Below are 53,864 nucleotides of genomic sequence, written 5' to 3'. Positions count from 1 at the left end.
CACCGAGCCGCGCACGTGGGGACGGCGACCTAGCCAGCGGCTACGCCCCGCTTTGCCGAGGCTGAGGTTGCTGTGGTCAACATTTCCCACTTGGCCGATGGTGGCGTAGCACTCGCCTCGGATCATGCGGACTTCGCCGGAGGGCAGCTTGAGGGAGACATACTTGCCCTCTTTGGCTACTACTTGGGCGCCGGCCCCGGCGGCGCGAACAATTTGCCCACCGCGGCCGGGATACAGCTCCACGTTGTGAACCACCGTCCCCAGCGGGATCCGCTCCAGGGGCATGGCGTTGCCAAGCTCAAAGGGGGCATCGGGCCCCGCCATAATGGTGGCTCCCACCTCGAGGTTGCGGGGAGCGAGGATGTATCGCTTCTCGCCATCTTCGTATTCCACCAAGCAGATGCGGGCGCTGCGGTTGGGATCGTACTCGATGGTCTTGACGGTGGCCGGGATCCCGCGCTTGTCGCGGCGGAAGTCGATGATGCGGTAGAGCCGCTTGTGGCCGCCGCCTCGGTGGCGGCAGGTGATGACGCCGCGGTTGTTGCGCCCTTTTTTGCGGTGGATGAATTGCAGCAGCGACTTCTCCGGTCTGGGCCGCTTGCCGTTTTCGTCCCGCGACAGCTCCTCGAAGTTGGAGACCGTCATGTGGCGGGTGCTGGGGGTATAGGGTCGGAAGGTACGAATGCCCATGGCTCGAGGGGGGGTGAAGGACGGGTGGCAATAAAACTCGAAGCGGGAAGAGGGGTTTGGTTAGGTGTCGGGGAAGAGGGTGATGGAGTCGCCTTCGGCCAAGGTCACGATGGCTCGCTTGGGACGGCTGCGATAGCCGACAGAACGGCCTACCCGCCGCTGCTTGCGGGGCAGTTTAAGGGTGTTGACGGCGGTGACCCGCACCCCAAACATCTCCTCGACGGCAGCTCGGATGAGCGGCTTGGTGGCAGTGGGCATCACTTCAAAGACGTATTTGCGCTGTTCCATCAGGGCAGTTGCCTTTTCGGTGATGACGGGACGCAACAGGACATCGGCCAGGATCCGCTTGCTCTCAGTCATTGTCTTCCTCCTCTGCTGCGGCTGTTTCGGCCTCCTCGCCAGCTGGCGGCTGGGCAAGGGGCTCTGCTTCTTGGGCTAGTTCCGCTTGTCCCTGAACTTCTCGCTCTTGTGCTTGGGCCAGCTCTTCTTCCTGGGTTTCCTGAACTTGTGGGTTTGCTAGAGCTACTTGATTAGCCTGATCAGCCTGCGCCGGGGGAGCCTCTGGCTGGGCTTGAGCTTCTGCTTGCTCTTCCTGCTCCTGGCTTTGACCTTCTGCTTGTTCGACTGGCCGAGCTTCTCGCTCTGCCGCCTGAGCCTGATCTTCAAGGCGATCGGCTTGGGTTGGAGCTGCTGCTGCCGCGCCGGATCCCCAGCGGGCCTTGAGCTTCTCCAGGGCAGAGGTGGTAATCAGCACCCAATCGACGTTGAGCAGATCAAAGACATTGAGCTGATCCAGGCCGATCAGCTTGACGCGGGCGATGTTGCGTACGGCTCGCTCGACGGCTTCCGAGCGCTCGGCGACGATAAGCAGTGCCGACTGATCCTCCATCACCCCCCAGCGCAGCAGAGCTTGGGCCACGGCGCGAGTCTTGGGCGGGTTGAGCTGATCCTGGAAATCTTCCACCACGATCAGGTCTTCCACCCGGCTTTGCAGGGCAGTGCGCAGAGCCAGTTGCCGCTCTTTGCGGTTCATGGCCAGGTTGTACTCCCGCTTGCGGGGGCCGAAGATCACTCCACCCTTGCGCCAAAGGGGGGAGCGAATGGAGCCGGCGCGGGCCCGGCCGGTGCCTTTTTGCCTCCAGGGCTTGCGGCCGCCACCGCGCACCTCAGCCCGGGTCTTGGTGTGGGCGTTGCCTTGGCGGGCGTTGGTCATCTGCCGGCGAAGAGCTAGATAGAGGATGTGGGAGGCCGTTTCGGGACGGGCAACTTTGAGGCTTAGCTCCGCGCTGCCCACCGTTTCCCCTTGCCAATTTTTCACCACACAACTTGCCATGGTTTCCTCGTCTTTGCAGATGCTGGTCAGCCTTTGCCAGGGATCCCTTTCCTAGCGTTTGTTGCCCACCTGCTTGGCAGGGGTAATCTCCAGCAGCCCCCCTTCCACGCCGGGCACAGAGCCCTTGATGATCAGCAAGTTCCGCTCCGGATCCACCTGCACCAACTGCAGTTTGCGAATGGTGACGCGGCAGCCTCCCATCCGGCCCGCCATGCGTAGCCCCGGAAACACGCGGCCAGGGGTTGTGCCGGCGCCAACAGAACCCGGTCGGCGGTGGTTCTTGGAGCCGTGAGACATGGGGCCGCGACCAAAGTGGTGCCGCTTCTGGTAGCCGGCAAACCCCCGCCCGATGGAAGTGCCGGCTACATCCAGCAACTGGCCCGGAGAGAAGATCTCGACGGTGATCTTTTGCCCCAACTGGTAAGCTTCTGGCTGGTCGACCCGGAACTCGCGCAGGTGGCGCAGCAGCTCCGTCACCCCCGCTTTGCTCAGGTGGCCCCGCTGGGCTCGCGTGAGGTGCTTTTCGGCGGTGGGCCAGTAGCCCAACTGCACGGCGTTGTAGCCGTCTGTGGCTTGGGTCTTGATCTGGGTTACCGTGCAAGGCCCCGCCTGCACGACCGTAACCGGAATGGCCAACCCTTCCGGAGAGAAGATCTGGGTCATGCCGACTTTTCTTCCAAGGATGCCAAGCGCCACGAGAACCTCCTCTCGAGCCTCTGCGACTCGCTTCTGTCAGCTTGCAACTGGCTCAATGAGCCGGATCCAGGCAGCAACGGCGCGGCAGCAGGAAGCTCAGGACTAGCTGAGGCTGCCCGCTCAGGCGAAAAAGCAACGAAAAGGAATCTTTGGATCCCCGCAGGCCAAACAGCGCCAGCAGCGCTGCTCCCTTTGCTTAATTCACCCTCAAATCACACGCCAAACTGCTTTCAAAGACTGCTCAGACTTACCTGCAAAGAGGCAGTATCTGGTTTAGCAGTACGCTAGGTTGCCGAGAGCCGTCGTCAGAGCGGGCGGACTTAATTGGCAACAGTAGTACATCATAATGAGGTGAAGACCTGTTTGTCCAGATTTTGCCGAGAAAATGGCTCGGTCGGGGGGCAGCGACTGTGAAAGCCGCTCTGGTGGGCGAAAAGAGCTATCGACGGCAAGAGCCACCTCCTTTTAGGAGTGTGATGGGGTGGGCGGGCAGCGGGCTGACCCAGGCTTGTGTAGATCGCTACCTGGATTTGTTGCGGGCGGGATCCGATCCGGGCCGGATCTTGTTTTTGGTGCGCAGCCAGCGGCAGGCAGAGGGGGTGTTGCGGCGCTTACAGCAGCTCAGCTCGAGCTGGGTGGGCCCGTGGCGGATCGAGACGTTTTTGCAGCGGGTGGGGCGCTCTCTGGCCGATCACTGGCCGCAGGTGTGCGAGCGGGTTCCCCAGTTGCCGCGCTCGTTTGAGCCAATTCCCTTGGCCAAGGATCTGGCCCAATTTCTCTGTGGGCGAGCCTGTGCTTTGTGTCCGCGGCATGGGGAGGTCTTTGCCGATCTTGGGCTGGAGGAGTTCCAGATTTGGGATCAGATCAGCAGCGCTGCCTATATTGCGGGGGCTTCGGGTTTGGCGGCGGAAGCGGTGGGATCCCGGCTGGCGGCGGCCTGGCCGGCGGAGGGGGATCCGGGGCGGGCAGAGGCCTTGCAGGCGATGGGCTGTTGTGTGGAGCGGCTGTGGGAGGTGGGGTTGCGGCTGGGATCCCTGGACTTCGGCCTGCAAATCCGGCTGTTTGGCGAGCACATCCTGCCGCTGGCGGAGTTTTGGCAGGAGTGGGATCACCTGATCGTGGATCAGGCGGAGGACAGTTGCGGGGTGGCGCTGGAGTTTTACCGGCAAGGGCAAGCCCATCTGCAAAGCCAGTTTTTCAGCTATACCATCGGCGGCGGGGTCTCTTTGACGGGGATCCCAGAGGCCGTGGCTCGCTTTCTGAGGGAAAACACCCAGGTTCAGCTTCTGGAGGGGAGCTACCGCGGCTCAGCCGGCATGATCCGCCTGGGACTGCAGATTGCGCGGGTGCTGGATCCGCGGTTTGACCATCCCCTGACGGAGCCTCTGGCAGAGAGGCTGCCAAGGGTGCAGGTGCTGGAGGGCGAGACCCAATTCGCGGCGGTGGAGGCGATGGTTGCCCAGATCCGGCAGCTTTTGCGGGCCGGGATCCCGGCCTCTCGCATCGCCGTCCTGCTGCCTCGCATGGATGCGGGGGTGAGCTTGAGCTTGCAGGAGCAGTTGCCGGAGGTCTTGCCGATCGCCCCTTTCCCGGCGTTGATCCGCTACCCACTGGTGCGGGCTTTGCTGACGGCGGCGGAAGTGGCCCATCCCGAGTGGGGAGCTTTTCCCACCTTGCCGGCCTGGCGACTGCTCCTGGGCAGGGTGTTGGATCTGGATCCCATCCGGGCGGCTTTGCTGGCCGAAGATACCCTTGACCCGGTAGGGCGTTCCCTGCGGCCCAAGACCGCCGTGCGACAGCCGGAGCGGGTGGGGTTTGCCAACCTGGAGCGCTACCAGAAGCTGCTGGATTGGCTGCGCAGCTACCGCGGCGGGCCCTCCCTGGCCGCTTTCTTCCAGCGGTTTTTCGCCGAGCACCTAGCCCAGGGGATGGATTTGCCCCAAGACCAAGAGCTGCTGCAAGCGCTGATCGACGCGGCACAACGGTTTCGCCGGGCCTTTCCTGCGGAAGAGGATCGTGCCTTTTTGGCCATGATCCGCTCGGGACAAACCCCCAGCAACAGCCGCTTCGAGCCCGACTATTCCCGCTACCTCGTGGTGGCGACGCCGGTGGCCTATATCAACCGAGGTTTGCAGGCGGATTATCAGTTCTGGTTCGACATCACGAATCCGCTTTGGTCCCGTTCTCTTTGGCGTGTGCTTTACAACAGCCGTGTGCTGACGCCGGAGTGGGATGGGGAGGTTTTCAATGCAGCCCAAGACCTACAGGCACGTCACCAAATCCTGGCTCGCACGCTGCTCAACCTCTGTTGCCGAACTCGGAAGGGGCTGTGGCTGGTGCGCTCCACTTTTAACTACCGCGGCGAAGAGAACACCGGCATGTTGGATTACCTCATTTTAAAGGCCGCGAAGGCCATGGCCACAGCCTGAGAGGAGCAACCTTACACCCATCCCAAGCGGCAACCAGACCCAGGTTCCAGAGCATAGCGAAGCTGTCTGTTGTGTCGATCCCCAACTGGGGAGTGCTCAAGATTGTCGCCAATTTGGAATGCCCCTATCGTGGGCATATCGTGAGAGAAAGCTAGGTTCTCCTACACTGGGGAGATGGCTAAGGGCTTTGGAAAACCGGCGAAAAAACAGCCGCTCCTCTCGGCCCGACAGGCGGCAGGCCGCTTCCGGCGGGGGGAATGGGCTGGCTGCCGGCAGCTCTGTGAGCAGATCCTCGCCGCTGCCGACCGGTCTGATCTGGAAGAGGCCATTGCCTTGACGCAAGCCCATGCTCTTTTGGGGCGCATCGAGGAGGGATCCGGTCGCTACCCTGCCGCCATGCTGCACTACCAACAGGCCATCGTGGCCTGTCCCCCTGCTGCTCCCGCCAGCTTGGCCGCTGAGGTTCATGCGCTGCTGGGGGGAGTACTGCGGCAGATGGGCGAGAAAAAGCAGGCGCAACGGCTCTTCGAGCAAGCCCTGGCCCGGGATCCAGCGCTGCTGATGGCGCGGGTGGGGCTGGCCGACCTGCTGCAGATGCGAGGAGAATACGAGGCGGCTCTGGCCCATTATTTGCAGGCCTGGCAGGGATCCCAGCAAGAGGCAGACATTCCTTAGCAGATCGGCATGGGCTTTTGGAAGCAGGGACAAGTGGAGGTGGCCAGCTCTTGGTTTCGGCGGGCGCTCGCCCTGCAGCCCGAACACAGCGATGCCCGCTACATGCTGGCCATTGTGGGGGAGCTGCCCCTGCCCGACAGGACTCCTCCGGAGTGGGTGCGACGTCTATTTGACGAATATGCGCCCCGCTTTGAGCAGCATTTGCTGGAAAAACTGAACTACCAGGGGCCACAGGCTGTGCGGCAAGGGATCCTGGCTGCCGCAGGGGGAGCGTCTCCTTGGTTTGAGCGGGCGCTGGATCTGGGCTGTGGCACCGGCCTGGCGGGATCCCAGGTGCGCTCCTGCGTTGGATAGTTGCGGGGTGTGGATCTCTCCGCCCGCATGGTGGAGATTGCCCGGCAAAAGGGCATCTACGACCACCTGATTCAGGGGGACTTGCTGGAGCTGCTGCAGCAGACCTCAGAGCGCTACGACTTGCTCCTGGCGGCAGATGTGTTTATCTATCTGGGGGATCTGGCCCAGGTCTTGCCGGCCTGTGGGCGGGTGCTCAATCCCGGCGGGCTTTTGGCCTTCACCGTCGAGCAGGGATCCGCCCCCGGCTACGAGCTGGGATCCACCACGGGGCGCTCTGCCCACTCCGCCGCCTACGTGCTGCAGCAGGCAGAACGGGCAGGGCTGGATCCCGTCTATCACCAGAACTTTACCCTGCGGCGAGAGGGAGAAACCGACGTGCCCGGAGCCGTGTGGTGTTTACGTCGGCAGCCGTGATCGAAAGCGGCTGGCCCGAAATGGCTGTAGGCCCTCTATCCGCGCCCGGAAAGAATCGAGTAGAGTGGGGGCGCCCGCCTGGATTTGGATTGGGTTTTTATGAATCCGGACACCCCGCCTGCTGCGCCCTCGTCCCGCCGCTTCCCCGTTCGTCCTGTGGCAACGCTGGCCCTCGCCGCCGGCCTCCTGGCGGGGCCTACGCCCTTCTGCAGCGGCTACGGCTGCAGATGCACCGGGATCTGATCCTCTATCGGTACGCCGCTTTCTCCGGCTATGGAGATGTGACAGCGTTCGATCCCGGCCCAAGCGACCGCTGGTTTCCGCTCACCTACCCCGTATTGGCTCGCTGGGGAGGATCCGCCGACCCAAGCCGCCGCAGCTACGCCTTTGACACGCCGCTGCCCGACTACGTGGATCCCGGCGACCCTGGAGATCGCTACTTTCTGGAAGCCAAAGCCTTGCGGGACGGCTATGCCCGCCAGGCAATCTACGCCGGCAATGAGCTGCTGGCCCGCTTCCCGCAGAGCCGCTATGCCGGGGATGTGCTCATGAGTCTGGACGGCCTGACGGGAGAGGCTGCCTTCCTAGGGCGGCTGCTGGCGCAATTTCCCGACAGCGATCGCGCTCTGGAGGCAGCGCTGGGGCTGGGGCCTGTTGACCACTGAGTCTTCACCGTACTGCAGCTTCATGGCCTCTTCACAGAGCCTGCATGGAAGGCCAACAGCGGCATCCTCTGACGGGAGCTGTCTTGCGGGATCCGGGGATAAGGCTTTATCTCCCTTTTATCTCGCCGGATCTGGGTTAGCCTTGGGTTGAGTGTCCTTGGGCCCTGATGGATCCCGCGACCTTTTTGGAGCGCTACGGGTTTGAGCTAGAGGGGCAAGCCAGTCAGGCCTGGGTGGAGCGCTGGAGCAAACAGTTCCCAGCCTCTTGGATCCCGGCGGCCCTGCTGGAAGCCCTCTACCAGGGTCGCTACAAGGCCACCTCTGTGGAACAGATCCTCCGCCTCTGGCAGCGCCGTGGCGCTCCTCACCTCACCTTTCCCCCCGAAATCAGCCAATCCCTGTGGCGGGAACAACAGGAGCTGATCCGGTCTTTAGTCTCGACTGCCACCAGCTCTTTTGCCCGCCCTCCCTCACCGCTCCCAGCCCCGCTCAGGAGAGGATCCCTCTTCTCCGGAGAATCGGCCATTTCTCTCGACTTGTTGTTGGATGAGCTGCAGGATCTCCCGCCCAAGCTGCGCCACCTGCTCGTTCATGTTCATCCTGCCCCGCCGACCTCCTCGGCGGCTCGCGCTGGTGGGACGGAGCTTTTGGTAACTTTGGAGCTGCAGCTTGCCGACCCTGTGGATCCTGACCAGCCATCCCAAGGGCAGCCTGGGTGAGTTTGCGATTTTGCCTCAGGGATCCTTGCCATCACAAACTCCGGCCTGCTCCCACCCCAGCAGAGCTTGGCGGGATGGGGGATAGGAGTGTCAGGTCTAGTCAAGACTGGCGTTGAAGGTCAAGCTCCCGCCATAGCCTATCAGGGCTGAGCGGGAGTTCTCGACGCCAGGCTCCACGGCGGCAGTGAACTGGCTGTGCACAGCCTATCCTGCCGGAGCTATCCCACTTGTCGAGCAACTGCACCAGGGCAGGCATTGAGCCCAGCCTGTCCCCCTTGATCCCCCTAGCCTAGGATGGCGGTCGCCCCGGCGAAAGCTTCCTCCCGCAGCAGGGCAGCCTTATCCGTGCGCTCCCAGGGCAGATCCAGATGGGTTTGCCCGAAGTGCCCGTAGACCGCCACGTTTTGATAGAAGCGCCCTCCCCTTTGGCGGGGCAACTCTCGCAGTTGGAACTGCGCCAGAATGGCCGCCGGCCTCAGGTCGAAGTGGCGCTGCACCAGCCGCAGCAGAGCTTCATCGGGGATGCGGCCGGTGCCAAAAGTTTCCACCAAAAGGTTGATGGGACGAGCCACCCCAATGGCGTAGCTGACCTGCACCTCGCATTTTTGCGCCAGGCCGGCGGCCACGATGTTCTTGGCCACATAGCGGGCGGCATAGGCGGCGCTGCGATCCACCTTGGTGGGATCCTTGCCGGAGAAGGCCCCGCCCCCGTGGCGGGAATAGCCGCCGTAGGTATCGACGATGATCTTGCGTCCGGTCAGGCCGGCATCCCCCTGGGGTCCGCCGATGACGAACTTGCCGGTGGGATTGGTGAGGAAGCGGGTGTTGCCATCGGGTTTGATGGGCAGCTCGGCAAACACCGGCTGCACCACCGCCTCCCAGAGATCGGCGCGGATCCGCTCCTGCACCGCTGCCTCTTCTGTAATGGCACCGATGGTCGGCGTGTGCTGGGTAGAGATCAGCAGGGTGTGAATGCCCACCGGCCGCCCCTCCTCATAGGCCACAGTCACCTGCGTTTTGCCATCCGGACGCAGGTAGGGCAGGGTGCCGTTTTTGCGAACCGCGGCCAACTGGCGGCTGAGGCGGTGGGCCAAGCTGATGGGCAGTGGCATCAACTCGGGGGTTTCGTCGCAGGCGAAGCCAAACATCAAGCCCTGATCCCCGGCCCCGATCAAGTCGAATTCATCTTCCTGAGATGTGCGACTTTCCAGAGCCAAGTTCACCCCCTGGGCGATGTCGGGGGATTGTTCATCGAAAGCCACCAACACCGCGCAGCTTTCTGCAGAGAAGCCGTTCTTGGCGTCGGTATAGCCAATTTCGGCCACCTTGTCCCGCACCAGTCGGGTGAAGTTGACATGCGCCTGCGAGGTGATCTCCCCGGTCAGGATCACCATGCCTGTATTCACCACCACCTCTGCCGCCACTCGACTTAAGGGATCCGCCGTCAAGAGGGCATCCACGATGGCGTCAGAGATCTGGTCGCAAATTTTGTCGGGGTGCCCTTCTGTCACCGACTCTGAGGAAAACAAAAACGACTTGGACAACGAACCTCTCCTTAAGACGAAACAGATACAACCAAGAACTGCCCAGAAAGCAGAGCCTGCTGCTGCCGTTCATCATCCGCCGGCCTGAGCAGGGATCCCTTCCACCTCAGCCGAGCAGAAGAACAGACCTAGGCCGTGGCCGACGCAGGAGCAAGAGCGCCGTATCGCACCGAGGACTTTGCCGCCGAAGCAATAGAGCCTCGCTCCGCTGCTGCAACCAGAGCTATTGGGAAGCGCTAAAGGGCGAAGTCGTCAGAAAAGTCCCCCTGGCAAGAGGACTGTCCTCTAGAGAAAGCTTTATTCCTTTATCTTTCGGTTACTGACTAACCGCAGGAGTTGGCACCGTAGCGGAGGCTTCCGCCGGTTGCCGCAGCTTCGTTGGGCCTGATCCCTCAGTCTGCTCTGGATAAAGAACGGAACTTGTCCTTATCGTACCCCTAACCTCGACGCATTTGTCAAAAAAATGGTTGCTGAGTGAGCCTCAGTCCAACAGCTTCTGCCACCAGTCGGTGGACTGGGCGGCCCTGAGAAAAAAGACGCTGGCCAAGCCCAAGGGAAAGAGGACGCCGAGAAAACCGACCGTCCCCAGCGCCCAAGCTAGGCGATGCAGGTGTCTTTTGCTGGCAGCGCCCGCGGCTGTTTCTGCCAAGACGGCCAACATCGATCCCAAAGCCGCCAACAGGGATCCACCCAGCCCAGCCAGATAGGCGGGCCCCAGCCACGGCTGCAACTGGGCAGCAGAGGCAATTTCCAGGCGTGGCAAGACTTGAAAACACCCTATCGCCAGCACGGCCCAGATGAAAGAGTACATCAGCAGGCTATCTCGAAAAGCGGCAGCCGGCTCTTTCATGATCCCAGCCCAATTGGGGATGAGTATGCAGCAAAACCCAACTTCTGGCTTGACAGGGATCCTAACCCATCTGCCCCAACTCTCCTGAAACCTGAAAACCTGAAAGCCAGATTAGGATGAAGAGCAGTCTGCTGAGCGAAAACTTCGGCCTGCCAGACCCCTCCTGCGGCTTCCCAACCCTCCATAGCCATGCCCCCCTCTCCCCTGCCGGAAACGCCCGGATCCCTGCCCACCTCGGCCCCCGAGCCGGAAGCCGAACAAAACCGGCGACACCGCCAAAGGATGCAACGCCGCCAGCAGATCCAGCGGCAGCGCCTGGCGAGCATGCGCGACGACAAGGGCTTGGTGATCATCTATACGGGGCAGGGCAAGGGCAAGAGCACAGCGGCCTTCGGCACCCTCTTCCGTGCCCTCGGCCAAGGGTTATCGGTGGGGGTGGTGCAATTTATCAAGGGGGCCTGGGATCCGGGCGAAGCCAAATTGTTGCGCAAGTTGGCCGCCCATCCCGAGCTGGAGCTGGGGAAAATTGCCTTTTACGCCATGGGGGAGGGCTTTACCTGGGAAACTCAGGATCGGGAGCGGGATATCGCCCACGCGCAGGCGGCCTGGGAAAAGGGGCGGGAGCTGTTCAGCAGCGGCGAGTACCACCTGGTGCTCCTCGATGAGATCAATGTTGCCCTCAAGCTGGGGTATCTCTCCCTGGAGCAGGTGTTGGCCGGCCTGGCCGAGAAACCGGAGCGAGTGCACGTGATCCTAACTGGGCGGGGCGCGCCGGCAGGCCTGATCGAGCGGGCCGACTTGGTTACCGAGATGACCTTGATCAAGCATCCCTTTCGCGACCAAGGGATCAAAGCGCAAATCGGCATCGAGTTCTAGTCCTTGGGTGGGGCAAGATGGCCATTCTGCTGGCGGCAGCCACAAGCGGCAGCGGCAAGACCACCGTCACGTTGGCTCTGTTGGCCGCCCTGCGGCGGCGGGGCCTGCGCATCCAGCCCTTCAAGGTGGGGCCTGACTACATCGATCCCCTGTTCCACACGGCGGTGAGCGGGATCCCCTGTCGTAACTTGGATCCCTTTTTAACCGATGAGAACTTTGTGCAGCGCTGCTTTCGCCACCACTGCCAGGGCAAAGATGGGGCAATTGTAGAGGGGGTGATGGGCCTCTTCGATGGGCGGGCGCCCGCATCCCCGCCAGATCCCACGAGCAGAACGGAGCCCTTTTTTGCCAGCAGCGCCCATGTGGCCCGCCTGCTGGGGATCCCCGTGGTGCTGGTCATCGACGGCAGCGGCATGGGAATGACAGTGGCCGCTTTGCTCTACGGCCTGAGCCGCTTCGATCCCGGCCTGGCCATCGCCGGCGTCATTTTCAACCAGGTGGCCTCGGAGCGGCACGGCCAGATTTTACAGCAAGCGGCGGCAGCGGTAGGGATCCCGGTTTTGGGCCAATTGCCCCGCCGTGAGGATCTGCGCCTGCCCAGCCGCCACCTGGGGCTGGTGCCCGTCTCAGAGCTGGATCACTTCCCCCACTGGCAGGAGGCCTGGGCCGACCTGGCCGAGCAGCACCTGAATTGGGACAAGCTGCTGCCGCTGATTCGAACGCTTCCCCCGGCAGCAGGAGAGCTATGGCCAGGGATCCCCTCTCTCGCGGAAAGGACTCCGTCCCGCCACCGTGAACGGGTTCGGGTAGGGGTGGCCCAAGACGCCGCCTTTAACTTCTACTACGCCGACAACTTGGACTTGCTGCGGGCCTGTGGCGCCGAGCTGCTGGCGTACTCTCCCCTGCAGGTGGGGCTGTGGCCGCCGGATCCCTGCGACGGCCTGCTCTTGGGGGGCGGGTTCCCAGAACTGTTTGCCGCCACCCTCTCTGAGAAAATAGCCCGACAGCCACCGCCGCCCGCCCACCCACCCCTGTATGCCGAATGCGGCGGACTGATGGTGCTGGGACGATCTCTCACCGATTTGCAGGGAAAGACCTACCCCATGGCCGGGCTGCTGCCCATCACGGTGGACATGGGCAGCCGGCTGTGTCTGGGCTACCGCGAGGCCACTGTTTTGCGCCCCACCCTGCTGGTCGAGGCCGGGGATCGCCTACGCGGGCACGAATTTCACCGCTCCCGCAGCACCCCCACCTCCCCCAGCCCAATCTACAGCTGGGGATCCCCGCCCCACCGGGAAGGCTGGGCCGGCCAGCGCCTGCACGCCTCCTATCTGCACCTTCACTGGGGATCCCGTCCCGATCTGGCAGTGCGGCTACTCCAGAATTTCTTAAGAATTGCTCAAGGCGCTCCTGATCCCGCTTAAAATAAAGCAGCGATGCAGCCCCAGTCTCCCGTTGCTGCGTCCGCCTTAGCCGCTTTCCGGCAATTGTCTAAAAAAGCTGCCGCCCTGCTCTGGAAGCAGATTCAAAGCAGATCAGTGAAAAGATCGCCATTCAGGGTTCAAAATCCGCTCCGATAGCAGGCTTCAGCGATCCCCAACTGCTTTGAGACTCTTTGAGCAATCAGTCTCCCTTCTTCCCAATCCCCAGGCCACAGCATCGAGTGTTTCCCTCTAGTTATCCGTGATATTCCTCAGCCTTTTCCCACCACAATTCCTCGGGAACCTACCCTACCTCCATCCGTCTGTAAGACCTAGCCCACTTGACCTCGCAAACGGGTCAACCCTTTCTAGACGTGCCACAATCGTCCTGGCCAAAGGGTGGGCAAAATCTTCACCGATAAAGCACTTCGGGATCAAGGCCCAAGCCCCGCCAAAGGAAAACTGACCGGTTCTCGGCAGGGATCGGATCCCAGCGGGCAAGAGTTTTGAATTAGGGTAAACTTTAATGTCTGTTCTGAGAGGAGTGTTAAATACAACATCCTCCTGCCTTAGACTTTGCCTAGCATGCTATTTGGCCTTCAGTAGTCTTGCTTAGTCTCTGGAGAGATGCTAAACGGATCCCTTTCTTGAGGATTTGTCGATCGTTATGCTAGATATGACTCTAAGTGACTAGGCATAAATTACTAGAACGCGCCCCGATGGGCCAACTCGCTATGGGAGGAGTGTGATGTTCGCACGGTTGGCGGAACAATACCGCAGCTACGTTCAAGACCTGGTGATGAGTTTGCAGGCTCTGGCCATTGTTTTGGAGAAGCGGGGCTACCCGGCTTCTTGCTACACCTGCGGCACCTCATTTGAGAGCGCCTCCTTCATGGTCAGCTTACGGGAGGGGCACTTGATTCGCTTTTTGGTTTCCGAATGCTCCATCAGTTGGACGGAGATGCGGGATGACCGGGAGCTAATGAAGTTAGAAGGGGCAGAAGCCATTCGCCAACTCCAGGATCTGGCAGAGCTGATCAAAGACGATCTGGTTGCTGCTGCCGCGCCGGCAGAAGCTCTAGCTGCCAGCAGTTGATTCCCATGCAGTTGGATGAGAAGCCTAGCCTACGGCCCTTTGGGCCTAGCCGAAGCTAAGCTAGACTCAAGGCGCCTCCCGAGCACTTTCCCCCTCCAACACTTGTCACCGGCCTTCATACCCCCAAGGGGATTCGAACCCCTGTCGCATCCGTGAAAGGGATGTGTCCTAGGCCTCTAGACGATGGGGGCATCCCAGAAATGACGCGATTCTGATTGTAAAGAGAGAGGTGTAATTTTGTCAACTTAAACTTATGTCCTCTCTTAGTCGGCGTCTCCCGAGTCCCGTTCTGCCAAGTTCAGGATCAAAATCCCCAGCAGAGCCAGGCCCAGCAAGCCGGCAATCACGAGGGGTTCATCCGGGATCACATCCATGCTAGGCCTCAAGCTGTCAACTTTACAGGCTGCTGGCTCCGAGCAACGCAGCACAGCCTCAGGGCGGCAAACCGTCCTAGGCGGAGCAGCCGTCCAGTGGCTTACACTACACTAAAAAGTAACAACCCATCGCTTGGACTGGCATGATTCCCACCGTTATTGAGCAATCTGCACGCGGCGAGCGCGCCTTTGATATCTACTCGCGTCTATTGCGGGATCGGATCATCTTCTTGGGCACCCAGGTGGACGACGACATTGCCAACCTGATCGTGGCCCAGATGCTCTACCTGGAATCTGAAGACCCCGAGAAAGATATTTACCTCTACATCAACTCTCCCGGCGGCTCCGTCTATGCCGGTATGGCCATCTACGACACCATGCAGCACATTCAGCCGGATGTCTCCACCATCTGCATTGGCTTGGCCGCCAGCATGGGAGCCTTTTTGCTGGCAGGAGGTGCCAAAGGCAAACGCATTGCCCTTCCCCACGCCCGCATCATGATTCACCAACCCCTCGGTGGAGCCCAGGGGCCAGCCACCGATATCGAGATTCAGGCTAAAGAGATCCTCTTTATCAAAAACAGTCTCAACAGCCTGCTGGCCTACCACACTGGCCAGCCCCTGGAGCGCATCGAGCGCGATACCGACCGCGACAACTTTATGACTCCAGAGCAGGCCAAAGAATACGGCCTCATCGACCAGGTGATCACCAGGAGACCCCAACCATCCTTGGCCGCCGTTTCTTAGCCCCTCTGGCCGCTGCAGACAAACCCACCCAGCTCCCTTCTCAAGGGAGCTTTTGCCTTTTCCAGGGATCCCACCCAGGGATATTAAGAAAGCCAAAGAAATCTATATTTTCGGCGCCAACCAAGGGGGCTTACTTTAATCAAACTAATCGAACTCATAAAGAAAGTAACGATCAGCCTGTCTTTGCGGATGATAGCTTAGGATTAAACCAATGTAGGCTTGTGTTTGTCAAAGTTCTAGCCTAGACAGTGTATAGAAATCTCGCCACTGGATTTCCAAAATCCAGGCGGTTGAGGCTAGCGATTGGCAGCGCTTGAAAAGGAGGGTTTAGGACTTTACATCCGCTTGGATGAAGACTGTCTCGAAGCCCAAGTAGGGCCTCACAGTTGTGAGGCGAGTTCATTCACGAAAACTCGGTGGTCTGTGGTTTTGGCCCTGAGTTTTGCCTCTTGATTGCATCCGTGAATGGCATTTTCTGGTTTTGTGATTCGTTTAGAGGGAGATCAACGTGGCCTACTCAGCAACCCAAACCAAAAAGGGCTATCAAGCCGGCGTAAAGGATTACCGACTCACGTATTACACGCCCGATTACACGCCCAAGGATACCGACGTCTTGGCCTGTTTCCGGGTTACTCCTCAGCCGGGCGTTCCCCCCGAAGAGGCCGGGGCGGCTGTGGCGGCTGAATCTTCGACCGGCACCTGGACAACCGTGTGGACGGATCTGCTCACCGACTTGGATCGGTACAAGGGCCGCTGCTACGACATCGAGCCGGTCCCGGGCGAAGAGAATCAATACTTCTGCTTCGTCGCCTACCCGCTGGATCTGTTCGAGGAAGGCTCGGTCACCAACATGCTCACCTCGATTGTAGGCAACGTCTTCGGCTTCAAAGCCTTGAAAGCGTTGCGGCTGGAGGATGTGCGGATCCCGGTGGCCTACCTGAAGACCTTCCAGGGCCCTCCCCACGGCATTCAGGTGGAGCGGGACAAGTTGAACAAGTACGGCCGTCCGCTGCTGGGCTGCACCATCAAGCCCAAGCTGGGCCTTTCCGCCAAAAACTACGGACGGGCCGTGTACGAGGCGCTGCGGGGCGGGTTGGACTTCACCAAAGACGACGAAAACATCAACTCCCAGCCCTTCCAGCGCTGGCGGGATCGCTACCTCTTTGTGATGGAGGCTGTCCACAAGGCGCAGGCAGAGACTGGCGAGATCAAGGGGCACTACCTGAACGTGACGGCGCCCACCTGTGAGGAGATGTTCAAGCGGGCGGAGTTTGCCAAGGAGATCGGTGCCCCCATCATCATGCACGATTACCTGACTGCCGGATTTACCGCCAACACCAGCTTGGCCAAGTGGTGCCGCGACAACGGCATCCTGCTGCACATTCACCGCGCCATGCATGCCGTGATTGACCGCCAGAAAAACCACGGCATCCACTTCCGGGTGCTGGCCAAGTGCTTGCGCATGTCCGGCGGCGACCACCTGCATGCCGGTACGGTGGTGGGCAAGTTGGAGGGCGACCGCGCCATCACCATGGGCTTTGTGGATCTCATGCGGGAAAACTACGTGGAGGCCGACCGCTCCCGCGGCATTTTCTTCACCCAAGATTGGGCCTCCATGCCTGGGGTGATGCCGGTGGCCTCCGGTGGCATTCACGTCTGGCACATGCCGGCGCTGGTGGAGATCTTCGGCGACGACGCGGTGCTGCAGTTTGGTGGCGGAACCCTGGGACACCCCTGGGGGAACGCGCCAGGCGCCACTGCCAACCGGGTGGCCCTAGAAGCCTGTATCCAGGCCCGCAATGAGGGTCGGGATCTGGCCCGTGAGGGCAACGAGATCATCCGCGAAGCGGCCAAGTGGTCGCCGGAACTGGCGGCTGCCTGCGAGCTGTGGAAGGAGATCAAGTTCGAGTTCAAGCCCGTCGATACGCTCTAGAGATCTGCCGGGGGCAAGGGATCCCCAGAGTTCTCTTGCCCCGCTGCTTCGGCTTACCCCTGGACTGGCCATGGATCTGAAACAGATCGCCAAAGATACGGCCAAAACCTTGATCAGCTACCTGACCTATCAGGCAATGCGCACGGTGCTGGCCCAACTGAGCGAGACGGATCCTCCCAGGGCCCTGTGGCTGCAGCAGTTCTCGGCTCGGCAAAACCTTCAGGAGGGGGAAACCTACCTGCGGGCTTTGCTGGCAGAGCGTCCTGACCTGGCCTATCGCATCATGACCGTTCGCGAGCACATTGCGGCGGAGGTGGTGGACTACTTGCCGGAGATGGCCAAGACCGGCATCCAGCAAGCCAACATGGAACACCGCCGTAGCCACCTGGAACGGCTTACCTCAGCAGCGGGATCCCCGCTGGCCACGCACCCGGAAGCGGGATCCCCTCTTCAGAACCCTACACCTGAAACGGAGTAACTTCAGTCATGCAAACCTTGCCGAAAGAGCGCCGCTACGAAACTTTTTCCTACTTGCCTCCGATGACGGATCTGCAGATCCTCAAGCAGGTGCAGTACATCTTGGATCAAGGCTACATTCCTGCCATCGAATTCAACGAGTCTTCGCAGCCCACCGACCACTACTGGACGCTGTGGAAATTGCCCCTGTTCAGCGCCACTTCTCCCCAGGAGGTGCTGACCGAGGTACAGGCCTGCCGCAGCGCCTACCCCAATTGCTTCATCCGTGTGGTGGGTTTCGACAACATTAAGCAGTGCCAGGTGCTCAGCTTCTTGGTTTACAAGCCCAGCGGCCTGCGCTAGGAGAGGTCCAGAGCAATCGGTCTAGTTCCCAGCCAATCGGCGCAGAGGGAGAGCTTCTCCCTCTTTATTTATTTCTTGCTTTGCATAGCCATTCCCAATGGCAACGGCGCCATTCTCAATCTCAAAAATACAGTCATTTCAAACAGCAACGAAACGGTTCTTTGCCTCGTTATTGCTACGCAACGCTCTAACTCCCCTCTCCCAGAGGGAGAAGGGCTGGGGGTGAGGGCAGCGGCGCGGAGCGCTTGGGCATCTTTTTAGGATCCGATCCCCAAAAGCGCCCCCAGACCCACTGCTAAAAGAGCTGCTAGGGTCGTTTGAATGCCGTTCACCACTTCATTGCTCATCCAAGCCAAGCGAGGCTGCAACACCACCCCCATCCAGCTTTCTGCCAAAGTGGCCAGGATCCCGGCCAGCCAGCAGATTCCCAACCATAGGAGATTCCCTCCCACCCATTCTCCGCCAATGCCCCAGGCCAAGGCGGCCATCCCTCCTGCTGCCGCCACCCCCGCCAGGGATCCCTCCAGGCTGACGGCTCCCTCAGTGCCTGCTGGCACCGGCTGCAAGGTGGTGATCAAAAAGGTCTGACGTCCGTAGGCTTTTCCCACCTCGCTGCTGACGGTATCGGCCAACTTGGCGGCGAAGCTGGCGCTATACCCCAACCACCAGAGGGGATGGGCAAAAAGCGCATATCCCACCGCACAGGCAGCTCCCGTCAGGGCAGATCCCCAGACATTTTCCGGCCCTCGCGCCCCCTCTCGCTTTTCGGCGATCCCCTGGGCCTGCTTGCGGCGGATCCCCAGCTTGGTTACGGCGGTGCCGACTAAAAAATAGGCGGCTACGACCAGGTAACCCCGCCCTCCCAGGCCCCCCCACACCAACAGGCCCAGCAGGCCCGCATGGAGAACCCCAGCTCGCGTCAGCGCCTTCTGGGGGCTCAGCAGGGCCAGCGCCACCAAGGCCAGATTGAGCCAGAGCGCCACCCCCCACTGACTCAGCAGCCACGCCTGACCCATGAGTGCCCTCCACCACCGGCAAGGGCGGCTAGGAACTGGCCACAACAACGGAGAGGGAGGGATTCGAACCCTCGACGGAGCTTTTGGGCCCCGTAACTTCTTAGCAGGAAGCCGCTTTCGACCACTCAGCCACCTCTCCAGAGCGGCAGAGACCTCAGCAAGCTGGGATCCAGCCGCCGGTTCACCTATTGTAGAAGATGGGATCCCACCCGGCAACTGTTCTCGAGCGGGATCCCTGCTGCAGCTCAGTTCACCACCTGCACATAGATATAGATATCGAAGCTGCCGCTGTTGTCGCCGTAGCTGCCCTTGGCGTCATTGACGTTGAAGGCGATATCCAAGTTGGGATCCAGATCCACCTCTTGCGGCTGCTCCGGCGAGGATTCCCAGACCTGCCGGGCCACCAACCGGGCGTTGGGCTGGAACAGCACCAGGCCGTAGCGGCAAAGACCGGGGTAGCGCCACTCCGAAGGCGTGGGGATCCCTTTGCCGAGAGGAGAGCGGATGCTGGTGGAGAAAGAAAAGCCATAGCGCCAAGCCACATTTTTCACAAAAAAGCGAATGCGGCTGGCCCGCAGCGGCTGCCCCTGCCAGTGCAGGATGTTGCCCGGTTCTTGGTTGACCCGCAGGCCGTAAAAGGCGATCCAGCCCTGCAAGTTCTCCTCTTGGGGTTGGGTGCCCTCGATCGCTGCGGCTTGGCTCCAGTCTAAGTCGCTGCCATCGCAGGTAATCTCTGGCGGGACTTGCGTCAAATCCATTTGTGGCAGCCCTGACGTAGCGGGTGTAGCCGATTGGGTAAACATCTATCTCTCCTTTTCTTCAAAATGACTCCAGAAGTGAGAAGCTGTAAAGAGCTTACAGGGATCCCAAAAATGAGCCGGGGAAAGGTTTTAAAGACAAACCTATTCCTCTCCCTGCTGCTGGATGGAGAATCTCAGATGAACTGTGACATCGGGGCTGAGAACCTCAGGCTCTTCCTCGATCGGGCAAGAGATTAAGGTCTCAAGCTCTTTGTAATAGGTCAACTTTACTTGATGGATGGCGGCTATTCCCAGAGAAATAGACCTTTGCAATACTTTTTTAGGGAACCATAGGAATCTGTTAATTCCCCAAGACTTGATTGCCAACCAAGGCCGAAACCCAGATCCTTACTCAGCGCAGATCTTCTGGGACCTCGTATTCCAAAACACATTAATTTGTGCAATGCCCCTGTTAAGCACTCTTGCGCTCGTTTGGTCTCTGCAGCAGCTTTCCGCAACCCGGAGCGCTTTGACAACCGTTTTTGATAAGATCACCATTGCAAGTCTCGCGGGGTGCCCGGCGCCCACGGCATGCACGACACTTCTGCCGCCACCGATCTGGAGATCATCTCTTTGTCAAGCCCTCGGCAGGCCATGTCCTTGGCGGGCATTCAGGAGGCCAACCTGAAGTGGATCAGTCGCTCCAGTGGTGCCTCTGTAACGCTGCGCGGACAAGACCTGTACCTGAAAGGCACCCCTCAGCAGCGGCAGCAGGTGCGGCAGTGGCTAGAATTGCTGAAGCCGCTTTGGCAAACTGGACACCCTGTCACGGTGATTGATGCGGAGCAAGCTTTTCGCGCCCTCTCCGGCCAGGAGGCTACGGCCTATCAGCAAGCGCAAGCAGGTGTGTTGGCCCGCACCCGTAAGGGAGAGTTGATCCGGCCCAAGACACCCCGCCAACAGGAGTACGTGCAAGCCATTCGCACCCACGATCTCTGCTTCGGCATCGGGCCGGCAGGCACCGGGAAAACCTATCTGGCTGCCGTTGTGGCCATCACAGCCCTGCAAAACCGCGAGTACGAGCGTTTGATCCTGACGCGACCAGCGGTAGAGGCAGGGGAGAAGCTGGGCTTCTTGCCAGGGGATCTGGTGGAAAAGGTAGATCCCTATCTGCGGCCTCTCTACGATGCCCTGTTCGAGTTTATCGACCCGGCCAAGCTGCCCCAGCTGATGGCCCAGGGAGTCATCGAGGTGGTGCCGCTGGCCTACATGCGGGGGCGTACCCTCAGCAACGCTTTCATCATCTTGGACGAGGCCCAAAACACCACCCCGGAGCAGATGAAGATGGCCCTCACGCGGCTGGGCTTCCGCTCCCGCATGGTGGTTACCGGGGATCTCACCCAAACGGATCTGGGCAAGCATCGCCTGTCGGGCCTGGCGGCTGCAGAGCGCATCCTGGCGGGGGTAGAGGGGGTTGCCTTTTGCTACTTTGACCAGCGGGATGTGGTACGCCACCCCCTGGTGCAGCGGATTGTGGATGCCTACGCCCGCTACGAGAGCCAGCAGTGAGACCGAGGGTAATCTTCTTCGATGCCGTGGGCACGCTGTTTCGGGTGCGGGGCAGCGTCGGCCAGGCCTACAGCCAGGTGGCAGCAGCGTATGGAGTGGCGGTGGATCCGCAGGCGTTGGATCGCGCCTTTGCCCAAGCTTTTGCCAGCGCTCCGCCGCCAGCCTGTGCCGGTCTTCTGGGATCCGCCCTCCAGGAATGGGAGCGGGCCTGGTGGCGCCAGGTGGTGCGCCAGACCTTTGCGGGGGTGGGATCCCTGGCTGCTTTTGGGGAGGAACGGTTTGAGGCGTTTTTTGCCCGCCTTTTCGAGTATTTTGCCACGTCGGATCCCTGGGAGCTCTATCCCGAGACGCTGCCGGTTCTGCAGGTTCTGCAACAGGAAGGGATCCAGCTAGGGGTAATCTCCAATTTCGACAGCCGTCTAGTGCGAGTGCTGCAGGCGCTGCAACTGGATGGCTATTTTTCTAGCCTTACTCTCTCTACCCAGGTGGGCTATGCCAAGCCCGATCCCCGCATCTTCCAAGCTGCCCTAGCGGCCCAGGGGATCCCGCCTGCCGCTGCCTGGCACATCGGCGACAGCCGCCGCGAAGACTATCAAGGGGCCAAGGCAGCAGGCCTGAGGGCCCTTTGGCTGGATCGAGAAGGACAAGATCCCTCCTGCCAAGAGCGAATCGAAAACTTGGGGGGATCCCTCTCCCTGCTCAATGCGCTGGAGCGGAATTAAGCAGTAGCGGGGCAAAAACCCCATCGGGCTTGAGCAAGTAGCGCCGCAGGTTCATCTGCCGCTCCAGAAGGCAAGCATGGCCGCTTAAAGGCGAGATCTCCACCTGGGCCTGGGGCAGTCGCTCCGCCAGACGCTGCACCTCCTGCACCGAGGGCAGGAGGCGATCCCGCCCCCCCGCCACCAGCAACGTCGGCAGGGTCATCGACTCCAGGGGCAGCTCCTCCACGACAAACGATCCCAGCAAGGCCAGGCGCTGGGCGGCCACCGTGGGCTCAACACTGTGAACGGCCTGGCGCAGCCGCTCCCGATCCGGCGGCTCCATTTGGCTTAGCTCCGCCAAAAATCCCAGCCCCCGCTCCGCCATCTGGTGGTAGAGCGCCGGCGGCAAAAAAGGCAGGAGAACATGACCTGCCCACCACCAGGGCCGGCGCCGCAGCGACGAGGCCGGATTAACCAGAATCAGGCCACGACAGCGCTCCGGCTGCTGGGCAGCCACAGCCAGGGCTAGGCAAGCTCCGAAGGACTCGCCACACAGGTAGGCTCCCTCGTCCAGCTGGGATCCCACCCAATCGGCCAAGCTCTCCCAGCTATGCCCCGCTTCGGGATGGTTTAAGCTCAGAGGGCGGACGCGGAACTCGGCTTGCAGAGCCTGCGCCTGCCGGTAAAACAGTTTGCCCGTGCCATCCATACCCGGCAAATAGAGCAGCAAGGGCCGCTTCTGGCGGCTTGGACTAGAGGCGGCGGGCTTGCTTTTCAATCTTTCCATCTCCTTGTCAACCCCAAGCGCACCTGTTCGCGGGCGGCTGCCGTTAACTCCCGAATGAGCTGCAGCCGCTCCTGGCGGCAGGTAGAGCGCCCTGCTCCCCCTACCCAAAGAGGGGATCCCACTCGAACCACCACCTGACGGTAGATCACCACCGGATGCCCCCCCGGCCGCTGAAACCTGGGCTCCGTGGGATCAAACCAGCGGAAAAAAGCCATGGGAATATCCATCGCCCGCCACTCTTCCTGCGCCCACACGGCCACCGGCAGGATCGGCAGGGGATCCACGCCAGCAGCCAAGGCCAGATGGGCAAAGCCCGGCTGAAACCAGCCCAGCTCTTGGGGCGAGGTCTCGCGAGTAATCTGCTCCGCCCCTTCCGGGAAGATCCCCACCCCTCCGCCTGCCGCCAGAGTGGCCTGCGCCTGGCGAAAAAAGGCAAGCTGCGGCCCTGATCCCTGCTGGAGGGGGATACAACCCAGGGCCAAGGCAACCTCCCGCAAGAGGGGCACTTGCGATAGGTAGTAGTGGCAGGCAAAACGAATCGGTCGATCCAGCCCAGCAATCAGCACCGGCGCATCCAAAAAGCTGCGATGGTTGCTCACCACCAGCAGGGGGCCCTGGGGAACCCGCTCCTTGCCCTCCACCCACACCTCCGTCTGGAAAAGGCCAAGCAAGACCTGCGCCAGCGCCCTCGCGTCGGGGAACCCGCTTTGCTGCAGGAGTTGATCCAGCATCGCCACCCTGCTCAATAGTCCACCCCGCGCCGCAGATCGGCCCCCTGTTCGGCATAATGCTTGTGGCTCACCATTTCCGAATGGACAGAGGCCAGCTCAAAGTAGGGCAAAGGCGCATGGCAGCGCCCTGTGATGATGATCTCCGTATCGCGTGGCTTGCGCAGCAAAGCCTCAACAATCGGCTCCACATCCAATAGCTCCAGATCCACCGTTGGGTTGAGCTCGTCCAGAATAATGGTCTTGTAAAGCCCAGAGGCGATGGCCGCCCGTGCCAGCTCCCAGCCCCGCTCCGCCTCCACGTAGTCGATTTCCTGCTGCTTGCCCCGCCAAACGATGGCGTCGCGGCCGCAGCGCTGGTGATCTACTAGATCGGGATAGCTCTCTCGCAAAGCCCGAATGGCCGCATCTTCTGTGTAGCCCGTTCCCCCCTTTAGCCACTGCATAATCAGGACGCGGTGGGAGAGATCTTTGCTGATGCCGCGCCCAATGGCCTGCAGAGCCCGGCCCAGAGCGCTGGTGGACTTGCCCTTGCCGTTGCCGGTATAGATCTCGATGCCGCTGAGGAGGGGCTGGCCGTCCTGGGGATCCGCCGCCCGCCGCACGCTGCGCATTTCCGAGTGCAAATCTGCTAGGTCGATAATTTCCTTAGGGGCGCCCCGTCCGGTGATGATGACCTCCATTTCCTCTGGCTTTTGCTTGAGGGTGCTGACGACCTCGTCCACAGGCAGCAGGCCCAGATCCAGCACCGGGTTTAGCTCGTCCAGCACCACCACCGAGTAGAACCCCGACGCCAGCGCCCCCTTGGCCACATCCCAGCCGCGGCGGGCCTCTTGGCGGTCAAACTTAGTGATCTCGTCGGGGCCGAAGAACTCTCCTCGCCCCGTGCGCAGTTGATCGATAAGGTGGGGGAAGCCGCGCTGCAGAGCGGCAATCGCGGCATCCTCGGCATAGGTGCGGCCCGGCCCCTTGAGAAACCGCACCAGCAACACCCGGCTGGGGGCCGAGTTTTCAATCCCCAGCCCAATGGAACGCAGCACAACCCCTAGCGCCGCCTGCGACTTGCCCTTGCCCTCGCCGTCGTAAACATGGATCTGGCCTCGCCGGCGGTCAAATTGTTGCGCGGTTACAATGCCGATTTCTGCCATGCCCCTCCGCATCACGCCGCTGTCCAGAACTCGTGCTTCCCTACCCCCATCTTAGAGTCTAGCCAGAGGTTTTCGGGGAAGCGCGGAGAGGGCCAGAAAAAGCCGGCAAGAGCCGATAAACACCGGGATAAGATGAGCAATGGTTGTCCAGCCCAGTGCTTATCTAGCGAGGGATCCCCCTTGTATCCAACCGTGTTTTCTTCTCGCCCCTTGCCCCCTGCGGTCGATAGCCCCATCGAGCTGGTGGGACGGACGCCGCTCATTCGCCTGCGGCGGGTCACCGCCGACCTGCCGCCGTCGGTGCGAGTGTATGGCAAAGCAGAGTGGTACAACCCCGGCGGCTCGGTCAAGGATCGCCCGGCCCTGAATATGATCCGCGCTGGCGAACGCGAGGGCAAGCTTACGCCTGGCAAGATCATCCTGGATGCCACCAGCGGCAACACCGGCATCGCCTACGCCTGGATCGGGGCAGCTTTGGGGTACAAGGTGAAGCTGGCCCTGCCGGCCAACGCCAGCCCAGAGCGCAAGAAGATCCTCGCCGCCTACGGGGTGGAGGTAGTGCTCACGGATCCAGCCCTCGGCTCCGATGGGGCCATCGAGAAAGCCCGCGCCCTCTATGCCGAAAACCCGGATCTCTACTTCTATCCCGACCAGTACAGCAACCCCGCCAACTGGCAGGCCCACTACGAGACCACGGGGGTAGAAATCTGGGAGCAAACCCAGGGACAGGTCACCCACTTCGTAACCGGGTTAGGCACCAGCGGCACCTGCATGGGGGTGGGGCGGCGCTTGCGGGAGTACCGCTCCGATATCCAGATCATTGCCATGCAGCCGGACTCCCCCTTCCACGGCCTTGAAGGCCTCAAGCACATGGCCACTGCTCTCAAGCCCGAGATTTACGATCCCACCCTGCCCGACCAGCACATCGAGATCTCCACCGAAGCAGCCCAGAAAATGGTCAAGCGTTTGGCCTTGGAGGAAGGCTTGTTGGTGGGCATCTCTGCCGGAGCCAATGTGGTGGCGGCTCTACAGGTGGCCTGTCAGCTCTCCTCCGGCGTGGTGGTGACCATCTTGTGCGACGGGGCCGATAAGTATCTCTCAGAGCGGTTTTGGACAGAAGATTAAACTAGCCCGTACCGCAATGGCCCCTCCTCTTAACAGCCCCGCCCTTTTGCCGCTATGATGGTTAAACCTGGAATGCGGATGTGGCGGAACTGGTATACGCGCACGTTTGAGGGGCGTGTGGCTTTGCCATGCGAGTTCGAGTCTCGCCATCCGCACTGGGCCCTCACCCCCAGCCCCTCTCCCAAGGAGGAGAGGGGAAGCGGGCAGTGGTCAACCAGCCGATTGCACTATTCCCGAACGGCGCCCTGAAGGCGTGTGCCCCAGGTGCGGGCAAAGCTCAGGTCAGTCCCGGTCAGATTGGCATCGCGCAGATCGGCCCCCCGCAAGTCGGCGCCGTACAGGGAGGCAGAAGAGAGATCGGCACCCCGCAAATCAGCACCCCGCAAGTCCGCTCCCTCCAGGTAGGCACCGCTGAGATCGGCGCCACGCAACTGGGCGCGCCGCAGATTGGCTCCCACCAAGTAGGACTGGCTGAGATCGGCGCCAGTGAGGATGGTGCGCTCCAGGTTGGCCTCGATCAGGTCGGCACCCTGGAGGTTAGCCTCTGCCAGATCCAGGTTGCTCAGCTCAAGGGATCCCAGCCGGCAATTGGGACAGGTTCTGGAGGCCAGCAGGTAGCGCAGGAAGCAGGCGTTGGGGGTTGTGGCGGCGGCATTGGAAGCGACGGCTGTCGTGGCCAGCAGGGCCAAAATGGCGGAAGCTTTGAGATGAAAGTTCATGGTAACCGAGCCTCACAAAAAGTTGACTGAGACAATCCGGCAGAGCGGGGTTGTTTTGCGTTGGTCACATGATAGTGGCATCTGCCGGCTTCGGCCACTGCACAGATCTGCCTGGTTTTGTGGATCGACAGACGCTCCCAAGGTGTGATGACGTTGTGGCCTTATCGCCCCAGAGCTTGTGGGCTATCGCCGGGCGGGGGAGGATCTTTCAGCAGCGGATCCACCCAATGCCAAGACAGTTGCCCCAGTCCCAGCAAAACCGAAAGTATCGCCGAGGCAGCCAAGACGCAATCCTAGCGGGTTGCCAGCCGAGAAGGATGGCTCGGCTGGCGTTTCCTCCGGCCGGGCCGGGCAACGGGCAAGCTTTCCCAGGGGGGGAGAGGGCGACAACGCAGGAAGCAACCGCAGCGGCGACAGCGACGATCGGAGTCGAGGTTGAGCCAATGGCAAGCTGGACAGCGGAGCATGGGAAAGGCCAGGGATCCCATCCGGGGGCAGCGCGAGCAGTTGCGGCATCCGGCAACCGTATCTGAAGATCTTCCCAATTCCCATGCAGGTGGTCAATTCTGCTCGTCCCCCTCTAGATCAGGGGTCGAGTTCGGGGCAGCCTTGGGAGAGAAGCCTCTGTGGAACTAGCCCTCCAGAATCAGTCAGCATCGAACAGCAACCCTGTGCCGATCCTATGCAGATTCGACTGGAAAACATCTGTAAGCGTTATGGCCGCCGTGAGGTGGTGAGCGACGTCAGCTTGCACATTCAGCAGGGAGAAGTTGTGGGGCTGCTGGGGCCCAATGGGGCGGGGAAAACCACCACCTTCTACATCATGACCGGCCTGATCCAGCCCAACCGAGGCCATGTCTGGCTGGATGACCAGGACATCACCCATCTGCCGATGCATCGCCGGGCCCGCTTGGGGATCGGCTACTTGGCTCAGGAGCCGAGCATCTTTCGTCGCCTTAGCATTCAAGACAACCTGCTGCTGATCATGGAGCAGACGGGGGTGCCTCGCCGCCTCTGGCAGCAGCGGCTCAACCACCTGCTGGAGGAGTTTCGCATTGCCCATGTGGCCCACAGTTTGGGTTTGCAGGTGTCGGGGGGAGAACGGCGCCGCGCCGAGATCGCCCGCGCCCTGGCAGCCGGGATCCACGGGCCAAAATTCCTGCTGCTGGATGAGCCCTTCGCGGGGGTGGATCCCATTGCGGTGGCGGATATTCAAGAGGTGGTGGCCAAGCTCAAGCAGCGGGGCATCGGTGTTTTGATTACCGACCACAACGTGCGGGAGACGCTGGAGATTACCGACCGGGCCTATATTCTCAACGACGGCGCCATCCTGGCCAAGGGCACACCAGCGGAGCTGGCGGCGGATCCCTTGGTGCGCAAGTATTACCTGGGGGAGAAGTTCCGTCTTTGATGCCGCTCCATCTCATCGCCAGGAGTACAAAGCTCGCAGGCGTTGGCTTTTTTTGTGCTGGTGGGCCTGCATGCGGGCCAGCAGCTCGTCCAGCAGGGCAACCGCCTCCAGGAGATAGGGGCCCTTATTGAGCATGACGCACTCGGCCCGGGCCGACAGCACCGCATCGGAAAGCTCAGGCCGGGAGGGCAGGCCCTCCTTGGTGAGCTGATCCAGCACCTGCGTAGCCCAGACTACCGGCACATGGGCGGCCTCACAGATCCACAGCAGCTCCTCCTGGATCTCGCCCAGGCGCAGCCAGCCAATCTCCACGGCCAGATCTCCCCGGGCAATCATCACCCCCAGGGGCCGGCAGCCGTCGACGGCCGCGATCAGAGTGGGCAGGTTTTGCACCGCTCGCTGCGTTTCAATCTTGAGGATCAAGCCCAGATCGGGCCGGGCCTGGCGCCGCTCCAGCTCAGAAAACAGCAACTGCAAATCCGCCGGCTGCTGGACAAAGGAATAGCCCACCAGGTCGGCATGCCGCACCACGAAGTCCAGGTCTTGGCGATCTTTCTCGGTGAGGGGCTGGATCGAGAGCTGGCTGTCGGGAAAGTTGAGGCCTTTTTCCTCCCGCAGCTTCTTGCCCTGCGGGGCGACTTTGTCCACCTCCAGCACCACCCCTGCCGGCTCGATCCCCACTACACGAGCGCCGATTTTGCCGTCGTCGATCCAAACAGTTGCCCCCACCTTGAGGTGGGCCAAGATCTCCGGCAGGGTGCAAGCCACCTGGCAGCAGATGTCAGAGTCGACCGGCGGAATGGCTGCCGTGAGCAGGATGCGATCCCCACCGTACACCTTGGCTTTGCCGGGTGGCATGGCCACCAGGCCCGTGCGGATCTTGGGGCCGGCCAGGTCGAACAAAATCTTGCAGCGCCGTTGAGTCTGGGCTTCGGCCCGGCGCAAGTGGGCCACCATTTTCTCCCACACCAGGGGATCGTCGTGGGCGCAGTTAATGCGGGCCACGTTCATGCCCCGTTGTAACAGTTGCAGCAGCAGCTCGGGCTGCTCGGCGGCTTCGCCGGGCAAGGTCACCATGATGCGGGCACGGCGGTGGGGAGAAGGAGGGCCAAAAAGAGCCTCGGTGTGCTGCTCTAGGGCCATATCCCCGGCGTAAAACGCTTCATAGCTAGGTCCCTTGTGGCTCAGCCCTTGAGCGGCGGCCAAAATGGCGATCACCGCATCCAAGCTTTCCAAAACCCGCGATTCACAGCGTCCCAGCGACGACAGCCCCAGGGCGGCCAATTCTAACTGCAGGTCGCGCAGATCGTGTTGGCGCAGCGCCAAATACCGAGCTAGGTTCTCGAGAGCGGGGGAGGGGTTGCAGGGGCTGCCCCAGGCGGTCAAGTACTTCTGGGATCCCTCCACAACTTGCTGTCGCAGCTCCAGGAGCTGCTCTAGCAAACGCTTAGGCGAAGAGGGGGAAGAGGAAGCCATGCTGAAAGCTATCTCAAGACAAACAAGCCCAACGCCCGGCCCAAGCCCGCCTTGGGTCGATCATAGGCAAGTTAGGGTGAAAAAGGGAGGCGATTAACCTTTTGTTGGCCAGCGTTCCGGTCTAGAGTCGTTAACAGCCTTCGGGTTGTCCTGACTGCTACTTCCCTTGGTTTTGTGAAACTTCATTCTCCCCCTACTCCTCCTTCAATCAAGCAGTCTTGCAACAGGCTCTCCATCGTTTGCGCGGTGGGCCTGATGGATCGCTACATCATCTCCGAGATGCTCCTGCCCTTTTTCTTTGGGGTGGGAGCGTTCACCACCCTGGTGATGGCAGTGGGATCCCTGTTTGAGCTGGTGCGGCTAGTGGTAGAGGCGGGGCTGTCCCTTTCAGCAGCGTTGCAAGTGTTTGTGTTGCGGGCGCCGGGGATCATCGTCCTGACGTTCCCCATGTCGATGTTGCTGGCGACGTTGCTGGCCTATGGGCGCCTGTCTGCTGATAACGAGATCACTGCCCTGCGCGGCTGCGGCGTGAGCCTCTATCGTCTGGTGGTGCCGGCCCTCCTTCTCAGCCTCTTGGTGACGACGTTAACGTTTCTCTTCAACGAGCTGGTGGTGCCGGTGAGCAACCGCCAGGCGGCCCTGACTCTAAACCGCGCTTTGAACCGAACTCCAGAGTTCCGCCGCGAGAACATCCTCTACCAAGAGTTCGGCGAGATCCTCGCGCCCGAGCCAGACGGCACTTTTTCCCGCCGGCAAGGGCTAACCCGTCAGTTCTATGCCCGCAGCTTCGATGGCCAGCAGATGCGCGGCGTGATCGTGCTGGATCTTTCCAACGAGGCTCTCAGCCAGATCCTGCTGGCGCAGCAGGGGCGCTGGGATCCCCAGGAGAACCTCTGGGTGTTTGAGGAGGGCACCAACTACATCGTCTCCCCTGATGGCACCTACAGCAACATCGCCACCTTTGCCCGCCAGGAGTTGCGCCTGCCGCGCGCGCCGCTGGATTTGGCCCAGGAGGTCCGCAGCCCCGAGGAGATGAACATTCAAGAGCTGCGCCGCTACATCGAGGTCATCGCCAGCTCGGGGGATCTGCAGGGGGTACGCCGCCTTCAGGTTAGCCTCAGCCAAAAGTACGCCATCCCCTTTGCCTGTCTGGCCTTCACCTTGATTGGGGCGCCCCTGGCGCTGCGCCCCCAGCGCACCAGTTCTTCTCTGGGCCTGGGCCTCAGCGTGCTGATTATCTTCGCCTACTACGTGCTGCTGTTTGTCAGCCAGGCGCTGGGCCAGATTGGAACCTTGGGGCCGGAGGTGGCGGCCTGGTTGCCCAACTTCATCTGCTCCGCAGTGGGGCTAGGACTACTTTACCGAGCCAATCGCTAGGCAAAGGCCAGCTACCGCAGCGGGATGAACTCGGTGCGGCCAATGATTTGCTGGCCTTGGTCGGAGAGGGCATAGTTGATGAAATCAGCCACCACGGGGCTGGTTTTTTGCGGTACCACCAAAAACACGTTGCGGGCCAGCGGGTAGCGGCCACTTTGGATGGCCTCGCGGGTGGGCATCTGGCCGTCGATGGGCACCATCCTCACCGTTTGCTGGTTTTGCACCTGATCCACGGTGCTGTAGGTGATGCCGTCTTCTCCCAAAGCCCGCAGGAGAGGGGTGGTGGCATCCTGGGTGGCAGTGGTGAAGTAGGGCGGGTTATCGGGGGCAAAGGGCAGCCCCAACAGCACCAGCTCCTGGAAAACGCTGTAGGTGCCGCTCTGAGGGGCGCGGTTGAGAACGCGAATCGGACGATCGGGGCCGCCTACCTGGCTCCAGTTGGTGATCCGGCCCTGGAAGATGTCGGCCAACTGCTGCAGCGTCAGGCCGCCCTTGTAGGGGTTGTTTACCCCCACCGCCACCGCCAGGGCATCTTTGGCCACCGGGATGGCCTGCAAACCCGCCTGGACTTCGCTGGCATTGAGGGGGCGAGAGCTGGCAGCAAGCTGGATGCGACCTTCCATCAGGGCCTTGAGGCCGGCGTTGGATCCATTGGGCTTGCCGTCGGGGATCCCGTAGGTGATGGGGATGGCGGGGTTGCGCTGGCTGTAGCCTGACTTCAAGGCCAAGACAATGCGGATCATGGTGACGCTGCCGTCCATCTGCAGCACCGCCGGGTTGGGCAGGGAAGTATCCAGATTAACCGCGCTGGGTGGCTGGTTGGGGGCCTGGGCTGGAGGAAGATTGGGGGCCGTTGGCGCTTGCGGCTGGGCAGCCGGGATCTGGCCAGGGACAGAAGGCGCGTTCCCTCGCTTCAGGAAAGAGTCAAGCAGGCCGGAACGATAGGCATACCAGCCGCCTCCCCCCAGTATCGCCAGCAAAAGAATGTAGACAATCGGAGGTGGGCCGGAAGGTCGTACGGTCATGGGATCCCCCTCGAGAAATTCGCAGTCCAGACTTTGGCGGACTTTCCCCCTCTGTTGTATCAACTGTTTGCCCGGACTGGGCAAGCCGCAGGTTAAAGGGCATTCTGTCCCACCTCCCGCAGCTCAATGACATCGGCGCGGGGATCTGCCTGCAGAACCTCCAACTCGATCCAGGCCCCCAGCGGCACCTGCCGTTCCAAGCGCACCGGCACGCGAAAGGCAATCTCATCCAGCATGGCCATCACCAGGTTCTCCTCCTCGCGCAGGTAGCCCAAGACCAAGGCCTGCCAAATCTGCCCCGGTCGCTGACGCAGGTACTCGATGCTCCAGTAGCGCTTGGACTTGCGCTCCACCTGGTTGGCCTCGGCGGTGCCTGGCTCGATCCCCAGCAACAATTGCTGCACCTTGGCTTCTGTCAAGGGCAAGGGATCCCCGCGCAAAAAAGCCTTGATCTGGTAGTGGGCCACCAGATCCAGGTAGCGGCGAATGGGAGAGGTCACCTGACAGTAGGCATCGAGCCCTAGCCCCGTATGTCGCCCCGGTTGGGTGGCCACTTCCGCCCGCGAGAGACAGCGCATGATGGCAAACGACCGAACCGGACCCTGGGGGTACAGATCCAAAACCTCCGGCGGGGGCAGCTCAGGAGCCGGCTGCAGGCGATAGGGCACCGGGATCCCGTTTTGGCGGGCAAAGCGAGCGGCTACCTCACCGGCCAGCACCATCATCTCCGCCACCATCTGCCGCGCCGGCGTATCCTCGATCACCCGCAGGTGGGGGATCTCGTCGATGACCTTGATGTCCTGCTCCGGCAGGCCGATGGGGATCGCCCCTTGCGCCAGTCGCCAGGCGTAGCGCCAGCGCGCTGCCCGAGCAATGGCTGTCAATTGGGCCTCCGCCCCCAACTCCAGCATCTCGTCGGCATCGTCGTAGGTGAGGCGGTAGTTGACCCGGATCTGGCTGAGGCAAATTTCGTAGTCGCGCACGGCCCCGTCGGATCCCAGCCGGATGCCGAAGCTAAGGGCAGGCCGCACCTCCCCCTGCACCAAGCTCATCGGGCCGGTGGACAACTCCGATGGAAACATCGGGATCACCCGCTCCGGCAAATAGACGCTGGTGCCCCGCTTGCGGGCTTCTAAGTCGAGGGGATCCCCCCACTGCACCCAACAACTGGGATCGGCGATGTGGATCCAGAGCTTCACCTCGTCATCCGACTCAAACTCGACGCTGAGAGCATCGTCGATGTCGCGGGTGCTGGCATCGTCGATGGTGTAGGTGTGAAGATGGGTGAGATCCCGGCGCAGAGGCAGATCCAAGAAGGGGGGAGGCCCGCCAAGCAAAGTTTGGGCGTAGCGCTCCACCTCCTTGGGAAATTGGGTGGGGATCCCCGTAAGGCGCAGGGCCAGGTTCTCGTGGCGGCTCCACAGTCCCAAAGCCACCAACGCCTCAAAAGCTCCCTGGGGCGTGTCGGGGAATCCCAGGAGCCGCAGCAGGTGGGAAGCCCGCTCGCGATCCGAGGGGGTGAGGTTGTGGGAAAGATCCTCGTAGTTGCGAAGGCTATCGGGTGCTCCCTGCAAAGCTAAGCGCTCCAACAGCTCCAGACGAGCCCGTTCCGCCGGGCTCCAAGTGTACTTTTGCCCAGGCTGGGCCACCGCTGCCTTTAGGCGGGCCTCAAACTCGGCCTGTTCCTGCTGCCGCTGCTGGGCGACAGCAATTTGATGGAGAATTTCCTTCACCTGAGCCGGAGTACGCGGCTCGTAGCCTTCCCCCTTTGCCTTAAAGTAGACGTAATCCTCGCTCAAAAGACGGTAGGCAGCATAGGTGGAGACCGGGGAATCGTCGGAAAACAACAACTGGGCCATCTCCGACAGGCTCAGGGGCCGACGCTCCTCCTGAACCAATTCCCAGGCCAAAGCCAAACTTTCGGGATCCAACTTTGCCTGCACCGCCTGCCAAAAGCCCGGGATATCGGACACCGTAAAGCTGGAATTGCCGTTCAAGGCAAACGTAATTTGGCGAGGGTGAACGCTGTGCACCTGCCCCGAAGCCACGCCCAGCAGCAGGTTCTTTTTGCCCTCGGTGCCCTCAACTACTGCCAGTACCCGCTCGTTGTTGTGGCGAAACTCGACCAGCGTGCCCTTTTCCACCCTCTTTCCCCATGTAGGTTGCCGCCAGAATTGTATTTTCTCCTGGCTCTACTTCTCCTGCCCATGGGGAAAACCCGACAAGCCAAACCAGCCCCAGAGGGCGAGCGCTTGCCAGCGGGAGGATCCCAAGGCAGGGCGGAGGCAGTTGCCGAGCGGGCCAGAGGAGGTACCCGGCCTCTTCGTGTTTCTTTGGATATGCCGCCACCTCCGTCTGTATGTGATACCTTATTATCCAGGTTTAGGGGAAACTGACGAACCGGCTAGAGGTTGGCAGGTTTTTTCTTGGCGCCACCTCGGCTGTAGATTTGCCGATTTGTCCAGAGGTTCGCTAAGCGGGCTATCCTTTTTCCTTGGGCTTTCTTGCAGCAAAGGGATGAGCAGTGGACAACCCAAAGCGATTGTTGCTGATTGACGACGATCCAAACCTGATCCTTCTGGTGAAGGATTACCTGGAGTTTCGCGGCTACGAGGTGGTTGCGGCGAGCAATGGCCTGGAAGGGTTAGAGGCGATGCGCCACTTTACTCCGGATTTGATCATCTGCGATGTGATGATGCCGGAGATGGATGGCTACACGTTTGTCCAGACCATTCGCTCCAACAGCGCGACGGACTGGATTCCGGTGATCTTTTTGTCAGCCCGCGGGCAAACGGCAGATCGGGTGCGCGGCCTCAACACGGGGGCAGATGTTTACCTGGTCAAGCCCTTTGAGCCGGAAGAGCTGGTGGCTCAGGTGGAGTCCGTCCTCAAGCACACCGAGCGCCTGTTGCAAATGCAGAATGCGGGCATTCAGCCGGTCATCAAGTTAGATCGGGAAATCGAGCTCACCCCTACGGAAGCCAAGGTGATCCAGTATGTGGCCAGGGGCATGTCCAACCGCGAGATTGCCGAGGTGATGGGAGTGAGCCAGCGCACCGTCGAAAGCCATGTCAGCAACATGCTGAGCAAAACCGGCCTGCACAACCGCACCGAACTGGCCCGCTGGGCCCTCGAAAGTGGTTTGGGCAGAGGCTGAGGGGGCCTTTGTTGCATCGCCGCTTGCCGACAAAAGGGCAACTCAGGGGATCTGGCTTTTCCTCTCTGTCTGGGGGCAACTCTGGAGGGGCGGGCGAGCGTTGGGCAGGATCGGGGATCTTTCAACTCCTCTGCCCGCCGTCTGCGGTTTTGGCGGCAAACTGAAGAAGGTACCCCGCCACGGCTACGGTTTAGACCTTATGGGATCCCGTTTACCGCGTCCGGCCCGGCCCATCCGCTCCGGCCACTACCCGGCCAAGGAGCTGTGCAGCCAGTGCGGCCTCTGCGATACCCGCTACGTCGCCCACGTCAAGGAAGCCTGTGCCTTTTTGAACCAGCAGTTCACCCGCCTAGAAGAGCAAACCCACGGGCGATCGCGGGAATCGCTGCGCTCCAAATCGGATGCCGTCAGCGACAGCGACTACTTCGGCGTCTACGAGGCAATGTACACGGCCCGCCGGCGGGATCCGATCCCGGGTGCCCAGTGGACGGGCATCGTCAGCAGCATCGGCATGAAGGCCCTCAGCAGCGGCCTAGTAGAAGGGGTGGTGTGCGTGCAGGCGGATCCCCGGGATCGCTTTCAGCCACGGCCTGTCTTGGCGCGTACCCCAGAAGCGGTCTTGGCGGCGCGGGTCAACAAGCCAACGCTATCGCCCAATCTCTCCGTGCTGGAGCAGGTGGAGCAAAGCGGCCTCAAGCGCTTGCTGGTGATCGGGGTGGGCTGCCAGATCCAGGCTTTGCGGGCGGTGGAGAAAAACTTGGGCCTGGAGAAGCTCTATGTGTTGGGCACGCCCTGCGTAGACAACGTCAGCCGCGCCGGGCTGCAAAAGTTTCTTGAAACCACCAGCCGCTCCCCGCAAACGGTGGTGCACTACGAGTTCATGCAGGACTTCCACGTCCACTTCAAGCACGAAGACGGCTCGGTGGAAAAGGTGCCTTTTTTTGGCCTCAAAACCAAAGAACTAAAAGACGTGTTTGCCCCCTCTTGCCTTACCTGTTTTGACTACGTCAACAGCCTGGCCGATCTGGTGGTGGGCTATATGGGATCCCCCTTTGGCTGGCAATGGCTGCTGGTGCGCAATGCGCGCGGGCGGGAGCTCTTGGATCTGGTTTGGGAAGAGCTGGAAACCCAGCCGGTGATCTCGCGGGGCTCGCGGCGGGCGGCGGTGCAACAGGGGATCCAAGCCTACGAGCAGGCCCTGAGCTTGCCCATGTGGCTGGCCCAGCTCCTGGCGGTGGCCATCCAGCGCTTTGGGCCGCGCGGACTAGAATATGCCCGCTTTTCCATCGACTCCCACTTTGTCCGCAACTATCTCTACGTCCGCCGCCACTATCCCCACAAGTTGGAGCAGCATGTGCCTCCTTTTGCCCGGCGCATCGTGGAGCAATACCAACTCCCCTCTCCCTAGGGGAGAGGGCCAACCCTAGAGCTCAGCAATAGCGGATCCCGGCTTCTGCCCAGCGGTCGATGGCCTGGCCCAGGCGTTCGCAATCGGCAATGAGGCTAATCCGCACGTAGCCCTCTCCCCCTTCTCCAAAAGCGTTGCCAGGGGTTACGACCACGCCTGTGGACTCCAAAACCCGCAGGGCAAACTCCGTCGATCCCTCGGGCGTGCCGTCGGCGGTGCGGGGGGTCGGGATCCAGAGGTACATCGTCGCCCGCGGCGGCTCGATCTGCCAGCCCAACTCGGCCAGGCGGGCAATGAGGTAGTCGCGTCGGCGGCGGTAGCGCTCCTGCACCTGCTGTAGGTAGCTATCTGGCAAGGCCAAAGCGGTCTCGGCCGCCTTTTGCAGGGCGCCAAAAATGCCGTAGTCGAGGTTGGTTTTCAGGGTGCGCAGGCTCTGGATAATCTGGCGGTTGCCCACCACAAAGCCTACCCGCCAACCGGCCATGTTGTAGGTTTTGGAGAGGGTGTGGAACTCCACGGCCAAGTCCTTGGCGCCAGGGATCTGCAGCAGGCTGGTGGGCCGGTAGCCGTCAAAGGCCAGCTCGGCATAGCACAGGTCGTGCACCAGGAGGAGGTCGTAGCGGCAAGCAAACGCCACCACTGCTTCAAAAAAGGAGCGGGTCGCCACCGCTGTTGTCGGGTTGTTGGGGTAGTTGAAGTAGAGCAGCCGCGCCTGCTTGGCCACCTCCGGCGGGATCTCTTGCAGGTCGATGAGCCATCCTTTCTCCGGGCGCAGCAGCAGTGGGTAGATCTGCCCGCCGGCAATCAGGGGACCGCGAAAATGGGGCGGGTAGGCAGGGCTAGGCACCAGCACCAGATCCCCTGGATCCACGTAGGCCAGGGCCAGGTGGGTCAGGCCCTCTTTGGATCCCAATAGAGGCAGCACCTCGCCATTGGGATCCAGCTCCACCCCGTAGCGGCGCCAATACCACTCGGCAATTGCCTGGCGAAAGCTAGCCGTGCCCTCGAAGGGTGGGTAGCCGTGGTGAGCGGGATCGGCAATGGCGGCCTGGGCCGCCTCCACCACCGGCTGGGGGGTGGGGCCATCGGGGTTGCCCATGCCCAGATCGATCAAATCCAACCCCTGCTGGCGGGCGCGGGCCTTCAGCTCATCCAAGCGGGCAAAGACATAGGCAGGCAGTTTGTTCAGCCGCTGGGCAGGGGCGAGGGCACGGTTCATAGCAAGGAGGGGAAACGAGTGCAGCCGGTGTCTGATGGGAGGTTAGCTACCTAACTTACCGCCAGAGCTGCCTTCAGGGCAATGATTGAGATCAGCGGGTTTGGGCATCTGGGATCCCAAAGGCTAGGATAGAAGTCTGGGTTCGGCTTTTTGGCAAGCGGAGCAGTGGCTTTACCCCTTGTAGCCGTTGTGGGTCGCCCCAACGTGGGCAAATCCAGCCTCGTCAACCGCCTGGCGGGGGTGCGCTCGGCCATTGTCCACGACGAGCCGGGCATCACGCGGGATCGCCTCTACCAAGAGGTGGAGTGGAACGGGCGCCGCCTGCGGGTGGTGGATACCGGCGGCCTGGTCTTCGGCGACGACAGCGAGTTTTTGCCCCACATCCGTCAGCAGGCCATGGCGGCGATGGCCGAGGCCCACGCTGTAATCTTTGTGGTGGATGGCCGCGAGGGGCTGACCCCTGCTGACAAAGAATTGGCCGATTGGCTGCGCAGACAACCCCTGCCGGTGGTGGTGGCCGTCAACAAGTGCGAGTCGGGGCAACTGGGCCTGGCGCAGGCGGCGGCTTTTTGGGAGTTGGGGCTGGGGGAGCCGATCCCTTGTTCTGCCGTCCACGGCAATGGGGTAGCCGAGCTGTTGGAGGCGGTGCTGCCTCACTTGCCCGAAGTGGCCCAAGAAGCCGCAGATGAGCCGGATCCCATCGCCGTGGCCATTGTAGGGCGGCCCAACGTAGGCAAGTCCAGCCTGCTCAACCGCCTGGTGGGATCCGAGCGGGCCATTGTCAGCCCCATTGCTGGCACCACCCGCGATGCCGTTGACACCCTGGTGGAGTGGGAGGGGCAGAGCTATCGTCTCATCGACACGGCTGGGATCCGCAGAAAAAGCCGGGTGGAATATGGGGTGGAGTTTTTCAGCATTAACCGCGCCTTCAAAGCCATCCAGCGCTCGGACGTGGTGCTGCTGGTCATTGACGCCCTGGAGGGGGTAACCGAGCAGGATCAGCGGTTGGCTGGCCGCATCGAAGAAGAAGGCCGCGCCTGCATCATCGTTGTCAACAAGTGGGACGCGGTGGAAAACAAAGATACTCACACCATTAACGAGTACACCCGCGAGATCCGCGAGCGGCTTTATTTCATTGACTGGGCACCCCTGTTGTTTGTCAGCGCCCTCACGGGGCAGCGCACCCACAAGATCTTTGCCGAGGTCAACACAGCGGTAGCCGCCCATCGCAAGCGCATCGCCACCTCCGTGGTCAATGAAGTTCTCCAGGATGCCCTCGCCTGGCAGTCACCCCCCGCCAACCGCCAGGGCAAGCAGGGCAAAATCTACTACGGCACCCAGGTGGCGGAGCGGCCTCCCACCTTTCTCCTGTTTGTCAACGATCCCGATCTGTTCAAAGAGAACTACCGCCGCTACCTGGAAAAGCACTTCCGGCAAAACCTCGACTTCACCGGTACCCCCATTCGCTTTCGCTGGCGCAGCAAATCCGAGCGCCTGGTGGGACGGGCAGTGCAAAAATTGGAGGGTTCCCTGGCCTCTCGTTAGGCCCTCTGGTGGACGAAGCTCTCTTCTGAAAGCGTATGGCTGTGGATCCCAACGTCAAAACCCTGGTGGAGAATCGCCGCGCCCGCTTCGAGTACGAGATCTTGGAGACCTACGAAGCCGGGATCCAACTGACCGGCACAGAGGTAAAGTCCATCCGAGCGGGCAAAGCCAACTTGCAAGACGCTTTTGCCCTCTTTCGCGATGGCGAGGCCTGGCTGCACAACTTGCATGTTGCCCCCCACGGAACTGCCAGCAAGGTGTTTAACCACGACCCGACCCGCCGCCGCAAGCTGTTGTTGCACCGCCGCGAGATCGACCGGCTGCGGGGCCTGGTGGAGCAAAAAGGCCTGACTGTGGTTCCCCTGCGGCTGGTGCTCAACCGCGGCTGGATCAAGGCTCACCTGGGCGTGGCCCGCGGCAAAAAGCTCCACGACAAGCGACAAGCAATTAAGGAACGGGAGACGCGGCGGGAGATCCAGCGGGAGCTCAAGGGGCGCTAGGGCCCGACAAGCTCCTGGCAGCTCCTATTTTCCGAGGGGGGTGGCCCAAAGCCGCTGGAGCCCTTCGTGGCAACAATTTCCAGTTTTCCTCTCCCTCAGGGAGAGGGGCTGGGAGTGAGAAATCCTCCGCTAGGATTGGAAGCGAGATCCGACTCGGTCGGCTGCAAAGGCACCACTGGGAAATTCTAGGCGCCGGGGAGAGGAAAGAAGCGGTCGGTGGCCTTGACCCGCTCACACCAGGCGCGGATGTTGGGGAAGGGCTTGAGGTCAAACCCGCCCTGCTCGGCCACATGGGTATAGGTAAACAGGGCCAGATCGGCGATGGTGTAGCGGTTGCCCACGAAGAACTCCTTCTCCCGTAGGTGGCTTTCCATGATCTCCAGAGCCTCGGTACCGAGTTTCAGGTTCTGGGCAATTAGCTCGGCATTGGCCTCGGCCTGGCCGGCTCGCACCCAAAAGCGGGTGGTGGCAATGTAGCGGGCAATGCGGGTTTGTTCAAAAAGGAGCCATTTCAAGATCTCGGCTCGCTCCAGCCGCGTCTGGCCATAGAGGGGAGTGTCCTCTGCTAGGTAAACCAAGATTGCGGCTGACTCGGCCAAGACGGTGCCGTCTTCCAGCTCCAAAGCCGGGATCTGCCCCAGGGGGTTCTTGGCCAGGTACTCGGGGCGGCGATTTTCTCCGACCCTGGAGTTGACCTCAACCGTCTCGTAAGGGATCCCCAACTGTTTGAGAAGCAGCTCTACTTTGTAGCAATTCCCGGAGGTCGGGATCCCATACAGTCGCAGCATTGCCGTTAACCTCAACGTGCAGCATCCCCATCAATACCACCAGATAGCTCAACCTCAGCCACAAAACCCCTTCACGTTTCAACGCGGTAGCCGAAGTCGCGCAGCAGGTGCTCGGAGCGCCGCCAGTGGGGCCGCACCTTGACGAACAGCTCCAGGTACACCTTGCCGGCAATGAGCTTTTGAATCTGGAGGCGGGCGGCCTGGCCAATTTGCTTGAGCCTTTCCCCCCCTTTGCCGATGAGGATCCCTTTTTGCGAGTCCCGCTCCACGTAGAGGGTGGCCAGGACGCGGGTGACGGTGGGGGTTTCTTCCACCTGGTCGATGGTGACGGCCACCGAGTGGGGCACCTCCTCGCGGGTGTGCAAGAGAACTTGCTCGCGGATCAACTCCGCCATGATAAACCGCTCCGGCTGATCCGTCACCAGATCCGGGGGATAGTAGTAGGGCCCAGGGGGCAGCAGGTCGACGGTGGCCTGGATGAGGGGCGCCAAGCTGCCGGGATCCAACGCCGACACCCAGACGACGGGGGCACCGGGGCGCAGGGCTTGGTAGCTCTCTTGGTGGGCCTGGCGCGCGGCAGACTCTTTGGGCAGCAGATCGGCTTTGTTGCAGACGAGGATGCAGGGGGTCGCGCTGGGGATCCGCTCGGCGATAAAAGCATCCCCCCGCCCTGCCGGCACCGAGCCATCCACCACGAAGAGGACGACATCCACGCTCCCAATGGCAGCCTGGGCGTTGTGTACCAAGATCTCCCCCAGGCGGTGGTGGGGCTTGTGGATGCCAGGGGTGTCCACCCAGATGATCTGGGCTTGCGGCAAAGAGAGGATCCCCCGCAGGCGGTTGCGGGTGGTCTGGGCCACGGGAGAAGTGATGGCGATCTTCTGGCCCACCAGAGCGTTCATCAAGGTGGACTTGCCCACATTGGGCCGCCCGATGAGCGCCGCAAATCCCGACTTAAACCCCGGTGGGGCGACCGGGATCCCCGACAGCCCCGCCTCCCCCCGGCCACCCTCTTGTCCCCTCGTGTACGGGGGGATGTAGGGGGGGGCCAGCTCTGGCGGCGCTTGGGCCGCCCCTTCCTGCCACCCTTCCTCTGGAGCGGGATCCCGAAGAGGGGGATGGCCGCGTTCCCGTCGCTCTTCTTCCATCGTGCCCCCTATCTCTGGTAGCCGGACCAGGACTGCGCCTGGCTACTGTCAAAGGCCAGGGAAACCTCAGGCAACTGCAGGGAGAGGGATCCCAGCTCGGCCAGGGTGGTGCCGGGGTAGTAAAAGGCGAGGATTTGCGCCGCGTTCAACCCCCGCCGCGCCAGGGTGTAGGCGCCGTACTGGCTCAGCCCCACCCCGTGGCCAAAGCCGCCGCCGATAAAGCGGTAGCCTGTCAGCCGCCCGCTCTGTTTCAGGGGTTCCACGCGAAACAGAGTGCTGTACAGGCGGGGAAAAGCCAGGCGCACCTGATCCTTGCGCAAAAGAATCGAGTGGAGCCCTTGGGGCGTCTGCAAGTCCACGTGCAGCGCCTGCACCCGACCACTGACCGAGCGCTCCAGGACGTGCAGCCCCTGGATGGTCATCCACTCGGGGAGAGGGATCCCGAGGTACTCTTGAGCGGCCCGCAGTTGGGCGTTTAGCTCCTCCAGCGACTGAGAAAACTCCCAGCGGAAGAGGCGCGATACCCCTGCTTCGTTGAAACCCTCCCGCCGGGCCAGAAAGGCCTTGAAGTCGCTCTCCTGCCGCAAATCGAAGGGCTGATCGGGCTGGTGGGCGATATCCACCTGCGGGCGCAGGTAGGGGCGCGGCTCTCCGTCCCAAACCTCTTCAAAGCCTGCCGAGATGCCGCCGTTGGTGGAAGAATAAACGGCATCCACCAGCTCGCCCTTGTAGGTGAGCACCAGGCCGCTGGTCTGGCGAATCGCTTCGTCGGCCCGCGGATGGGTGCCGCTCAGCCCCTTGTAAACCTGGCAGTGGGTATTGGCACAGAGGTGGTAGTCGTCGATCTGAAAGCGGTGCAGGTTCTTGAGGGCGTAGGTGCGCGCCAAAATTGCCTGGGCGGCCATGGCGGCAAAGGGGGCCCCTGGCCCCACCTCATGGGGCACCACCCCCCGTAAATAGGTTTCCAGGGGCACGGCGTTGACCACCGTATAGCTGCCGTAGGCATTGGGCTGAATGGTAATGGATCCGGCATAGTAGCGGTCGTTCACCCGCAGATAGCCGGCATCGGAGGTTACCCTCAGGCGGGTGCGATGGTAGCGAAAATGCTCATGTACCCAGCTCAGCTCCGCCCGTTCGCGCCGCTCCTGCACCTCCAGCCGCACCTGAGGGATCCCTTCTTTCTGGGCATACTGCTGAATCTGGATTAGTTGTTGGGGAGTGTAGGCGCGGCTGGCCCACACCTGCCATTCCTGCGGTTGGGCGATCTCGGTGCGGATGCCCAGAGATTCCCAGGAGTTGGCGCTGGCCTCGGCGCTCTCGAAGCTTTTGTGGCTGCTGAGGATGAGGCGGTACACGGTTTCCGGGCTGGCCAGGGCGCGGTTGACGATCCCAACCGTAACTTGTGGGAGCCGCTGCCTCTGGGTGCTGCCGTCTGCCTGGGCAAATTCCAGGGTGAGGAAAGACCCCAGCGGCGCTGCCAGCTCCACCTGATCTTGCTCAGAACGGCCAAAGCGTTGCACAATGCCCACGTGCAGGATCGGGTTTTCGGGGGTGGCCGCTGCAGACAATTGCGCTGGCAAGACAGGATCTTCGGCCTCTTTGCGAACCCCGGTCGCGTCAGCGGCACGGAGCACCAAGGCTGTCAGCAACAGGCCCAAGCCGGAAATGAGGCTGCTCTGTTTGCGCCAGCGGAGCGGAGTCCTTAAAAACCGGCGAGGTTGGGCAGTAGGAGACTGACAACTGGCCATGGCCGCTTTATCCTGACAACACACCCTGTCGATTGTACCCGCATCTTTTCTGGCCTAGCCGCAGCGATGGATGCTCCTCTCCCCTCTACCTCCCTGCTTTTTACCGGAAACGACGGTGGATTCTCGAACCTGCCTCCTCCTGCTCTACGCAAGGGATCCGGCTGGCGGTTGGGCTGGGATCCTGGGCGCTCCCCTTTTGTGGCCCTGGTGGGAGGAGAGACTTGGGCGTTGGAGCTAACCCTAGAAGAATGGCAAGCATTTGTGCAGGGGGTGTATCGTCTGCAGCAGGATATGGAAGCTGTCGCCTCCCAACTGATGGCCGAGGAGAGCATTACGCTGGAGCAGACCTTTCCTGCCCTCACGTTGGTTGCCAGTGGCAGCGCCACTGCTTGGGGCCTCTATCTCCAGTTGCACCAGGGCCGGCGGGGTGAGGGTTTCTGGCCAGCAGAAGTTGTCCCGGAGCTGTGTCGTGCCCTCGACCAATTCCAGGAGTGCTGACCCGCCGCCGCTTGCAGGTTTTGGGGAGGAACCCAAGGCAACTCAGGTCAAACTCCAATCAATTGCTGAAGAAAAGTACTTGATAAACCCTGAGGCCACCCCAACGACTAGGGCCACGATCGCGCCGCGGCTGATGAACTCCTGTTGGTCAAGCCGCTTGCTGTAGCCATCCATTTTGCCGCTTAGCTCCGCGATTTTCACTTCCAGGCTGCTACGGCTGAGGTCGATCTTGGCTTCCAGCTCGTTGCGAGTGAGGTCGATCTTGGCTTCCAGCTCGTTGCGAGCGCCTTGGATCTTGCTCTCTAGGTCGTTGCGAGTGAGGTCGATCTTGGCTTCCAGGTCGGTTTTGACCAGCCGGATCTCGCTTTTGATCTCCGTCACCTGGATTTCCAACTTGCGGTCGATTCCCTCCAGCTTTTTGTCCAAAGCCAGGATGAGGTCTTTAATTTCTTGATTGGGATCCGACATCCGCAGTTCTGCCCAAGACCGCTGGCTCCTATTATCGCCTAAGGGATCCCTCCTCAAACTGGCGGCTCAACCGTTGCCACGATGTCGCGGATGACGGCCTCTGCCTCCTGCCGTCGGTTGCTCGTCATGTCCCCAGATCCGGCCAAAGAAATGCGATGGGCCAGCACCGGCACAAACAAAGCTTGCAGATCTTCCGGTAGGCAAAAGCTCCGCCCTCTCACCAACGCCTGCGCCCGTGCTGCCCTTGCCAAGGCCAACGCCCCGCGGGTGGACACGCCGGCCCGCAACAGCCTGGAGGCACGCGTCGCCTGCACCACCTGCAGCAGATAGTCGGCCAGGGATCCATCCAGGTACACCTGATCCACCGCCGCCTGGATCTCCCGCAGCTCCGCCAGGGAAAGCACCGGCTGGAGAGCCTCCACCGGCTCTGCCTGCTGTCGCTGCAGCAGCAAAGCCCGCTCCACCTCAGGGCTGGGGTAGCCGATGGACAGCCGCACCAGAAACCGATCCAACTGGCTTTCCGGGAGGGGATAGGTGCCGTGATACTCCAAGGGGTTTTGGGTGGCCAACACCATAAAGGGACTGGGCAGCGGGTAGGTGCGGTTGTCCAGCGAAACCTGCTTTTCCGCCATTGCCTCTAGCAGGGCACTCTGGGTGCGGGGAGAGGTGCGATTGATCTCGTCGGCCAGGATGACATGGGCAAAAATGGGGCCTGGGCGAAATTCAAACTCCCCTTTCTCTTTGTTGAAAAGGGTGAGGCCAAGAATGTCAGTCGGCAAGAGGTCGCTGGTAAATTGAATTCGCTGAAACTTGGCCCCCAAGCTGCGGGCAATGGCCCGCGCCAACGTGGTTTTGCCTACTCCCGGCACGTCCTCCAGGAGGACATGGCCTTCCGCCACCAGGGCCGTCACCACGGCCTGCACCACCCGTGGCTTGCCTTGAAACACCGACTCGACGTTGGCGATCAGCTTGCCGATCTGCTGCCGCAAAGTTTGCAATCGCTCCGCCGGGATCCGCGCTGAACCGGACAGGGTGCCAACACTTGCCATAAACCACTCCCAAAGGGGCCTATTCCACCATACAGGCCCAACCCACCGGCAACCCAAAGGGGATCCCACAAAACCCCGGTGGAAAACCGGAGTATCATAGACCTGATCCTTGCAGGAAGGATGGGTATTTTGGAACTGTCTTGTAAAAGTGAGTACGCTCTCCTGGCCCTTCTGGAGTTGGCCCAGCACTACCATGACGGCCGGGTATTGCAGATTAAGGAGATCGCAGCCCACCAGTCGATTCCCGACCGCTATCTGGAGCAGTTGCTGGCCACGCTGCGCAGGCAGGGCCTGGTACGTAGCCAGCGGGGCGCCAAAGGAGGTTACTCTCTGGCTCGACCGCCCTGGCAGATCTCCCTATTGGACATCATTCAGGCCATCGAGGGAGAAGATCTCACCCGCCCCCGCGACTTGCCCAGCGGCGATCTCTCGCCGGAGCGCCAGGTGCTCTGGCAGGCTTGGCAAGATGCCCAGGCGGCAGCGGTGGGCATTCTCCAAAAAACGACCTTGCAAGACCTCTGCGACCGGCAGGCGCAACAGCAACAGGCCAGGTTGATGTACTACATCTAGAGGAAGCTGCCGGTGTCGATGCCCTGGGCTTGGCCTCCTCTCAAGAGGGTGAGTACCTCTTCCCGCCGAGGCGGACGAGAGGGGCTGGGATCCCTGTCAAGTTTTGGGTTATCCTGAAACCCATTGCCTCTTGAATTGCTTCCTTTGCATTCCATGACCTTTCGCTCCCCTCGCTCTCAGGCTGCCGATACGTTTTCTTCGGAAGATTTTGCCAAGGCTCTGGAGGCGCAAAGCCTTGACTTTCGACCGGGACAGGTGGTGCGAGGCCGCATCTTCCAGCACCAGAACGATGGGGCGCTGGTGGATATCGGCGGCAAGTCGCCGGCCTTTTTGCCCCTGAAAGAAGCCGGGATCCGCTCAGGAGAGGATTTGAGCGAGCTTTTTCCCCTCAAAAGCGAAGCCGATTTTCTCATCTTGCGAGAGGACTCGGAAGGGCAAATCGTACTCTCGGCGCGGCGGCTGCGGCTGAAGCGACTTTGGGAGGAGCTGGCCGAAAAACAGACCAACGGCCAGACGGTAACTGCCCTGGTGATCGGCACCAACAAGGGCGGGGTTCTGGTGGACGTGCAGGGGCTGCGGGGCTTTATTCCTCGCTCGCATCTCAACCAACGGGAAAATCTAGAAGAGCTGGTGGGCCAATCGCTGACCGCCAGTTTGTTGGAGGTCAACCCCGCTGCCAACAAGCTGGTGCTCTCCCAGCGAGTAGCGCGACAAGCTGAGAGCCTGGGAATCTACACCACCGGTCAGGTGGTGCGGGGCAAGGTCAGCGCCCTCAAGCCCTTCGGCGTTTTCGTGGAGCTGGAGGAGGGGGGCAGCGGGCTGTTGCCCATCAAGCAGGTCAGCCAAAGCTTTGTCGCCTCCTTATCCGACTTGTTCCAGCCCGGTCAGCCGCTCAAGGCCGTGGTCATCGATGTGGATGAGGCCAAAGGGCGGGTAGCGCTCTCTCTGCGGGTGTTGGAAAAATACCCCGGCGAGGTGTTAGAGCAACTGGCCCTCATTACCGAGGAAGCTGAAGAGCGGGCCGGCAAACTGAAGGGGAGAATCACGTCCGAGGGCAAGGTCATTTAACCCATACCGACTGCCAAGGCGCTCCTGGGCGAGCCTTCCGGATCCCTGGGCTGGGCCTCACCCAAGACTTGGCGCCGATCCCCCAATCCCGCCAGCAGCAGGGGACCTTTCGTAGCCACCGGCTGTGGAAACAGCACCCCTTATCCCTGATGCTCAGCTTCCCTCTCCCTCTGGGAGGGGGGCTGGATCCTATGTCCTGCCAGCATCAACTCCCTGGCACTGCGGAGCCCTGGGGGGCTGTTTCAAACTTGTACAGAGTGGCAATGCCGTGAACAGCAACTGAGGCTGGGGTGTTGTCTATACGCGATGCTGGCGCAACAGAGATGAAGAGATTTCCTTACCAATCCTCCGCTATTGCGTTTCCGTGCAAATCTTAGGTTGGAAATGCTCAAATTAGGACACAGCAAGGGTTTTAGCTATTGCCGCCACTGAGGAAATAGCCAGAATAAGAGTAGCTATTGACCCAGCAATGGGCGCTACGACAACTTGGTGAATGCACGATGTTTCCCTCTCTGTTGACCCCACGCACAGCCGGCCTACTCCTATCGGGAGCCGCACTGGGCATCCACTGCCAGGTGGCCATGGCCGCTCCTTTTCGCGACACCTTTGGCCACTGGGCGCAAGCCTATATCGAGACCCTCTCCTCTCAAGGGGTGTTGAACGGCTTCCCGGATGGCACCTTCCGTCCCAACGAGCCGGTGACCCGCGCTCAGTTTGCCACCCTTGTCACCACTGCCTTTCGCCTTCGCAACACCTCTGGTACCTTCATCGGCTTTCGGGATGTGCCTCCCAGCCACTGGGCGGCCAATGCTATCTCCACGGCGGCAGCCAACAACTTGGTGGCCGGCTTCCCAGACGGCACCTTCCGACCCGAACAGCCCGTTACTCGCACCGAGGCGCTGGTGATCCTGACTAACGCCCTTGGCAACACGAGTGCCATCCCCGCGGCTCAGCCGAGCGAGCTGTTCAGCCGCTACCGCGACGCGGCAGCCATTCCCAACTGGGCCCTGGCACAACTTGCAGCCGCCAACCGTGCCGGCCTGATTGTCAATTACCCGGATCCTATGCTTTTGGAGCCGAACCGCCCTGCCACCCGTGCCGAGGTGGCCGCTTTTACCCACCAGGCCCTGCTCAATCGGGGATCCCTGGTGGCCCAGAACCCGAGCAGTTGGGTTTCCACCCCCCCGGCGGGCTTTGACCTGCGCCTTTCCACGCTGGCGGCGGGCACCCTGATGCAGACCACCACCCCCTTCAACGAGCGCCTCTTCATCGCCCCCAACGAAACTCGCCCCCTGTCCTTGATCGTCCGCACCCCGATTCGCAACGCCCAGGGGGACATCCTGGTGCCTTTCGGCTCGCGGGTGGATGGCCGCTTTGAGCCGGCACCGGGGGGCACGCGCTTTGTGGCAGAAAGCATCATCGCCAACAACCAACTGTTCCCCTTGGCTGCCCAATCGGATGTGATCCACGATGTTAAGGATCCTCGCTACACCACCACGGGCAAAATCATCCAAGATGCGGCCATCGGCGCGGCAGCGGGCGCCATTCTCGGCTTGGTGACCGGCGACAATGCCATTGCCACAGAAGAAGTGCTGGGGGCTGGGGTGGCCGGAGCGGTGATCGGCAACGTCACGGCGCCACAGGTGGTAGTTTTGGATCCCAACCAGGTGATCGAGCTGCGCCTCACCCAGGATCTGGCGCTGGTCCCTCAATCCCGCTAGCGGCGCGGGGGTGTCCGTTGCAACAAGACACAGGCGATACAACTTCGTCACCGTCTTTCCATCGGTGAAGCTGGGCGTTGCCTCGATCCCCAACTCCGTATCCCCCCGTACACGGGGGGATATAGGGGGGGCCGGGGTTGGGAGTGAGGGCAAAAGGCTATCTTCTCAGCCAATCCAACAGAGTCGTTCCCCCCAGCCACAGGCCCACCAAAATGGAAGTGGTCAGCAGCCCCGCCGCCACACAGATCAGGGATCCCAAGCTGCACAGGATCCCGTCCTCTTCGAGGAGGCCAAAGGCGGTGACGAAGACCCCCATCGCCGGCAGGGTGTTGGTGCCGGGCACGGGAATGATCATGGAAATACCCATCAAGCTGATCAAGGTGCTCAGCCAGACCTGGCCCAGGCGGCTGGTGCAGACTGGTTGCCAACGGGGGCAGGCAACTTTTTCAATGCGCTGCAACCACGGGATCCCGGCCTGCACCCACTTTTGAAATTGCTTCCGTTCAATGGATGTCTGCAGCACCCATGGCGGCAGCCAGGGGGTGGTTCGCCCCGCCAGCATTTGTAGGGCCAGCAGCAGAATAACCACGCCAAAGGGAGTGGAATAGCCAGGAGCTGGCAGAGGCAGAGCAGAAGGGAAGGAGAGCACCGCCAAAAACAAGCCAAAGCTGCGCTCGCCCGCCAGTTTGAGAATCTCTTCAAGGCGGATGGGTGGGGATCCCTCTGGGTAAGGCTCGGGCTGCTCTGGATGGGCGGGAAGGCAGGCAAATCGGGCCAGCTCTTGCGATAGACGAGCCATAGGGGGGGGCTGCAAACGGTTTGGGAGCCAACGATAGCCTACTGCAAATCCAAGGTTTGTTGGATATCTTGAACAAAGGGGTGGTCTTGGAGGGGTAAGATGAGCGGCGAAGCGCTGGGCAAAAGGTTGGCTAGCGGTAGCCTTGGAGAAGGTCTGGGGAAGCATGCTCCGCTCAGCAAGGGAATAGGCAGGTTGGGGGGGACGCTGTTGCTGGGATCCCTGTTGGTGGCAGGGCGCGGTGTGGCCCTGGCCGAAGCGCAGTTGGAGGTGGGTACCTCCACCACCTTGCCCCCGCAGGCGGCGCCGCCGGTGTTGCCTCCCCCGCCGGTGGGAGTTCGACAAATTAGAGAGGATACCGATCCTGAGCAAACCGCCGATATGCCCCTTTCCCTTCTGGCCGAGCAGGTGCTGGAGGCGGTGTGCGAAGCGCAAATCGATCCCCAACGGGCCCTGGCCCTCATGCCCGACCTGAGCGAGTCCCACATCCGCGCTGCCTGTCCCAAGCGGCTGGCCCCCCAGTCCCTCCGTAGACGGGGGGATATAGGGGGGGGAGTACAGGCCGGTCAAAGCTTGGCGAAATTGTAGGGAGCGGTGAAATTGTTGTAGCGAATGCGCAGCCGTCCCTGAAAGGCTCGATCCAGCTCCTCCACTTTTTGGGCAAAAGCCGGCTCATCTTCCCAGTTGATGAGAAACGAGCTGTTGTAGGCCATGTTTTCCGTAAGCAGCTCTCCCTCGACGCGATCGCTGGCCAGAGAGCCGAGGGCGGCTGTGAAGGTTTGGGCAATGTGTTGGCGCCGTTGCTCCAGCATTTGCTCCAGAGCCTGCCCAATTTCCACTACTGCATCTAGCCCCAAGGGGGTGCCAGCCATTTCGTCCCGCCGGGCTTTCAGGGCCGGGTTTTCCTCTAGCCCCAATTGGAGCTCTTGCTGGGGATCCCAGAAGACTTTTACCCCCACCTCCCGTTTGCCCTCCAGGCGCTGCAGCAGGGCCAGCAGATCGGCCAAGTGCGGTTTGATCAAATCCTGCTCTACCTGATCCCAGCCGCTCACCACCAGGCCAAATTGCAGCGGCAGCAGGGCGCGGTATCCCTCGCTCATCACGGTTTCTAGGACAGCTTCGTGGGCCAGCAGATTGGCCCGGCTGGCCAAGTAGCGCTCCTGGCGAGCCTGGGAATAGAGAAAGGCCAAAGATCCCAGCACGTGAATCCCCACCGGCTGCTTGTCCAGCCCCACCACATTCAGGTGGCGCGGGCCGGGGGCAGCGACGATCCCGTAGAGATAGAGGGTGCTATTGGGATTTGCCGTTGGCATGGCTGCGAGCATCTCCGATCAACCAGGTGAGGTTGGACTCTTCCGTGTCGATGGCATTGCCATCGGAGGAAATACAGTAGCGACCCATCACCATCTGGTGGCGCAGGGTAACTCCTGCAGCGATTTGGGTGTAGTTGAAGATGAGGCTGCCATCCAGCGTACACCCTTCGTTCAACACACAGCCGTAGCCAATGGCTGTGGGGCCGATGAGCTTCACCCCGTCTGCCAGGTAAGTGCTGGCCCCAATGTAGACCGGCGGCTCGATATGGATGCGATCCCAGTTGGCGCGGATGTTGATCCCCGTCCAGACGCCGGGCCGAATCTGGATCCCGGGCACCTTGACCCCCTTGATCTCGCCGCGCAGCACCTTCTGTACCGCCAGCCAGTAGTCAGGGGTACGGCCAATGTCCACCCACTGGAAGTCGGCCTTGAGGCCGTAGAAGGGGGCGCCGGCTTTCACCAAGGCGGGGAAGAGATCGCTGCCGATGTCATAGGGGCAGCCGGGGGGGATGTAGTCCAGGACTTCTGGCTCGAACACGTAGATGCCGGTGTTGATGGTGTTGCTGAGGGCCTCTTCCTGCCTGGGTTTTTCTTGGAAGGCGGTGACCCGGCCCGTCGCATCGGTTACCACCACGCCATAGCTGGAGACTTGGCTGGGATCCACCTCTCGCAACACCACCGTGGCCAATGCCCCCTTAGATTTGTGAAAGTTGACCACCTGGGTCAGGTTGAGGTCGATCAGGGCATCGCCGCAGAGCACCACGAAGGTGCTGTCGAAAAAACCGGAAAAATCCTGGATCTTGCGCATGCCACCGGCGGATCCCAGGGGTTCGGCCACCGGCTGGCCGTTCTCGAAGTGGCCCTCGAAGGAAAAGCCGATGTGTACTCCCCACTGCTGGCCATCGCGAAAGTAGTCTTCGATCTGGTGAGCGAGGTGGCTGGTGTTGATCATGATTTGGTCGAACCCATGTTCCCGCAGCAGCTCCACCAAGAACTCCATGACCGGCTTGTGCAAAATCGGGATCATCGGCTTGGGCATCATGTAGGTGATGGGCCGTACCCGCGTCCCTTTGCCGGCTGCCAGGATCATGGCTTTCATGCCGTCCTCTCTCCTCCGGGTCTATCGTCTCCTGACTTTATCATCCCAGGATCGGCAGTCTGGATAACAGAAGAGGGTTTTCGCTCTGGGCTGGCCCCCCAGTCCCCCCGTGTACGGGGGGATAGAGGGGGGAATCGCCGCCAAGAGGCCGATCCTCTACAATCGAGGGGAAGCAACGCCCGCAACTGCTCTGCCGCTGTCAAGGCTTGACTCTCTATCTAGCCCTGGCAAGAGCAGGGATCCCGGACATCCTTCTATGTCGATGGCTTTCGGCCTCAGCCCCGCCCCGCATCCCGATACCCCAGGTTGCCGTTCCGCCGGCCAGCCGATCACCATTGCCCTGGCCAAGGGAGCCTTGCTGGCCGACGCTATCCGCTGCTTGCAACAGGTGGGGATCGATTTCAGTCGCTTTTTGGATCCCGGCAACCGCCTGCTGCGGATTGAATCGCCCACCCAGCTCAACGGGCAACGCTACGAGGCGCTGCTGGTGCGCAACCACGACGTGCCGGTGTATGTGGAGTACGGCCAGGCCCAACTGGGCATCGTCGGCTACGACGTCTTGCGGGAGCGCTATGCCGGCAGCGAGGTGCGAGTGGCCCACCTGCTGGATCTGAAGTTCGGCCACTGTCGCATGTCGGTGGCTCTTCGCCAAGAAAGTCCCTACACCTCGGCGGCCCAGTTGCCTCCCCATGCCCGCGTGGCTTCCAAGTTTGTCGGCTGCGCCCGCGAGTATTTTGACCGGTTGGATTTGCCGGTGGAAATTATCTCCCTCTACGGCTCAGTGGAACTGGCTCCCATCACCGGCATGGCCGATGCGATTGTGGACTTGGTGGCCACCGGACGTACCCTGAGGGAAAACGGCCTGGTGGAACGGGACTGCCTTTTCGAGAGCACCGCCCGCTTGATCGCCCATCCCACCAGCTACCGCGTCAACCAACAGCCCATCGGCGAGCTGGTGAACCAGATTCGGGAGCGCTGGCTGGGATCCCTGGTGGCGAGTGGCCCGCTTTGAGGGGGCCGCGAGGTCTTTGTAGAAGGGCAGGGGTCGGCAATCCAAGAAGTAGGAAAACGCAGCTACCCGACAGCTCTGCCTGGCCAGGAAACTTCTGCAAGCCCGGCCAAAGAGGGGATCACTATTGCGTACAATAGGGGCATTCGGGCTTATTTTCCCCAGCAGCATTGAGATTAAAACAGGTTTTTCGAGGTTGATTATGCGGTACCGTCCACTACTCGCCATCCTGTTGGCGCTCTGTTTGAGCGTCTTCGCCCTGCCGGCGGAGGCGGCCAAGGCCCCCTTAACCTACGACCAGATCCGCAACACCGGCAAGGCGGCCATATGCCCTTCCGTCTCGGACGATGCCCGCGGCCGCATCGAGGTGCCCAAGGGGGGATCCCTAAAGTTGACAGACGTCTGCTTCCAGCCGGTGCAAATTGAGGTGGAAGAAGAGAAACGGAACGGGGAAAAAGAGTTTATCAAGGCCAAAAACATCATGATCTCGGCAGCCACGCTGGGGCCGATTAAGGCTGAGGTCACCCCCAAAGACGGCGGGTTGGAGCTCAAAGTGGTGGACGGGATCACCTTTCAGCCGACCACCGGTCAGTTGCCCCGCCGCGAGCTGGTGCCATTTTTGTTTAGCGTGAAAGATTTGGTGGCCACAGCTCAGGGCTCCGCCATTGACCCCTCGACCGACTTTGAAGGGGAGTTCTTGGTGCCCGGCTACCACACCAGCACCTTCCTCGACGCGCGCGGGCGCGGCTCTAACACCGGCTACGACACAGCCGTAGGGCTACAGGCGGCCAAGGACGACTTCGCCACCAACCGCAAGGTGGACGAGGTTTCGCGGGGGAAACTGTCGCTGCGCATTGCCCGCGTGGATCCCAGCACGGGAGAGATGGGCGGCTCCTTCGTTAGCATTCAGCAGTCCAGCACCGAGCAAGGGGCACTGGAACCCCGCACCGTCCGTGTCCAGGGCTTGTTCTATGCCCGCCTGGCGCCGGAGTCTTGAAGAGAGCAAATTTTGGGCTTGAGGGGGCAGGGATCCGGTCGATCCCTGCTCACTCCTGTTGATACTGATACATTTACGCTGAACACTGCTGAGCATTACTGCTCAGCGGTGAAGCGATAGCATTCTGTCCGTTTCCGTTGTCACTACGCGACGCTGACGCGACCGCGCTACTCGGACGGAGTCCAAACAGAAAGGCGGTATCCCGCAAAGCCCTGAGCATAACACCCAGAGCGCCTTGCCAATCTCGTGGTAGCCTATGGTTGCACTTTGGGCATCTAAACACCTTTGCGCCACCCAACTTGGTGTG

The 53,864-nt window shown here is 61.3% G+C and carries 52 protein-coding genes, 3 tRNA genes, 2 pseudogenes and 1 riboswitch (1 of these 58 cut by a window edge); of the genes and pseudogenes, 30 read left to right on the top strand and 27 right to left on the bottom strand.

Annotated elements, in window-relative coordinates; all coding sequences use genetic code 11:
* From rplB to rplC, 4 genes and pseudogenes are all read right to left on the bottom strand, one after another.
* On the bottom strand, positions 1–690 hold the 5' portion of the coding sequence (gene rplB / locus SYN63AY4M2_RS01900; RefSeq protein ID WP_011430044.1) for a 50S ribosomal protein L2. It extends 195 nt beyond the left edge of the window; only the first 690 of its 885 coding nucleotides appear in the window; the start codon lies at positions 688–690; its stop codon lies off the left edge, out of view.
* A 60-nt stretch (positions 691–750) separates the two neighbouring features.
* Positions 751–1,050 (bottom strand): 50S ribosomal protein L23, encoded by a 300-nt coding sequence (locus tag SYN63AY4M2_RS01895; RefSeq protein ID WP_011430045.1) that lies wholly within the window; start codon positions 1,048–1,050, stop codon positions 751–753.
* Positions 1,051–1,396: 346 nt separating this feature from the next.
* A pseudogene (rplD, locus tag SYN63AY4M2_RS14040) lies at positions 1,397–2,023 on the bottom strand (50S ribosomal protein L4); the annotation flags it as partial.
* A gap of 51 nt (positions 2,024–2,074) precedes the next feature.
* On the bottom strand, positions 2,075–2,719 hold the full coding sequence (rplC, locus tag SYN63AY4M2_RS01885; protein ID WP_011430047.1) for a 50S ribosomal protein L3: 645 nt from the start codon (positions 2,717–2,719) through the stop codon (positions 2,075–2,077).
* 410 nt (positions 2,720–3,129) lie between these two features.
* On the opposite strand from rplC, the gene SYN63AY4M2_RS01880 reads away from it, so the two are divergent.
* From SYN63AY4M2_RS01880 to SYN63AY4M2_RS01855, 6 genes are all read left to right on the top strand, one after another.
* On the top strand, positions 3,130–5,148 hold the full coding sequence (locus SYN63AY4M2_RS01880) for a hypothetical protein (RefSeq protein WP_143597406.1): 2,019 nt from the start codon (positions 3,130–3,132) through the stop codon (positions 5,146–5,148).
* 174 nt (positions 5,149–5,322) lie between these two features.
* Positions 5,323–5,823 carry a tetratricopeptide repeat protein gene (locus SYN63AY4M2_RS01875; RefSeq protein WP_041438233.1) on the top strand — a complete coding sequence of 167 codons (501 nt, stop codon included), beginning with the start codon at positions 5,323–5,325 and terminating at the stop codon, positions 5,821–5,823.
* 9 nt (positions 5,824–5,832) lie between these two features.
* The gene (locus tag SYN63AY4M2_RS01870) at positions 5,833–6,177 is read left to right on the top strand and encodes a hypothetical protein (protein ID WP_099887158.1); all 345 of its coding nucleotides are present in this window, start codon (positions 5,833–5,835) and stop codon (positions 6,175–6,177) included.
* Between the two features lie 9 nt (positions 6,178–6,186).
* Entirely contained in the window at positions 6,187–6,591 is a 405-nt protein-coding gene (locus tag SYN63AY4M2_RS01865; RefSeq protein WP_143597405.1) for a methyltransferase domain-containing protein, read from the top strand.
* An 89-nt stretch (positions 6,592–6,680) separates the two neighbouring features.
* Entirely contained in the window at positions 6,681–7,256 is a 576-nt protein-coding gene (locus SYN63AY4M2_RS01860) for a hypothetical protein (RefSeq protein WP_143596960.1), read from the top strand.
* Between the two features lie 167 nt (positions 7,257–7,423).
* Positions 7,424–7,975 carry a hypothetical protein gene (locus SYN63AY4M2_RS01855; protein ID WP_011430052.1) on the top strand — a complete coding sequence of 184 codons (552 nt, stop codon included), beginning with the start codon at positions 7,424–7,426 and terminating at the stop codon, positions 7,973–7,975.
* Positions 7,976–8,259: 284 nt separating this feature from the next.
* On the opposite strand, the gene metK is transcribed toward SYN63AY4M2_RS01855, so the two are convergent.
* Positions 8,260–9,519, bottom strand: a complete 1,260-nt coding sequence (metK, locus tag SYN63AY4M2_RS01850) for a methionine adenosyltransferase (RefSeq protein WP_041438239.1) — start codon at positions 9,517–9,519, stop codon at positions 8,260–8,262.
* Positions 9,520–9,821: 302 nt separating this feature from the next.
* Positions 9,822–9,932, bottom strand: a riboswitch (SAM riboswitch).
* A 68-nt stretch (positions 9,933–10,000) separates the two neighbouring features.
* The gene (locus tag SYN63AY4M2_RS01845; protein WP_011430055.1) at positions 10,001–10,369 is read right to left on the bottom strand and encodes a hypothetical protein; all 369 of its coding nucleotides are present in this window, start codon (positions 10,367–10,369) and stop codon (positions 10,001–10,003) included.
* A gap of 189 nt (positions 10,370–10,558) precedes the next feature.
* Here SYN63AY4M2_RS01845 and cobO point away from each other — a divergent pair, with 189 nt between their 5' ends.
* The 3 genes from cobO to SYN63AY4M2_RS01830 all read left to right on the top strand — a co-directional run bounded on the left by cobO (position 10,559) and on the right by SYN63AY4M2_RS01830 (position 13,762).
* On the top strand, positions 10,559–11,245 hold the full coding sequence (gene cobO, locus SYN63AY4M2_RS01840; protein ID WP_011430056.1) for a cob(I)yrinic acid a,c-diamide adenosyltransferase: 687 nt from the start codon (positions 10,559–10,561) through the stop codon (positions 11,243–11,245).
* Between the two features lie 17 nt (positions 11,246–11,262).
* On the top strand, positions 11,263–12,669 hold the full coding sequence (locus tag SYN63AY4M2_RS01835) for a cobyrinate a,c-diamide synthase (protein WP_099812197.1): 1,407 nt from the start codon (positions 11,263–11,265) through the stop codon (positions 12,667–12,669).
* 745 nt (positions 12,670–13,414) lie between these two features.
* Positions 13,415–13,762 (top strand): DUF1815 family protein, encoded by a 348-nt coding sequence (locus tag SYN63AY4M2_RS01830; protein WP_011430058.1) that lies wholly within the window; start codon positions 13,415–13,417, stop codon positions 13,760–13,762.
* Positions 13,763–13,880: 118 nt separating this feature from the next.
* Here the strand turns inward: SYN63AY4M2_RS01830 and SYN63AY4M2_RS01825 are convergent.
* Positions 13,881–13,953, bottom strand: a tRNA-Glu gene (locus SYN63AY4M2_RS01825).
* A 326-nt stretch (positions 13,954–14,279) separates the two neighbouring features.
* On the opposite strand from SYN63AY4M2_RS01825, the gene clpP reads away from it, so the two are divergent.
* The 4 genes from clpP to SYN63AY4M2_RS01805 all read left to right on the top strand — a co-directional run bounded on the left by clpP (position 14,280) and on the right by SYN63AY4M2_RS01805 (position 17,634).
* The gene (clpP, locus tag SYN63AY4M2_RS01820) at positions 14,280–14,882 is read left to right on the top strand and encodes an ATP-dependent Clp endopeptidase proteolytic subunit ClpP (protein WP_011430060.1); all 603 of its coding nucleotides are present in this window, start codon (positions 14,280–14,282) and stop codon (positions 14,880–14,882) included.
* A gap of 508 nt (positions 14,883–15,390) precedes the next feature.
* Positions 15,391–16,815: a form I ribulose bisphosphate carboxylase large subunit gene (locus SYN63AY4M2_RS01815; protein ID WP_011430061.1), complete on the top strand. Its 1,425-nt coding sequence runs from the start codon at positions 15,391–15,393 to the stop codon at positions 16,813–16,815.
* A gap of 70 nt (positions 16,816–16,885) precedes the next feature.
* Complete coding sequence (locus SYN63AY4M2_RS01810; protein ID WP_011430062.1) at positions 16,886–17,293, top strand: chaperonin family protein RbcX; 408 nt, start codon at positions 16,886–16,888, stop codon at positions 17,291–17,293.
* Between the two features lie 8 nt (positions 17,294–17,301).
* Positions 17,302–17,634: a ribulose bisphosphate carboxylase small subunit gene (locus SYN63AY4M2_RS01805; RefSeq protein ID WP_011430063.1), complete on the top strand. Its 333-nt coding sequence runs from the start codon at positions 17,302–17,304 to the stop codon at positions 17,632–17,634.
* A 257-nt stretch (positions 17,635–17,891) separates the two neighbouring features.
* On the opposite strand, the gene SYN63AY4M2_RS01800 is transcribed toward SYN63AY4M2_RS01805, so the two are convergent.
* From SYN63AY4M2_RS01800 to SYN63AY4M2_RS01790, 3 genes are all read right to left on the bottom strand, one after another.
* Positions 17,892–18,650 carry a DUF92 domain-containing protein gene (locus SYN63AY4M2_RS01800; RefSeq protein WP_041438244.1) on the bottom strand — a complete coding sequence of 253 codons (759 nt, stop codon included), beginning with the start codon at positions 18,648–18,650 and terminating at the stop codon, positions 17,892–17,894.
* 48 nt (positions 18,651–18,698) lie between these two features.
* A tRNA-Ser gene (locus tag SYN63AY4M2_RS01795) sits at positions 18,699–18,789 on the bottom strand.
* A gap of 106 nt (positions 18,790–18,895) precedes the next feature.
* The gene (locus SYN63AY4M2_RS01790; protein WP_240530471.1) at positions 18,896–19,408 is read right to left on the bottom strand and encodes a hypothetical protein; all 513 of its coding nucleotides are present in this window, start codon (positions 19,406–19,408) and stop codon (positions 18,896–18,898) included.
* A 573-nt stretch (positions 19,409–19,981) separates the two neighbouring features.
* Here SYN63AY4M2_RS01790 and SYN63AY4M2_RS01780 point away from each other — a divergent pair.
* Together SYN63AY4M2_RS01780 and SYN63AY4M2_RS01775 are read left to right on the top strand one after the other, a co-directional pair.
* The gene (locus SYN63AY4M2_RS01780) at positions 19,982–20,959 is read left to right on the top strand and encodes a PhoH family protein (protein WP_011430067.1); all 978 of its coding nucleotides are present in this window, start codon (positions 19,982–19,984) and stop codon (positions 20,957–20,959) included.
* Positions 20,956–21,681 (top strand): HAD family hydrolase, encoded by a 726-nt coding sequence (locus tag SYN63AY4M2_RS01775; RefSeq protein WP_099887155.1) that lies wholly within the window; start codon positions 20,956–20,958, stop codon positions 21,679–21,681. Before SYN63AY4M2_RS01780 ends, SYN63AY4M2_RS01775 begins: the two co-directional genes overlap by 4 nt.
* Here the strand turns inward: SYN63AY4M2_RS01775 and SYN63AY4M2_RS01770 are convergent.
* Genes SYN63AY4M2_RS01770 through SYN63AY4M2_RS01760 form a run of 3 tightly spaced genes read right to left on the bottom strand, consistent with a single transcriptional unit; the run spans position 21,659 to position 24,323 of the window.
* Positions 21,659–22,447 (bottom strand): alpha/beta hydrolase, encoded by a 789-nt coding sequence (locus SYN63AY4M2_RS01770; protein ID WP_099887154.1) that lies wholly within the window; start codon positions 22,445–22,447, stop codon positions 21,659–21,661. The two genes, SYN63AY4M2_RS01775 and SYN63AY4M2_RS01770, sit on opposite strands and share 23 nt — an antisense overlap.
* On the bottom strand, positions 22,435–23,178 hold the full coding sequence (locus tag SYN63AY4M2_RS01765; protein WP_099887153.1) for a lysophospholipid acyltransferase family protein: 744 nt from the start codon (positions 23,176–23,178) through the stop codon (positions 22,435–22,437). The genes SYN63AY4M2_RS01770 and SYN63AY4M2_RS01765 overlap by 13 nt, the downstream gene beginning before the upstream one ends.
* Before the next feature lie 11 nt (positions 23,179–23,189).
* The gene (locus SYN63AY4M2_RS01760) at positions 23,190–24,323 is read right to left on the bottom strand and encodes a cob(I)yrinic acid a,c-diamide adenosyltransferase (RefSeq protein ID WP_011430071.1); all 1,134 of its coding nucleotides are present in this window, start codon (positions 24,321–24,323) and stop codon (positions 23,190–23,192) included.
* A gap of 180 nt (positions 24,324–24,503) precedes the next feature.
* Between SYN63AY4M2_RS01760 and SYN63AY4M2_RS01755 the strand changes: the two genes are divergently transcribed.
* Together SYN63AY4M2_RS01755 and SYN63AY4M2_RS01750 are read left to right on the top strand one after the other, a co-directional pair.
* On the top strand, positions 24,504–25,448 hold the full coding sequence (locus SYN63AY4M2_RS01755) for a cysteine synthase family protein (protein ID WP_228375467.1): 945 nt from the start codon (positions 24,504–24,506) through the stop codon (positions 25,446–25,448).
* A gap of 74 nt (positions 25,449–25,522) precedes the next feature.
* Positions 25,523–25,603, top strand: a tRNA-Leu gene (locus SYN63AY4M2_RS01750).
* Positions 25,604–25,675: 72 nt separating this feature from the next.
* Here SYN63AY4M2_RS01750 and SYN63AY4M2_RS01745 read toward each other — a convergent pair.
* Complete coding sequence (locus SYN63AY4M2_RS01745) at positions 25,676–26,167, bottom strand: pentapeptide repeat-containing protein (RefSeq protein WP_011430073.1); 492 nt, start codon at positions 26,165–26,167, stop codon at positions 25,676–25,678.
* 682 nt (positions 26,168–26,849) lie between these two features.
* On the opposite strand from SYN63AY4M2_RS01745, the gene lptB reads away from it, so the two are divergent.
* Entirely contained in the window at positions 26,850–27,578 is a 729-nt protein-coding gene (gene lptB, locus SYN63AY4M2_RS01740; RefSeq protein WP_011430074.1) for an LPS export ABC transporter ATP-binding protein, read from the top strand.
* Between the two features lie 12 nt (positions 27,579–27,590).
* Here lptB and SYN63AY4M2_RS01735 read toward each other — a convergent pair whose 3' ends face one another.
* Positions 27,591–29,054, bottom strand: a complete 1,464-nt coding sequence (locus tag SYN63AY4M2_RS01735; protein ID WP_099887152.1) for a pyruvate kinase — start codon at positions 29,052–29,054, stop codon at positions 27,591–27,593.
* Positions 29,055–29,309: 255 nt separating this feature from the next.
* Here SYN63AY4M2_RS01735 and SYN63AY4M2_RS01730 point away from each other — a divergent pair, with 255 nt between their 5' ends.
* Entirely contained in the window at positions 29,310–30,431 is a 1,122-nt protein-coding gene (locus SYN63AY4M2_RS01730) for an LptF/LptG family permease (protein WP_228375506.1), read from the top strand.
* Between the two features lie 11 nt (positions 30,432–30,442).
* Here the strand turns inward: SYN63AY4M2_RS01730 and SYN63AY4M2_RS01725 are convergent, their stop codons facing one another.
* Positions 30,443–31,456 (bottom strand): phosphate ABC transporter substrate-binding protein, encoded by a 1,014-nt coding sequence (locus SYN63AY4M2_RS01725; protein ID WP_011430077.1) that lies wholly within the window; start codon positions 31,454–31,456, stop codon positions 30,443–30,445.
* Positions 31,457–31,548: 92 nt separating this feature from the next.
* Complete coding sequence (locus SYN63AY4M2_RS01720; protein WP_099887151.1) at positions 31,549–33,600, bottom strand: ribonuclease R family protein; 2,052 nt, start codon at positions 33,598–33,600, stop codon at positions 31,549–31,551.
* Between the two features lie 380 nt (positions 33,601–33,980).
* Between SYN63AY4M2_RS01720 and SYN63AY4M2_RS01715 the strand changes: the two genes are divergently transcribed.
* On the top strand, positions 33,981–34,613 hold the full coding sequence (locus tag SYN63AY4M2_RS01715) for a response regulator transcription factor (RefSeq protein WP_099812190.1): 633 nt from the start codon (positions 33,981–33,983) through the stop codon (positions 34,611–34,613).
* 199 nt (positions 34,614–34,812) lie between these two features.
* Entirely contained in the window at positions 34,813–36,021 is a 1,209-nt protein-coding gene (locus SYN63AY4M2_RS01710) for a Coenzyme F420 hydrogenase/dehydrogenase, beta subunit C-terminal domain (protein ID WP_011430080.1), read from the top strand.
* Between the two features lie 22 nt (positions 36,022–36,043).
* Here the strand turns inward: SYN63AY4M2_RS01710 and SYN63AY4M2_RS01705 are convergent, their stop codons facing one another.
* On the bottom strand, positions 36,044–37,240 hold the full coding sequence (locus SYN63AY4M2_RS01705; protein WP_011430081.1) for an aspartate aminotransferase: 1,197 nt from the start codon (positions 37,238–37,240) through the stop codon (positions 36,044–36,046).
* 165 nt (positions 37,241–37,405) lie between these two features.
* On the opposite strand from SYN63AY4M2_RS01705, the gene der reads away from it, so the two are divergent.
* Positions 37,406–38,785, top strand: coding sequence for a ribosome biogenesis GTPase Der (der, locus tag SYN63AY4M2_RS01700; protein WP_011430082.1), 1,380 nt, complete (start codon positions 37,406–37,408; stop codon positions 38,783–38,785).
* A 35-nt stretch (positions 38,786–38,820) separates the two neighbouring features.
* Complete coding sequence (gene smpB, locus SYN63AY4M2_RS01695; protein WP_011430083.1) at positions 38,821–39,285, top strand: SsrA-binding protein SmpB; 465 nt, start codon at positions 38,821–38,823, stop codon at positions 39,283–39,285.
* 185 nt (positions 39,286–39,470) lie between these two features.
* Here smpB and SYN63AY4M2_RS01690 read toward each other — a convergent pair whose 3' ends face one another.
* From SYN63AY4M2_RS01690 to SYN63AY4M2_RS01680, 3 genes are all read right to left on the bottom strand, one after another.
* Positions 39,471–40,073, bottom strand: coding sequence for a glutathione S-transferase family protein (locus SYN63AY4M2_RS01690; protein WP_011430084.1), 603 nt, complete (start codon positions 40,071–40,073; stop codon positions 39,471–39,473).
* A gap of 71 nt (positions 40,074–40,144) precedes the next feature.
* A complete protein-coding gene (gene era, locus SYN63AY4M2_RS01685) occupies positions 40,145–41,221 on the bottom strand; it encodes a GTPase Era (protein WP_011430085.1) in 1,077 nt (358 codons plus the stop codon).
* A gap of 8 nt (positions 41,222–41,229) precedes the next feature.
* Positions 41,230–42,969 (bottom strand): SpoIID/LytB domain-containing protein, encoded by a 1,740-nt coding sequence (locus tag SYN63AY4M2_RS01680; protein ID WP_011430086.1) that lies wholly within the window; start codon positions 42,967–42,969, stop codon positions 41,230–41,232.
* A 66-nt stretch (positions 42,970–43,035) separates the two neighbouring features.
* Between SYN63AY4M2_RS01680 and SYN63AY4M2_RS01675 the strand changes: the two genes are divergently transcribed.
* A complete protein-coding gene (locus tag SYN63AY4M2_RS01675; protein ID WP_049749741.1) occupies positions 43,036–43,467 on the top strand; it encodes a DUF1818 family protein in 432 nt (143 codons plus the stop codon).
* 42 nt (positions 43,468–43,509) lie between these two features.
* On the opposite strand, the gene SYN63AY4M2_RS01670 is transcribed toward SYN63AY4M2_RS01675, so the two are convergent.
* Positions 43,510–43,935 (bottom strand): hypothetical protein, encoded by a 426-nt coding sequence (locus tag SYN63AY4M2_RS01670; RefSeq protein ID WP_099884043.1) that lies wholly within the window; start codon positions 43,933–43,935, stop codon positions 43,510–43,512.
* Positions 43,936–43,988: 53 nt separating this feature from the next.
* Positions 43,989–44,984, bottom strand: a complete 996-nt coding sequence (locus SYN63AY4M2_RS01665) for an AAA family ATPase (protein WP_011430088.1) — start codon at positions 44,982–44,984, stop codon at positions 43,989–43,991.
* Between the two features lie 129 nt (positions 44,985–45,113).
* Here SYN63AY4M2_RS01665 and SYN63AY4M2_RS01660 point away from each other — a divergent pair, with 129 nt between their 5' ends.
* The 3 genes from SYN63AY4M2_RS01660 to SYN63AY4M2_RS01650 all read left to right on the top strand — a co-directional run bounded on the left by SYN63AY4M2_RS01660 (position 45,114) and on the right by SYN63AY4M2_RS01650 (position 48,343).
* On the top strand, positions 45,114–45,554 hold the full coding sequence (locus tag SYN63AY4M2_RS01660; RefSeq protein WP_011430089.1) for an Rrf2 family transcriptional regulator: 441 nt from the start codon (positions 45,114–45,116) through the stop codon (positions 45,552–45,554).
* A 153-nt stretch (positions 45,555–45,707) separates the two neighbouring features.
* Positions 45,708–46,622 carry a S1 RNA-binding domain-containing protein gene (locus SYN63AY4M2_RS01655; protein WP_011430091.1) on the top strand — a complete coding sequence of 305 codons (915 nt, stop codon included), beginning with the start codon at positions 45,708–45,710 and terminating at the stop codon, positions 46,620–46,622.
* Positions 46,623–47,137: 515 nt separating this feature from the next.
* Positions 47,138–48,343, top strand: coding sequence for an S-layer homology domain-containing protein (locus tag SYN63AY4M2_RS01650; protein ID WP_240530470.1), 1,206 nt, complete (start codon positions 47,138–47,140; stop codon positions 48,341–48,343).
* 157 nt (positions 48,344–48,500) lie between these two features.
* Here the strand turns inward: SYN63AY4M2_RS01650 and SYN63AY4M2_RS01645 are convergent, their stop codons facing one another.
* Complete coding sequence (locus SYN63AY4M2_RS01645; RefSeq protein WP_011430093.1) at positions 48,501–49,142, bottom strand: exopolysaccharide biosynthesis protein; 642 nt, start codon at positions 49,140–49,142, stop codon at positions 48,501–48,503.
* A 192-nt stretch (positions 49,143–49,334) separates the two neighbouring features.
* Here SYN63AY4M2_RS01645 and SYN63AY4M2_RS01640 point away from each other — a divergent pair, with 192 nt between their 5' ends.
* On the top strand, positions 49,335–49,727 hold the full coding sequence (locus SYN63AY4M2_RS01640) for a hypothetical protein (protein WP_041438250.1): 393 nt from the start codon (positions 49,335–49,337) through the stop codon (positions 49,725–49,727).
* On the opposite strand, the gene SYN63AY4M2_RS01635 is transcribed toward SYN63AY4M2_RS01640, so the two are convergent.
* Positions 49,706–50,452 (bottom strand): GvpL/GvpF family gas vesicle protein, encoded by a 747-nt coding sequence (locus SYN63AY4M2_RS01635; protein ID WP_041438253.1) that lies wholly within the window; start codon positions 50,450–50,452, stop codon positions 49,706–49,708. The two genes, SYN63AY4M2_RS01640 and SYN63AY4M2_RS01635, sit on opposite strands and share 22 nt — an antisense overlap.
* The gene (locus SYN63AY4M2_RS01630) at positions 50,430–51,551 is read right to left on the bottom strand and encodes an NDP-sugar synthase (protein WP_011430095.1); all 1,122 of its coding nucleotides are present in this window, start codon (positions 51,549–51,551) and stop codon (positions 50,430–50,432) included. The genes SYN63AY4M2_RS01635 and SYN63AY4M2_RS01630 overlap by 23 nt, the downstream gene beginning before the upstream one ends.
* A gap of 256 nt (positions 51,552–51,807) precedes the next feature.
* Here SYN63AY4M2_RS01630 and hisG point away from each other — a divergent pair, with 256 nt between their 5' ends.
* Both hisG and SYN63AY4M2_RS01620 read left to right on the top strand, forming a co-directional pair.
* The gene (hisG, locus tag SYN63AY4M2_RS01625; protein WP_228375470.1) at positions 51,808–52,563 is read left to right on the top strand and encodes an ATP phosphoribosyltransferase; all 756 of its coding nucleotides are present in this window, start codon (positions 51,808–51,810) and stop codon (positions 52,561–52,563) included.
* 199 nt (positions 52,564–52,762) lie between these two features.
* On the top strand, positions 52,763–53,557 hold the full coding sequence (locus SYN63AY4M2_RS01620) for a photosystem II manganese-stabilizing polypeptide (RefSeq protein ID WP_011430097.1): 795 nt from the start codon (positions 52,763–52,765) through the stop codon (positions 53,555–53,557).
* A gap of 73 nt (positions 53,558–53,630) precedes the next feature.
* Here SYN63AY4M2_RS01620 and SYN63AY4M2_RS14035 read toward each other — a convergent pair.
* Positions 53,631–53,864 (bottom strand): annotated as a pseudogene (locus SYN63AY4M2_RS14035) (RNA-guided endonuclease TnpB family protein); the annotation flags it as partial.

The sequence above is a fragment of the Synechococcus sp. 63AY4M2 genome, from assembly GCF_002760475.1.
In the GTDB taxonomy this organism is placed as follows: domain Bacteria; phylum Cyanobacteriota; class Cyanobacteriia; order Thermostichales; family Thermostichaceae; genus Thermostichus.
Note: the sequence above shows the minus strand (reverse complement) of the source record. Positions and strands in the feature narration are given on the sequence as shown.

Bases quoted from the DNA above. Each gene is read 5' to 3' on its own strand.
- SYN63AY4M2_RS01670 (WP_099884043.1), bottom strand. From the start codon at position 43,935: ATGTCGGATCCCAATCAAGAAATTAAAGACCTCATCCTGGCTTTGGAC.
- SYN63AY4M2_RS01835 (WP_099812197.1), top strand. From the start codon at position 11,263: ATGGCCATTCTGCTGGCGGCAGCCACAAGCGGCAGCGGCAAGACCACC.
- SYN63AY4M2_RS01730 (WP_228375506.1), top strand. From the start codon at position 29,310: ATGGATCGCTACATCATCTCCGAGATGCTCCTGCCCTTTTTCTTTGGG.
- SYN63AY4M2_RS01725 (WP_011430077.1), bottom strand. From the start codon at position 31,456: ATGACCGTACGACCTTCCGGCCCACCTCCGATTGTCTACATTCTTTTG.
- SYN63AY4M2_RS01790 (WP_240530471.1), bottom strand. From the start codon at position 19,408: ATGGATTTGACGCAAGTCCCGCCAGAGATTACCTGCGATGGCAGCGAC.
- SYN63AY4M2_RS01855 (WP_011430052.1), top strand. From the start codon at position 7,424: ATGGATCCCGCGACCTTTTTGGAGCGCTACGGGTTTGAGCTAGAGGGG.
- SYN63AY4M2_RS01800 (WP_041438244.1), bottom strand. From the start codon at position 18,650: ATGGGTCAGGCGTGGCTGCTGAGTCAGTGGGGGGTGGCGCTCTGGCTC.
- SYN63AY4M2_RS01710 (WP_011430080.1), top strand. From the start codon at position 34,813: ATGGGATCCCGTTTACCGCGTCCGGCCCGGCCCATCCGCTCCGGCCAC.
- clpP (WP_011430060.1), top strand. From the start codon at position 14,280: ATGATTCCCACCGTTATTGAGCAATCTGCACGCGGCGAGCGCGCCTTT.
- SYN63AY4M2_RS01665 (WP_011430088.1), bottom strand. From the start codon at position 44,984: ATGGCAAGTGTTGGCACCCTGTCCGGTTCAGCGCGGATCCCGGCGGAG.
- SYN63AY4M2_RS01805 (WP_011430063.1), top strand. From the start codon at position 17,302: ATGCAAACCTTGCCGAAAGAGCGCCGCTACGAAACTTTTTCCTACTTG.
- SYN63AY4M2_RS01810 (WP_011430062.1), top strand. From the start codon at position 16,886: ATGGATCTGAAACAGATCGCCAAAGATACGGCCAAAACCTTGATCAGC.
- SYN63AY4M2_RS01735 (WP_099887152.1), bottom strand. From the start codon at position 29,054: ATGGCTTCCTCTTCCCCCTCTTCGCCTAAGCGTTTGCTAGAGCAGCTC.
- SYN63AY4M2_RS01765 (WP_099887153.1), bottom strand. From the start codon at position 23,178: ATGCTGGATCAACTCCTGCAGCAAAGCGGGTTCCCCGACGCGAGGGCG.
- SYN63AY4M2_RS01870 (WP_099887158.1), top strand. From the start codon at position 5,833: ATGGGCTTTTGGAAGCAGGGACAAGTGGAGGTGGCCAGCTCTTGGTTT.
- SYN63AY4M2_RS01895 (WP_011430045.1), bottom strand. From the start codon at position 1,050: ATGACTGAGAGCAAGCGGATCCTGGCCGATGTCCTGTTGCGTCCCGTC.
- era (WP_011430085.1), bottom strand. From the start codon at position 41,221: ATGGAAGAAGAGCGACGGGAACGCGGCCATCCCCCTCTTCGGGATCCC.
- cobO (WP_011430056.1), top strand. From the start codon at position 10,559: ATGCCCCCCTCTCCCCTGCCGGAAACGCCCGGATCCCTGCCCACCTCG.
- SYN63AY4M2_RS01675 (WP_049749741.1), top strand. From the start codon at position 43,036: ATGGATGCTCCTCTCCCCTCTACCTCCCTGCTTTTTACCGGAAACGAC.
- hisG (WP_228375470.1), top strand. From the start codon at position 51,808: ATGTCGATGGCTTTCGGCCTCAGCCCCGCCCCGCATCCCGATACCCCA.
- SYN63AY4M2_RS01760 (WP_011430071.1), bottom strand. From the start codon at position 24,323: ATGGCAGAAATCGGCATTGTAACCGCGCAACAATTTGACCGCCGGCGA.
- SYN63AY4M2_RS01645 (WP_011430093.1), bottom strand. From the start codon at position 49,142: ATGGCTCGTCTATCGCAAGAGCTGGCCCGATTTGCCTGCCTTCCCGCC.
- lptB (WP_011430074.1), top strand. From the start codon at position 26,850: ATGCAGATTCGACTGGAAAACATCTGTAAGCGTTATGGCCGCCGTGAG.
- smpB (WP_011430083.1), top strand. From the start codon at position 38,821: ATGGCTGTGGATCCCAACGTCAAAACCCTGGTGGAGAATCGCCGCGCC.
- SYN63AY4M2_RS01875 (WP_041438233.1), top strand. From the start codon at position 5,323: ATGGCTAAGGGCTTTGGAAAACCGGCGAAAAAACAGCCGCTCCTCTCG.
- SYN63AY4M2_RS01690 (WP_011430084.1), bottom strand. From the start codon at position 40,073: ATGCTGCGACTGTATGGGATCCCGACCTCCGGGAATTGCTACAAAGTA.
- SYN63AY4M2_RS01635 (WP_041438253.1), bottom strand. From the start codon at position 50,452: ATGCCAACGGCAAATCCCAATAGCACCCTCTATCTCTACGGGATCGTC.
- SYN63AY4M2_RS01770 (WP_099887154.1), bottom strand. From the start codon at position 22,447: ATGGAAAGATTGAAAAGCAAGCCCGCCGCCTCTAGTCCAAGCCGCCAG.
- SYN63AY4M2_RS01830 (WP_011430058.1), top strand. From the start codon at position 13,415: ATGTTCGCACGGTTGGCGGAACAATACCGCAGCTACGTTCAAGACCTG.
- SYN63AY4M2_RS01655 (WP_011430091.1), top strand. From the start codon at position 45,708: ATGACCTTTCGCTCCCCTCGCTCTCAGGCTGCCGATACGTTTTCTTCG.
- SYN63AY4M2_RS01845 (WP_011430055.1), bottom strand. From the start codon at position 10,369: ATGAAAGAGCCGGCTGCCGCTTTTCGAGATAGCCTGCTGATGTACTCT.
- SYN63AY4M2_RS01680 (WP_011430086.1), bottom strand. From the start codon at position 42,969: ATGGCCAGTTGTCAGTCTCCTACTGCCCAACCTCGCCGGTTTTTAAGG.
- SYN63AY4M2_RS01745 (WP_011430073.1), bottom strand. From the start codon at position 26,167: ATGAACTTTCATCTCAAAGCTTCCGCCATTTTGGCCCTGCTGGCCACG.
- SYN63AY4M2_RS01630 (WP_011430095.1), bottom strand. From the start codon at position 51,551: ATGAAAGCCATGATCCTGGCAGCCGGCAAAGGGACGCGGGTACGGCCC.
- SYN63AY4M2_RS01780 (WP_011430067.1), top strand. From the start codon at position 19,982: ATGCACGACACTTCTGCCGCCACCGATCTGGAGATCATCTCTTTGTCA.
- SYN63AY4M2_RS01620 (WP_011430097.1), top strand. From the start codon at position 52,763: ATGCGGTACCGTCCACTACTCGCCATCCTGTTGGCGCTCTGTTTGAGC.
- SYN63AY4M2_RS01705 (WP_011430081.1), bottom strand. From the start codon at position 37,240: ATGAACCGTGCCCTCGCCCCTGCCCAGCGGCTGAACAAACTGCCTGCC.